Source organism: Lactobacillus huangpiensis (assembly GCF_019972815.1).
Lineage (GTDB): Bacteria > Bacillota > Bacilli > Lactobacillales > Lactobacillaceae > Lactobacillus > Lactobacillus huangpiensis.
On sequence record NZ_BPPA01000005.1, the window covers coordinates 1 to 57671 of the forward strand.

Genomic DNA, 57671 nt, shown 5'->3' on the forward strand with positions numbered 1-57671 from the left:
AAAACAGCTTTTTTATTTTCCCAGATTCAGTCCCTTTTGTCAAGCACTTTTTTCTGGGATCTTTTTGCCGTCTTCCCTGACAGCGTTTATTATCTTACTAAAACAGCTCGTTTTTGTCAACTGCTTTTGCTCGATTTATGTTGAACTTGTTATTTGTCGTAACTCGCTCAGACACATGTAATACCTTACTCTTTTTGTATTCATTCGTCAAATTAATCATTTTGTTCGTTATTTAAGTAAAATTGATTTCAAATTAGTTTTCACTAATACCTGTCAGACCAGTTTTTTTACTTTTTAGACTAGACCAATTAACCAATTATTCGTAATTTAGTCATTTTAGACACTTTTATTAACAAAAATTTGGGCAAAAAAATTTCGCAAGTTTATTCAACCTGCGAAATCATAACGAAGTACTACTTATTAAATCAAAGTTTCTTCCTTAGTAATCTTTGTCATTCCATTCATATAAGGAACCAAAACTTCTGGTACGGTAACTGTTCCATCTTCATTTTGATAGTTTTCTAAAATTGCGGCCACAGTTCTACCAACAGCTAATCCGGAGCCGTTAAGAGTATGTGCCAAATGCAGTTTGCCATCATCATCACGGTAGCGAATTTGCGCACGACGAGCTTGAAAGTCAGTACAGTTAGAGCAACTTGATATTTCACGGTATTTGTCTTGAGCTGGCATCCAAACTTCCAAGTCATATGTTTTGGCACTGGTAAAACTGGCATCCCCAGTAGACAAAGCTACAACGTGGTATGGTAAATCAAGTTTTTGCAACAAGTGCTCAGCATTATGAGTTAGTTTCTCTAATTCATCCCAAGAATCTTCCTGCTTGCAAATTTTAACCATTTCAACTTTTCTAAATTCATGCATTCTAATCAGCCCGCGAGTATCACGTCCAGCTGAACCAGCTTCACTTCTAAATGCTGGAGACAATGCAGTTACATTGATTGGCAGCTTCTCACCATGAATAATTTCGTCACGGAAATAGTTAACAAGCGGAACTTCAGCAGTTGGAATCAAAGTTAAATCACGTGGCTTGTCAGGGTTGTCGTTATCAACAATGGTGTACACATCTTCACGGAATTTAGGAAATTGTCCAGTGCCCTGCATTGATTCATCGTTAACCAAATATGGCGGAATTATTTCGGTATAGCCTTCTTTAGTGTTTTCATCTAAGAAGAAGTTAAAAACAGCCCGCTCAAGTAAAGCACCAGCACCTTTATAATAGACAAAACGAGCACCAGAAACTTTAGCTCCTCTGTCCCAATCCAAAATATCAAGATCAGTACCAATATCCCAATGTGCCTTAGGCTTAAAGGCTAACTTAGTCGGTTCATGCCACTTGCGAACTTCTTCATTATAACTTTCATCAGGTCCAATTGGATCAGAATCGTCCGGGAAATTAGGCAGTCTTAACAAGATGTAATCTTGCTTTTCAGTCAATTCAGCAACTTTATCATCAAGTTCCTTAATTTCCTGTCCTACTTCACGCATTTTTTTAACTGCAGCAGAAGCATCTTCTTTGTTTCTTTTAATTTCCGCAATTTTCTTTGAAACTGTATTGCGTTCAGCTTTTAATTGTTCACTGCGGTTCAATTCTTCACGCCGATCGGCATCAATTTTAACCAGTTCATCAAGCTCTTCCGGCTTAACGCCACGTCTGCCAAGCTTATCCTTGGCCCAGTCAAGATTCTCGCGAATCACCTTTATATCCAGCATCTTTTTACCTCCACAAAAAAAGCCAACTCATCCCACAAGATTGGGACGAATTGGCTCATACATGGCTTCGCGGTACCACCCAGTTTCAGCTAAATATTTAGCTGCACTTCATTAAATCGGCGATAACGATGCCGCGTGCCGTGTAATTATTAATTACCCACATTAATGGAATCTGGAAACGACATCTATTCGCTTGCACCAAGATGCGAACTCTCTGAATCAGTCTGAGGATTCCGTGTTTGGATATTATTTTAAGCTATTATGCTTTTTTTAGCAAACAATATTTAATGTTTTTATAATTATTTTTAAAAAATATTTTCTCAAATTTAAATCACTTTTCTCTTTTAAGCCAGTCTGCCTTTTTCAGCAAAAAATAATCTTCCTGATATCGAAATAGTGTACTTACCATACTCATATCAACTGAATAAATATATTTAAAGCCAAGTCGAGTAAGTAAACTTTGTGAGCGAAAATTATTTTTAAAAGTTCCAGCCCAAATTTCAGATTGATTGAGCTTTTTAAACGCATAATTTAAAAGTAAATTTAAGGCTTCAGTCATATAACCTTGACCAGAAAATTTTTTATCAAGTAAAAAACCAATTTCCTTGGTATGTAATAATTCTTCTTCGCTTGTCCCTCTATTATATAGTTCAGCTAAGCCAATTAATTGCTGGGTATTTCTAAGACAAATTGCATAACTATACTTTCTTGCGGCATACTTTCCTGCAGCAACCTCAGCTTCCGCCAGATTGTGATAATGTTCAAAACCAGCTAAACGTCGATAATATTGATCTTGTCCCCATTTCAGCAAAGTAGGTGCATCTGATAGTTTAAAAGGACGCAAATAAATTCGGCTGTCCATTAATGACCAGTCAATCTAAGCAGCCAGTCCATGCCAAATTCCAGCGCAAAACTGTATGCTGCAATAGTCCAGGGTTTGCCCAATATGATAATCCAAAAATAGGTCCAAAATTTCATATCAGTTAAACCTGCCAAAAGACATAAAACATCATCTGGTGCCATTGGAGCCACAATGCAGATTGCAAAAAACCAGTTGAATTTCCGCTGGTTTTTAGTCCACTTCATATATTTATCAAGAGTTTTTTCAGAGACAATATGAAGAATAAAAGGTCTGCCGTAAAAACGTGCTAAAAAGAAGTCAATAATTGATCCAATACAAATTCCCACGTAGTTGTAAATAAAACCAGCTACAGGTCCAAAGAAAATAACTCCACCCAAAAGTGAAACGCCACCAGGAATAATAGGAATAACAACCTGAATTATCTGAATCAAAACAAAAATAATCGGTCCGATTATTTTCTTGTCAGCCAAATATGCTTTCATTTTGGCTTGACTGGTAAATATTCCCAATCTATACCAATATATACATAACAAAATGATAATAATCCCGCTGACAACGGTCAAGATATTAATCAGTCTTCGACTAGCTTTAGCAGACAGATGCATAGCTTACCTCCAATGTTAAGCCTAATTTTACCAAAAAATAAGCATAGTGATTACTTTTTAAGTCATTAAATAATAATAATTAAAATTTTTTAATTATTTTTTCTTAAAGTAAAAACAAATTGGGTTTTTAGCAAAAACCGACCTTTAATTACATTATAATAGATATTAAAAATACAATTTTTGGGAGGAAAATCGGATGGCAGAAATTATCAATGATGTCACTTATGATGAACAAAGAAAACTTAAGGCAGATATTTATAAGCCGGACAAAGTCGGTTTTGGTGACAAAATATTGCTGTTTTGGCATGGTGGTGGCTGGTTTCGGGGAGATAAAAACAGTATTAAAGACTTATGTCAAAAAATTTCTGATAAAGGTTTTACTGTTTTTGCACCTAACTATTCTCTTGCTCCACAGCATACTTTTCCAGCCGCACACCAAGACAGTATTAACTTTGTTAAATGGCTAATGCAAAGCGATTATGTAATTAATAAAAAAGTTGACATTACTCAAATTGGTGCCAGCAGTGGTGGCACCATGGCACTAAATATTGCAGGCAAGTATGGTTTCCCAACAGTGACATGGTCTGCTCCTGTCAGTTATTCTGCTTGGATGAAAGACCACCAGAACGTCACGCCTGCAGTTGATGGTCATAAAGAACTAGGCTTGAGCAACCAACATGATATTAACAACGCTTTTTATAAATATTTTACTTTAGCATATGCAGGCTCTGAAGATGAAATGGCGTTAAAAAGGATTGACGCAGATTCATATGATTACAGCAATCTACAACAATTATTAATGATCAATTCTGCAGACGAGTTGGCACCTATTAGATATTTACTTAATTTTATTGACTTTTTGGCTCAAAATAATCACGCTATAGACCTTAAACTAATAGCGGGTAATCGGCATGCAATGACTTATGCTGCTCAGTATTTAGAGGAATCATTAACTTATCTTTTAAATGCAATAAAATAAATCTTTATTTTTACTTACTAATTATTAGTAAAATATTCTATATGTGCTATAATGATTAATGAAAACGTTTTATATTGATTTTGAGAAAAATCTATCCTGATTAAAATTTAAGGAGATAATATTATGGCTAAATATCAATCTATTAATCCATATACTAATGAAACTTTTGCCAGCTATGACAATCCTACAGCTGAACAAATTGAAGACGCTTTAAACTTGACCGATGCACTTTACAACAAGTGGCGTAATGAAGGCCCTGAAACCCGAACAGCAACATTACACAAAGTAGCAGACGGTTTACGCAAGCATAAAAAAGAAATGGCAGAAATCATGACTCGTGAGATGGGCAAAATGATTGGAGAATCTGAAGGTGAAGTTGATCTTTGTGTATCTATTTGCGATTACTTTGCCGACAAAGGTCCTGAATTGTTAAAACCAGAACCAATTGATTCCAAATTAGGCGATGCATATTACCTAAAGCAGGCAACTGGCGTGATCATGGCCTGTGAGCCATGGAATTTCCCTCTTTATCAAGTAATCAGGGTATTTGCTCCAAACTTTATTGTTGGTAATCCTATTATTTTGAAGCATGCCCACAATGTTCCAGGCTCTGCAGCTTTGATTGCTAAAATTATTAAACAGGCAGGTGCTCCTGAGGGAAGTTTGATTAATATGTATCCAAGCTACGACCAACTTGATCAAATGATTGCTGATCCTAGAATTCAGGGCGTAGCGTTGACTGGTTCGGAACGGGGTGGTTCTTCAGTTGCTGAAAATGCTGGTAAAAATCTGAAGAAATCTACTATGGAGCTTGGAGGTAATGATGCCTTCATTATCCTTGATGACGCTGATCCTGAAGTTTTAAAGCAGGCGCTTAGTTCAGCCAGAACTTATAACGACGGACAGGTATGTACTTCTTCCAAACGCATTATTGTTGTTAAGTCTCGCTACGAAGAAACATTGCATGAATTAAAAGAGGTCTTTTCTAGTTTGAAGCCTGGAGATCCACTTGACCCAAGTACTACCTTGCCGCCAATGAATTCGCAGAACGCAAAGGAAAAACTAACTAAACAATTAGATAGTGCCCTTGCGGGAGGAGCAAAAATTTTCTACCAATATCCTGAAATTGATTCAGATGGTGCATTCTTCCGTCCAACTATTCTAACCAATGTTGATCGTGATAATCCGGCATTTGACCAGGAGTTCTTTGGTCCGGTTGCTACTGTTTACGAAGTCGAAGATGAAGACGCCGCTATTGCTTTAGCAAACGATTCTAGTTATGGTTTGGGCTCTTCTGTTATCAGTTCCAACATTAAGCGTGCTCAAAATGTAGCTGCACAAATTGAAACTGGTATGAGCGTAATCAACGGCACATGGATTAGTTCCGGTGAATTACCATTTGGTGGTGTTAAGAAGTCTGGCTATGGTCGTGAACTTAGTGATTTAGGTTTGATGGCATTCGTAAACCAGCACTTAGTAATATCAATGCCAACCAAATAACTCATCACTAAGACATAAATTAAAAAGCTGATAAACTGCGTTACTATATAAGAACGTTGATTTATCAGCTTTTTATTATTGCTTTTGACGGTGACGAAATAAATTATACCCTGTCAGTCCAGTCGTCATCACGCTAGCTAAAATTAAGAAATAAGTTGAAGCGCCAATTGAAACTGCGTATAAAAGCAGTTGACTGGTAATGCTGTGTAAAATACCATGATTAGACAGTGTACTATTAGACATTCTATAAATGATGTAAATTAGAAAAATAGTTTCAATCAAAGAAAGTAAAAATGCGATCAACCTGCTCTTTTTAGAATCTTTCAACGTGTGATAAATGATAAATAGCGGAATCAAAACAATTATTAACCATATTACACAAAGTAAGACACCTGAAAACAGTGTGGCATTTGAAGAAAAAAGTCTGCCAGCAAGTCCAAAGACAACCCTGGTAATTGACATTTTTTGACCGTAAGTCATGTCTAAAACAGATGCACCAGATCCAGTAAATAAAACTATCAGGTTTATTACTGCCACCAAAACAATTAGAAGCTGCACATACGTAAAGTGCTTCTTTACCTGAACATTTTCTTTATATTTCATACCCTTCTGAGCTAATCTGCTTTTCGATTTAACTTTTTCTTTCGATTCAGCCACATCATTGAACATGTTGGAACCCAATTGATTGATTTTTTGTGTTAAGCGCTCATCCACGGTATAACGATCAATTTTTTCTTGACGACTGCAAACAATGTAAAGCCAGACAAGCAATGCAAAAAAGCAAATCCAACCAAAGCTGCGGGAGAAACTCATGAGAATTAGTAAAGCAATTCCCAATAGAAAAACAATCATGCTGTTAACATGAATCCATTGCAACATTCGCTCGATAACCGAATTTTGCTTTTTCGGATAAAATTCTTGCCGGTATACCTTGCGACTGGCTATTTTTTTACCGGCTTCTTCATCTTCATAGTTTGCCTTCTGATGTTGGTCAGTGAAAAAAGTCTCACGGTATTTTTGTAAATCAAAATGGCAGTTAGGACAGGTAACATCCGCATCATTAATGGGACGGCCACAGTTTGGACAAGTAGTCATAAGAAACTTCCTTTAATCAATAATTATTAATAGCTTAATCATAAAACAAAAATAGCGATAAGGAAAACTCTTTATCACTATTTTAATACAGCTTTTTATTGTAAATTTTGAATTTGTTCCTTAACCCGTTTTATTTCAGAAATTGAAGTCTGGGAGTCAAGCATTAATTGATCAAGCTTGAATTTGAGCAATTCTAATTCATTATCATTGCTTTTTCTAGACCTTTTCCTTTGGGATGCGGAAGTTATTAAGCATCTGTCCTTAATTTGCCATTTTACAGCTTCAAGTTGCTTGATAAATGCCTGATCGTGCGAGACGAGAATCATGGCAAAGGGATAAGCAGTGACAAATTCGGCTAAGGCATTAACCGATGGAATATCTAAAAAGTTAGTCGGTTCATCCAGCAGCAATAAATTATATTGACCTGTAAGTATCTTAGCTAAGTTGAAACACACCAGCTGCCCACCGCTAAGATCACTTATTTTATGCTGTCCGTATTGACGTAAATGTAGATCACCTAAAACCTGCATAGTTGAACTATCATCAAATATACTGGTAGCAAAAAGAGAATCTAGCAGGGTTTTATCAGTTTGACTAGTAACAATATTCTGGTTAAAATAACCTATTTTCAATTTAGAATTATAAAAACCGGTTAACTGTCTATTCTTGATTTTTTTCAAAAAAACAGTCTTGCCAATCCCGTTTTGCCCAGTTAAAACTACTTTTGAGCTATAAGTAAGATTTGCTTCCTGAGTAATGCTAAACAGCTTTTGACCATATGCATTAACTGGCTGTTTCTCCAGCCGTAATGCCTTGCTTTTAGGTGAAATTGATAAATCAGTTATTGCATTGTTGCCATTTTTTAAGGTAATCGCATAATGATAATGCATTTGCGGCTTCTTTATTTCTGCTTTTTCCTTATTGATGCGGTTGGCGAGATTCTTACCCGCTCTTATAACATTATTTACAGTTTTTTGTTTTCCCATTGACTTTGACCGCCAATCAGATGAGGAAAGTCCCTTTTTGTTGTGAGAGAAAGTTCTGGCCTTATTAAAATGCAGATTATAACTTCTCTTTAACTGCTCAAGGTGCTTTTTATTTTGCTCATAAGTCGTTTCTGCCCGTTTTCGCTGACCTTCGCTAAAGCTGCGAAACTCTTCATAAGTCCCTGAAAAATTGTGTACTTCTTTATTTTGAATATACCAGATTGAATCACAAACTTTGTTCAAAAAATTCTGGTCATGACTGATAATTAAACAGGCAATTTTGCTTTTACTTATTAACTTTATTAACCATTGTTGCTGCGTAATATCCAAATTAGAAGTGGGTTCGTCCAAAAGCAGCAAACCGTTAGGCATATTTTTTAATTGGTTGACGGCCTTATTGAGAGCCAATTTTTCCCTTTGTCCACCGCTCTTATCCCCAGCATCAAGCAATTGTGAAACATAAGCAAAATTACAATTGCTGGAAACCCTACCTTTAAAAGTAAATGAATCTGTTAATTTTTCTTGAGCAAGTATTCGCATTAAAGTTGTTTTACCGGCACCATTGTTGCCAATTAAACCAATTTTTTGCCCAGAATTGATGCTCAAATTTGAGACAGTCAGCAGTTTAGAAGCTGCCACGCCAATTTGTAAATAATCTATTTTAATTAATTCCACTTATAAAACCTCAACGTGCACACATAATACACTAAATAGACTGCAGTTCATTGAATTGCAAAAATTACTCTATCTGCTAAAGTGATTCGCTCTACGTTAGGTTCAAAATTAAAAAAGTGATTAATTATTTAAAACTTTAACGAGAGCTTACTGATTATTTACTTGTCTTGACATTCCAGTATTCCTTACTTTCTGCTTAAAATTTAATTAAAAATATTATACTATAATAAATCAACTTTTGTAAACCTGTCAGAAAACATATTTCACTAACAGAAAAAGCTGAAACTCTCTGAATGAGAATTTCAACCTTTTAATTAAGTTCAATTAATTTTTAGCACGCTTATTCTTATGCCAATGAACACCTTCATAGGTCAACTTGACAGCAGCAGACAAAGTGATCGGCATAATAAAGACCAAGATTATCAGTCCGATAATCACTGCCAAGGCCACTTCAATCAGAGTTGGAATCCCTGAAGGGATTAGCGCAGCAAAAGTACCACCTAAAATGATAGCAGCTGAAACTACAACTGTGCCGATAATGCCACAGGCCTTGAGCATTCTTTGACTTGGCTTACCGTCTTCAAGTTCACGATAGCGAGTCATTAAGAAAATACTGTAGTCAACGCCCAGGGCAATTAACATGATGAAGCCAAAGAACGGTGTGTTCCAGGTCAGCATGGATTTGCCTAATGCAGCTTTAACTACCCATTCCGTAATTGATAATGAACAGAAGTAGGCAATCAAAAGAGTACCCAAGATATAAACTGGTTGCAAAAGTGAACGAGTTACAAAAATGAGGGCAATTCCAATACCAATCAACATTATGGCGGCAGTTCTAATAAAGTCTCTGTTGGCAATATCTTTGATGTCAGCAATGTTAGAACTCTCTCCGCCCATTGCTACTGTAGCCTTTTTGAGTCTGGTTCCTGCTAAAGACTTCTTAGCCATTAAACTCAAATCTTGCGCCTTCTTGGTTGCTTTAAGACTACTTGGATTTGACTTAAAGACAATCATAAGCATTGCTGACTTCTTATCAGGACTCAGGTAATTTTTAATTGAGGTTTGGAAAGTATCGTTTTTAATAAATTCCTTCGGGATATAGAAAGTATCTGCGGCTGAGGAACTAGCTAAACCATTAAGATAAGCTGCACCTTGACCAAGTCCGCTATTAACTTCATCTACTCCGCTGGTAATCTTGGGTGTACTTGAAGCCAATTTCCCTGCACCAGTATTTAGTTGACCAACACTGGAATTCAATTGGCCTATGCCTGAGCTTAATTGACCAGTACTGGAATTAACTTGACCAATACCTGAGCTTAATTGACCTGCACTGGAATTAAGTTGACCAATGCCGCCAGTTAGAGTAGAAGCACCGCTATTTAATTGACCAGAAGCAGTAGTCAATCTGCCGACACCAGATTGAAGCTGACCCATTTGGCCAGATACATCTGGCATTGAAGCAGAAGCTTCTGCCCATGATTTTTCTAAAGCAGCACCAGCAGCTTGCATGGCAGCCATCTTCTGTTGCTGAGTTAAACCGGGTATACTATTAATACTCTTTGATAGGTTAGCTTTATAGCTCTTTTCTAAAGCAGCCTTAGTATTTTTCTGCGCATTTGCGATACCAGCACTGCCACTTGCCAATTGAGAATTCAACTGGTTAAGGCCACTGGTCATTTGCTGGGTTCCGCTCTGCAGACGACTTGCGCCACCTTGCAGTTGACCAGTACCATTTTGCAAACGGCTGGCACCATTTTGCAGCTTACCCGTACCAGCTTGCAATTTGCTTGCGCCATCTTGGAGTTGACTAGTACCATTTTGCAACTGGCTTGTTCCATCAGCCAACTGACTTGCACCCGCAGTAACTTTTTTGCTTGCCTTACTCAATTTACCTAAACCTGCACGTGCTTGATCAACACCTTGGTTGACAGTATTTAACTGGTTATTGACGTAAAGCTGATCAATGCTTTCACCATAAGGCTGAGTTACAGAAGTGACAAAAGCTACATCTCCAGATGCCTGGAGTTGTCTGGTTAATTGATCAATTAACCGCAAATCTGCTTCATTATCAAGTTTATGGTTACTCTTAATATAAAGTGTTGAAGGTTCAGCCATCCCTTTTGAAAAGTGATCTTCGACAACTAGCATCCCTGCTTTAGCTGAAGCACTATTATCAATCTCATCAGTGTCATCATAATTCAAGTGACCAGTATACATAAGACCAAAAGGAAGCACAACCACAGCTAATACAATTAAGTAAATAATTGGGTGAGCAAGTGTCGCTTTGGAAATACCATGCCATAATTTATCTTCATGCTCACCGGTAAACTTCTTCACTGGCCAGAACATTTTTTCTCCCAAAACAGCCATGAAGAAAGGATTGAGTGTCAGCAGCACTATTAATAAAACAGCTACGCCGACTGCAACACCAACTGCTGAGCGATAAATTGAAAAGTTAGCTAAACTTAGTGCCGAAAATCCAATTAATATTGAAGAACCTGAATACAGAATGGTTTTACCAGCGACTTTTAAAGCACTATTCATCGCCTCATAGCGATTCATTCCTTTACCGAGGTCTTCTTTGAACTTGTCATACAAGAGGATGTTATAGTCTGTTCCGATACCAAACAACACGATAATCATAAAGACTTGTGTAAAGTTAGAAAACGGGAAGTTCTGGTATTTAACTAAGTTAGTAACAATCGCAAACGATGTAATAAAGGAAACCCCAACAGTCAGCAATGAAATCAGGGGCACAATTGGTGACCTGAAGACAATCACTAACACGATGAAAATAAAGATGACGGTAATTACTTCTGTTTTCTTAATTCCCTCTTGAATAGCATTTGAGAAGGCATTTTGTAAAACATCAGCACCAGTAACGTAAGTTCTGATGCCGGCAGTTTTGACTGCTTTATTCAACTCAGACTCAACATCATTAACCGGTCCGTGCTTTTTAGCCACATTCAACTGCATTATCCAGGTTGTATTATCCTTTGACTGCAGCTTTTTCTTAGTAGCAATATTATCATCTGGGCCTAAAATCATTTTAATGCCGTATTGATCCTGATCATTTTTCAATCTGTCAATAGTTTCATTAATGGCATTCTTATCATCGGAAGTCAGTTTGCCTTTTTGCTTATTAAAGACCACTGCAATCTGATAGGTATTTTTTTGTTTAGGGCCCCAATCATTTTGGATTGATTTTGCAACTTCACTTTGAACGTCAGACGGTAAGGAAATATTTGAGTGCTCACGGGTTAACCCTGTAACGTCCGGCAAAGCCACAACAGAAATGATTAAAATTAAAATCCATGCAATTAACGAGAAAATATGATTTTTTACTAGTTTATGCACTCTGATTTTCCTTTCTATTTTTTTGCAATAATTTCTTAGGCTGAACCAATTGAATAATTAATTCATGATAACCTTGGTCAGCCTCTTCACTAGTTTCTTCTTTAAAAGAATCAGATACATCTAAAAAAACGTATCCTAGTACTGCCCCAATTAAGGAATGGAGCGAAACCGTGCTGTCACTTTTCAAATTTAGTTTATCAGCCAAAGCTATTATCTTTAAAATTTCCTGAGTAATAGCATCGTCTTTTTGGTATTCGTTCAGATGGTAGAGAATACTAATTAATGCAGGATCGTCCAAAATAAAGTTACGGACAATATCCGCAAATTTAAGTAAAGCCTCTTCACCCGAAATTCCGATCAAATTATCAACTAATTTTTTACCTAAAATTTTAATTCTGCTTGCACCGACAAGCGACAACAATTGCTTTCGACCTGAAACATAATGGTAAAGTGACTGTGAACGAACGCCTAACTCTTTGGCTAGGTTCGGCAGAGTGGTCGCGGAAAGTCCCTTTCGTCCAATCAGCTCCGTCGCCTTCGCAATCACCTTATCCAAATCAAGGTTTCTTTTTCTAACCAATTTCACCCCTCCTTCTGACAGCATACTGAATAATATAGCACTACAACATGAAGAATACAATCTACATGCTGTAAATTATTTTATATTAATAAAAAAGCCCTAAAACATGGATTTTATTAGGGCAAAAAATTTAAGATTTGGTAAAGTATACGTCAAAAATGTTATTTAAAAAAGCTGTTGACTGCCTTTTCCAGTTTAACAAATTCATGGTCATTATTGCTCCAAACGCTGACGCAATAAGCATTACCATTAGACTGGACAAGTGCAACATTGGCTTTACTATCCCCAATAGCATAAATTAAACCCTTATTATTACGGATAATCTTAGGCTTAGTTTTGTTAGCATTCAGTGCTCCTAAAACTTGATTGGAATATTGTCTGCTTAAAATCTGATCATGGTATAGACTCACCATAATTTTATTCAAATCATTTGCAGTAGTATAACCTGCTGGTTTAGCTGAAAATTTTCCTTTAATGGCGGTTTCTTCAGCGCCAGTTCTTCTGATAATTGAGTTGACTTTTGCAGGCTTAACTACGCGCAACAAAGCGTTGGCCGCAGTTTTGTCACCTTGCATCATTAATTGCTTCAAATAAGTTGCATTATATGCAATTCCTTTTTGAAGGACCTTTTCACCTTTAACGTGATCTGCTTTTTTAATTTTGACAGCTTTATTTATATTTAACTTCCCTTGTTGTTCTTCATAAGTTAAAGCAACAAGCAAAAATAAGCGACTAATAGTATTTACACCATGTCTTTGGCTAGTGTTAGAAACACGGACAAATTTATTATTATTGAGATCTTGAACACAAACTTGATAGCTCTGATCCTTTCCCATCACCTGTACAATTTTTTCTGCCCATTTTTTCTCACTGCCGGAAGCAATTTTAATGTGATTTGGATACTCCATAGTCGCAACTTTTGGTTCACGGGCAGAGTTTTTTCCTTTTTTATTTTTGACAACTTGTTCCTGTCCTTGACCCACAATTTTCAGGCTGCTGTTCTCTACTTTTTTAAGATTGACAGAATAGAGCATAAAAGCAATAAGTGCTGTGATTAATGAGCCTATCAAAACTTTATTTTTCATTTATTTGCCTCAGTTTAAAAGAAGTGATGTCGTTTCATTAGCACAATCAACCATACCATCAAAAAGATCGTTATTACAGTAATAGCAATCCAGTCAGACGAGCTGTGTCCAACCGGGAGGCTGACGTTCATACCATAAAAGCCGGTTAAAATTGTGGGAATGGTTAAGACCAAAGACCAGACTGTAAGGAACTTCATCGTATCATTTAGATTATTGTTCATCATGTTATTAGAAGTTGCAGACAAAGTTTGGGTTACCTGTTGCGAAATTTTTACCATTTCTGCAGATTGATTTGATTCAATTAAAACATCATCTAATCGTTCACGTCCAGACTTGGTGAAGTTCAACTGAGACATTTTTAAACTGTGCAGCATCATTAGGTTAGTCTGAATTGAGCTAGACAAATACACCAGACTTTTCTCAATATTGGACAGCTCTACCAAGTCCTTGTTATTAATGTCACCAGAAAGTTTTTGATCTAAACTATTGCGTTCCGCATCAAGCTGAGTAACAGCTCGCTGGAAATACTGCGATGAATATAGTAAAAACTTCATTAAAAGTTCAGTAACATCTTGTGCCATTGATAGCTCTCTTCTCGTAGCAGCATCATTAAACTCATCAAACACATAGCTGGTCGATTGAGTATGAAAGGTAAAGATGTTTTGCCCAGATATTAAAAAAGTTACTGGATGGGCTGTAAAATGCTTGATGGTTTTAGTTGGCCAAATAGGTACATCATAAACCAGCAAATTGATATGCGTATGCGTATCATAATCATAGTGGGGTCGTTCATGTCGGTCTGAAATATAGGTAATCATGTCAGGAGTAAAATGAAAATCTATTTGCAGCTTATTACTGTCTTCTTCACTCAAATTGCTGATATCATACCATTTATAATTAGTTTCTACTGGAAACTTTTGTTCTTTGATCACGTTTTCACCCCTGGCCACTGTATTTAGCTGGCGTAGCTACCAGCTTTTATATGCCAATATTATCTTACCATTGAAGAGAAAAACGACAAATAAAAAAACAGGTCAAGACCTGTTTTTTAATTTTTATCACATTTCTATTGTTTCCAAGCGGCATCAAATTTATTTTTACCTGTTGTAATGGCTTTTTCAACATTACGGTTCTTTTGTGCGGCAGATAAGATTGACTGCATAATTGGGGTTAATTGACTAAATGTAGCACTAGAGTCCTTAATTACAGGAACACTGTATAGCGAGTTGGCATTAAGAATGTCTTCCAATTTGGCCGGCAGTTTAAAGTCTTTATTCGACTTATATTCATCAGACTTTGTGGCACTGTCACTAACTGGAATATAGCCGGTTTCTTTAGCCCACTTAATTTGACTATCTTTAGAAGAAAGATATTTCATAAATTTGAAAGCAGCAGCTTTCTGCATCGCGCTGGCGTGGCTGAACATATAAATGTCGGTACCTTGTGACATTGTATATTTGCTTGGCCGAGCTGCAACTTCATAATTGAAGCCTTTCTTAGCTGCCTGTTTGATCCATGTTTCAGTTGATGAAGATGTAACAAACATTGCCAATTTTTTGTTAGTAAATGGAATGTACAAGTATTTATCAGAACCTGGCATTCTAAAGTAGCCTGCTTTTTCCCCGTCGATAAAGTAATTGAGCAACTTTTTGGATTTAGCACCAGTAAAGTCAATTTTACTGGAGAAATTTTCACCTTGGTTCTTCATACCCAAAACGTAGTAGTTGTCAAGATCATCAAAGCCTGCACCAACTACTTGATGGTTGCTCTTTTGGTAAATAGTCTGTGCAGCCTTCTTAACCTCAGCCATTGTTGCAGGAACTTTGGTAATGCCATACTCCTTAAACATCTTTGGGTTATAAATTAAAACTTCAATTGACTTGTTAAAAGGAATACCATACTGGGTGCCCTTAATTTGCGCACCATTTAGCATGTCTTCCTTAATACCAGATGCTGAGGTACTGCCCCAGCCTACATTTTTATCATTAATGTATGGTTTAAGGTCAACCAACATCTTATTCTTAGCGGCACTTTCAAGCCAACCTGGATAAGCCTGAGTGATTGTTGGTAAATTTTTAGGTGATTGCAGAGTCGAAGTGATTTTTGACTGCAAGTTATCGTAATCACCTTGTTGTTCAAGCTTGATTTTTATTTTAGGATTTTTATTTTCAAAGTCCTGAGCTAAACTTTTCAGTGTTTTTTCCTGAGAGCCCTGCATCCCATGCCAAAAAACAACTGTAGTTTTTTGAGTTACCTTTGGTATTTTAGAACTTGAGGATGATGAACTGTTGCTTTTTGAACAAGCTGCAGTTCCAATTAATGCCAAGCCGGCTGCCGCAACAGCTGCCAGCTTTTTACCGAAATTCATGATATCTTTTTTCCTCCAAAATTTTTTAAGTGCTCAATAGTGATAGTTTGAGCATTAATACTCATTTATTGTATAGCAAATAATGCAAGATTACAATAAATTTAGACACAAAAATTCGGCTTTATTTGTATATTTTACTTTATTTGTAATTATAGTTAGCTATATTCCGAACATTTTTTCGATGACCTTTATTTTGTTCCATTTTGGGCATAAAAAAGAACTTGCCTATTATGGCAAGCTCTTTAATAAAAATTGCTATTTAGTTTTTATTGCTTCCAAGCAGCATCAAATTTTGTTTTGCCCGATTTAATAGCGTCATCAACATTTTGCTTCTTTTGAGCAGCAGCTAAAATATTTTGCATAACTGGATTCAAATTACCGTATGCAGCTCCAGCATTTTTGATAATTGGCACACTGTATAAGTTTGCCATTGCATCTTCAAGTTTAGCTGGCAATTTAAGCTTTTTAGTATCCTTGTATTCAGCTGAATCAGCAGCACTCTGGTTAACAGGAATGTAACCAGTAGCATTTGCCCATTCAAGTTGACTTGCTTTTGAGGTCAAGAACTTAATGTAAGTAAATGCTGCAGACTTTTGGTCAGCTGAAGCATGCTTGAACATGTAAATATCAGTACCTTGTGACATAGTGTATTTACCTGGACGAGGTGCAACATCGTAAGTGAACTTGTTGCCTACACCTTGTTTAACAAAGCCTTCACCAGCAGAAGTACCAATGTACATTGCTACCTTTTGGTTAGCAAATGGTCCAGACAGATAGTGTTCTGAACCAGCTACTCTGAAGTAGCCATCTTTGATTCCATCTGCATAAAAATTAATAACCTTCTTTGAAGTATCGCCGGCAAAGTCAATTTTACTTGAGAAGTCAACGCCTTCGTTCTTCATGCCTAAAGTGTAGTAGTTTGATAATGAGTCAAAACCGGCTCCAACAACTTTATGATTACTCTTTTTATAAATAATTTGTGAATCTTTCTTCAGTTCATCCATTGTTGCAGGAGCTTTTTTAATACCGTATTTCTTTAACAAGTCTGCGTTATAAGTCAAAACTTCAATTGATTTGTTAAAAGGAATACCGTATTGTTTGCCATTAATCTTAGCGCCATCAAGAAGTTCAGACTTGATGTCAGAAGCTTTACTGCTTCCCCAGCCAACTTCTTTATTGTTAATGTATGGCTTTAAATCAACCAGCATGTTTTTGCTAGCAGCATTAAAGAGCCAGTCAGGATATGCCTGAGTAATGGTTGGCAAGTTATTAGGCGATTGCAAAGTTGAATTAATTTTGGCTTGTAAGTCATTATAAGCACCTTGATTCTCCAACTTGACCTTGATTTTAGGATTTTTGCTTTCAAATTCCTGTGTCAATTTTTTCAAAGTCGATTGTTGCACACCTGTCATACCATGCCAAAAAACAATATTGGTTGTCTTTTTGACTTTGGCAATTTTTTCTGAACTTGAAGATGAGGAAGAATTAGAATTGCTTCCGCCATTTGAACAAGCTGCAGTACCAACAAGAGTTAAACCAACAGCAAACGCAGCGGCTAACTTTTTACTAAACTTCATTTGGTTAAACCTCCCAAATATAAAAACTAAACAACATTTTTTTGATTAATCAAAACGCAATTGTTTGGTTACGTTTTGGTAAAATCCTGTTACCATAAGGGTTTTCCACCAGCTCCGGATGCAATGTGTGCACAGGAATAAGTGTTGGTGGTTGAACCCAAGCAATAATTTGTTTTAGTTCTTGCTCGTCAGCGTGACCAGAACAACGCAACGTCTGAACTTCAATATTTTGCTCAGCGAGATTTTGCAAAAAAGGCTTGTATGCTGGGTCAAAATCTCCTAATGGCTCTGCATTAGAGTGAATATACAAACCACCTTTTTGCAAGTGGTCGAAATCAGCAACTGCTTGCCAGAGGAATTCGTGATCATCATTTAGCAGATCATCGTAATGAACAGCTAGTTCCGGTTTCAGATCAACGAATTTCTGCTCCCCTGGCAAGTAATAATAAGGAAAATCTTGATTTAAACTTTCCTTGAGCAAATGAGCTCTTGCGGCATGCAAAACAACTTTACGCGGTGAATCAGAAATAATGCGCAATAGCCGCTCAACGTTGGTAGGATAAGTATTAAAAGTAATTTGCCGCTTAGGGTTGTCATTTTGCAATTGTACAAATTTGGCAGTCAGTTCATCCTCATTTTTAGGACCAGTAAATTCTTCGCTATTTTCTTCATGCTTTTCTTCTGGCCAAGAAAACCCGGTTGCTTCAGTAATTAAAACATCACAGTCTTTAGCTGCTGCCAAAAATTTTTTAACCCAGTCAGGATGATAACCATGAAGACGAATGTCGCCAGTATAGGCAATTGCCAAGTCTGGTGTTCTCACTATCAGACCAGTTGCACCATAAGCATCGTGGTCACTTGGCCACACCGTCATCGTTATATCGCCGATTTCTATTGGCTTTTGATACTCGGCTGCAAAAATTGGGCGTGTATAATTCGCCTCATGTCCGGCAGCAGGCAGTAAAAAGTCTCCTTTTTCATTTAAAGCAGGCAACATCTTAGCTGTTATTGACCCTGCATACAAAGGTATTTCTGGAGCCAAGAAATTCATGGCCTTGCTGTGATCAAGGTGCAGGTGGGACATATAAGCTGCCGCATATTCCCAACGTCCATGATCAATTGCTTTACCAGTTAGTTGGGGATCATAAAAGTTCGGTACATCACCAATCAGCTCATTTTGCACTAAAGTCTGATAATTTTCGTCAGGCAAATTGAGCTCAGGTCGGTAGACTTCACCCAAATCAAACAAAATGTGCGATTTGTGATATGCCACCTCCATCATTGGGCCGCCAATAGTATTTAAACCATTGTAAAACGTAATGGTGGTTCTATCCTTTAAGATCATTACGAACCACCCCCTTAATAATCTGTTTTCTAAAGATTAGGTACAAGACTAAAATTGGTAAAACAGTCAGGGTAGCAGCAGCCAGTTGCAATTGCGTTTCACTACCGGCATCGGATGCAAAGGCAGATAAACCATTATTTAGCAAACGCATGGTATCTTCATTTGTAACCAGTAACGGCCAGAGAAATGAATTCCAGCCAGAGATGAAGCTTAAAAGACCAACTGTAAACAAGCCGCCTTTTGACATCGGTACTAAAATTTTCCAAATGTAATCCCAATCACTGGCGCCATCAATCATAGCTGCTTTATAAATCGTATCTGAGATTGAACCAAAATAGCTCTGCAAGTAATACATGTAGAAAATCGAAGTTAGGAATGGCAAGACCAGTCCTACATAGGTATTAAGCAAACCCATATGTGCAATCGTATTGTAATTAGTAAAAATAATTGCTTCACCAGGTACCATCAATAGTGACAAAAGCACCATTTGGATTAGACCCTTGCCCTTAAAGCGCAGGTTAACCATGGCAAAAGCGCCAAGCAATGAATTAAACAAACTGACAAGCGTGGTGATACTGGCTGTTAAAACCGTATTGAAGAAGTAGCGACCAAAAGGTGCACGGGCAAATACTTTTGCGTAGTTAGACCACTCAAAATGATGCGGGATTAATGTTGGCGGAATAGAAGTTGTTTCCTGAAAACTCATCAAACCACCTAAAATCATATAAATGAATGGAAAAACAGTAATGATGGCAAAGATAAATAAAATAATGTAACTGAATAAAACTCCTAGCCGAATTCGTTTCATTTAATTCTCTCCTATCTTCTTCATCATTTTCCGTTGCAAGAACGTCGCAAACAGAATTATCAGGAACAAAATTACCGTTGCCGCCATCGCAACTCCCGGAGTGCCGACAATTTGGAACTTATTGTAAATATAGAACACGGCAGTTGTTCCCGAATTACCCACTCCGGCTTGCCCGTTAAAGAGTGCGTAAACAGAAGTATAGATTTTAAAGGCTCCAATCACATTCATTGTTAGCAGAAAAGCAATAGTAGGAACCAGCTCCGGCATAGTAATGCGCCAAAACTTATCGCGCCCGCTAGCACCGTACATGTCAGCAATTGTATAAAAATTCGGGTCAATATTACGCAGTGCTCCCATTAATATGACAATGTTAAAAGCCAGTGACGACCAAATACCAAAGATAATAATGGTAGTTAAAGACATTGCTGGATCATCAATCCAGTCAGGAGCAGGCAGATGCAAACATCTAAGCAAAAAGTTCAACATCCCGTAATCACCATTAAAGATGTAACGGAAAACAATCCCTATGGCAATTGTTGAAGTAACATATGGCATAAAAAACGTTGTTTCAAAGAATGACTTATGCTTCACCTTGTCAAAAATTATCCACGCCAGCATAATTGAAATTATTAAGCCGATAGGTACTGAAATAATTGCATATAGCACCGTATTCTTGATAGCCAGCCAAAATTCCGGGTCGTTGAAAATATACTGATAATTACTAAAACCATTCCAGTGTAAATCAATTAATGAACCACTTTGAAAGCTCATACCAAAAGCACGTAAAATGGGATAAATACTAAACAAAGTGACAAAGATAATAGTTGGTGCTAAAAAAAGCCAAGCCTTCTTTTGATTTGTCTTCATTAGTAAACTCGCTCTCCTTCAGGTGTAAAAAGAAATACCCGATTTAATCGCATTTTAAGTTTAACTTGATCGCCTCTCTTAATTGGAGTTTCAAGGTTAATTAGTGAACGAACCTGTTCATTATCAAATGTAAATTTCAGTATACGTTCACGTCCAATTAATTCAATATCATCCACCGTGGTCTCGAAAAGACCCTCAGGATCTGGAATAATATTCTCAGGTCGAACAGACAAGATATACTCACCATCTGGCAATTCCCGTTTAAAACGAGACTGTTCCAGATCAGCAAGATCTATCGTAAATTGGCTTGACTTTAATTCATTTGCAGTTTTAGTTATTTTAAAATTATCAATTACTGGATTGCCGACAAAATTGGCTACAAAATAATTATTAGGCTCCAAATAAAAGTTTTGGCCTAAATCGTCTTGTTGTATAACACCATCATTAAAGAGGATGATTTTATCACCAATAGACAATGCTTCTTCTTGGTCATGAGTGACAAAAAGCGTGGTAATGCCAACAGATTTGACTAATGAACGAATTTCTTCACGAATCTTTAAACGCAGTCTGGCATCCAAATTGCTCAAAGGTTCATCCATGAGCAGAATTTGAGGTTCTTGTACCAAAGCACGAGCAATTGCCACTCTTTGTTGCTGACCACCGGATAAATTGCCAGGCTTTTGATCAGCCAACTCGGTAATCTGCGTTAATTCCATGTACTTAGTAGCAATCTTTTTGGCTTCTTCTTTAGGTTTTTTATTAGCCCCTACAATAAGTGGAAACATTACGTTTTGCAAAACAGTCATATGAGGATACAATGCATAGTTTTGAAAAACGTAGCCAATATGGCGATCTTTAGGTGCAACCTTTACCACCGACTTGCCATTAAATAAGATGTCTCCTTCTGTGGGATTAAGCAGACCAGCCAGTATATTTAAAATAGTTGTTTTTCCACAACCGGATGGCCCTAATAAACACACCAAATCTCCTTTTTTAACGGAAAAGCTGACGTTTTTTATAGCTTCATGACCATTGTCATAAACTTTTTGCAGGTTTTTCACTTCAACAAATTTATTGTTATCCATTAAATCGCACCACTATAATCTTTATTTTTCATTTTTACTCTCTTAATTTTATGATAAAAAAAGTCAGAACACAACCTAATTTGCTTAATTAAAATTCGTAATTATCTTATCATAATCAAGCTTTTAAGTTAATTATTCGTATTTGTTGTTTAAATTGTTAATTATTATCCGGAAATTGCTTTTATTGTTCTCTTTTTAAAGTTTTGCCTTAAGAAAAAAGCGACAGTAAATGTTACTACCACTCTTTTTAATCTCTGTATATATTAACTATTATTTTATCCGAACATTTGGTTATTCTTTAAAGCTGATTTTGCCAGCAACTACTGGTTAGTAATTATCTTTCACAAAAATCTCATGATTTACTTTGGCTCGTCCATTGTTATAGTTAAAAGAGTAACCAGGCTGAACGTTAAACAGATAAACATTAAAATCAAGTTCTCCGTCAGTTGAGACTGCCTGCAAGTTAATACCACGTGCCATTAATTCGTCTCCTCGAAAAATCGGCGTAGCTTGATAAATCACTTTTTTATTTTGCCTTAAAGCAACACGAATACGGCTTTCAAACATTGTTTGAATTCTTTGATTGGAAAAAGCAGACTGTGTGAACAAATTTTTAGGGTTATTTTGATCACCTGAATGATTGCGGGGATTGAAGTTGCCTTCAAAGTCAATACCGGCAGAAACTGAATACGCAATGAGGTGTCCACGATTATAAATTTGTGTGCCGTTGCGCCGGTTATAATGCCAACCAGTTGGTTCAACGAATTGGCGAACCCTCAAACTATCGTTAGCAACATTGCGCTTTTGTAAAAAGGCTGTATTCGAATGAGATGTACGATTTAAACTATCCAAATCAGAATAAATAACCCGATTAACGCGCCAGGCATTTTTGATTAACGTGGAATGATCATTATTAACAGTAATATAAGAAGAACTTCCACTTTTAAAGTTTAAATTAGCCAGTTTTTGGTAGTCTTCATGCGACAAGCCACCGTATACTTTAGCAGCAGGCTTGGCCTTATCAATTTGATTGCGTTTCTGGCGGTCACTGCGCGTGATCCTGTTCATTGTCTGGTGTCCACTTGGGTCTGAGCCACCCTTAGTAGAAACAAACCACAACAAGAACAAGATAATAATGACTATTGCCCAAAAATCTCCGTTAGTTGTTTTAGTTTTTCGTCTGCTCCTCCTGCGTGCCATTCACATTGCTCCTTTTTAATAATAATTAAGTATAGCTAATCGAACTGTTGTTTGCAACAGGAACAATAAAAAAGCAAGGTCAATGATCCCTTGCCTCTAATTTTAACTTCTGGCCCATTCATCCAGCATATTCAAAAAATAGCTTTCAGACAAGCGCTTAATCTTGCTGCCTGCATGATTAAATTCTTTTGCCTTCAATGCTTCTGGATTATTTTTACTGAAAAAGCCGTCATCACTCATAATTAAATAATCTGTATCAGCTTTGACACCAGTTTGGGCTATGCCATTCATATTATTAACCATTTGAGCAGCTTCAGTGCCGTTTATTTCTACCTCAGGAGCAAAAGCAATCTTTTTATTATTAACCGGATTACGAAATCCTAATTCCCAGACTTCCAGTTCTTCCTCCAGCAAATCAATGTTTTTCAGTTTGCCTTGTGCTTTTTGCAATAGTTCTGGCGTAAAATGCTGGCGAAAATCATCATAAACTTTTTTAGTATCAAGGGAATCTTCCAGACCATGATGCTGTTCTACTTGTGCAATACCTGCGCGCTGAATGCAGTCAAGCAAGCGATTGTGCTGCTGCGGATAATATACTCGAGCTAAACGCAACACATCGACATAATCGTTACTAAGCTCCGGCAAATGAAATTTTCGTGCTAAATCATACAAAAAATTGAGATCGAAATTGACGTTATAGCCAATGATAATATCGTCACCAATAAACTTGCGAAAAGCCGTCATTGCCTCTTTTACCGGCTTTCCTTCTTTAAGAAGCAGTTCTTCAGTAATACCATTTAACTTAGTGATAAAACTCGGCACATGATTTGACCGTGGATAAACAACCAGTTGACTAAACTCATCTACCACTTTGTTAGCACGCACTTTAACTGCACCAAGTTCAGTTACATGATCACGATATGGGTTTAAGCCCGTAGTTTCAATATCGAGCATAGTGTAGTCGGAAATGAAGTCAGGCCATTCCTGACCCTTGCCGCGGATCTTATCTTGAACCCCAGAAACATGCAGTACGCCATTTTTTACGTAAATACTCATTGAAATCAGCTACTCCATCACCAAATTATTGATTAAACTTGCTGCATCCGCGTTTGTACCAGCGCTGCGTTCTTGAATTTCCGGTAATAAATTTTCCTGCTTGAAGTCAGCAGCCACATAGGACCATTGCGGAAATTCTGCTACCAAATGTTCAATTGGTTCCCGTAATTGCGGGCTCGTTTCGTCAACTCCTAATTCCAAAAAAACAGTGTTTTTATCTTCATTACCGGTTAAAAACCAGCGGAAACGAGTGTTAGCTTCAGTATCTGGATAAAAATGCTCATTAAGTGGCATATGTATTTCCAGTGGCTGACCACATACATCACATTTTGGTACCAATTCTTCTATGTTGGTATCGGGCTTTTTCCCAGCAATCTTTTGAACGACAGACTGACAATTCTTAAGTCCATGATTGATGCCGCTGGAACACTGCGCTTTAGTCCAGTCGCCAAACACATTAAAAATGCGGTTTTCATTAAAGCCGGCAGTTTCAAAAAAGTGACCAAATGCAGAGGTAGCAATAAAATACTGCTTGTCATCAATTAATTGCTTCAGTTTTTGCAATGTTTTACTAGGATGATAATCAAGTGAATACCTTTGAATAAGGTTTGACCATAACTGCCATTTCTCAGCCCATGAAAGCTTGTGCTCATCAAGAGCATATCCTACTGAATGAACATCATATTTTTGAACAATAGTGGGAAAATCACGTTCAAAATCTTCCTGACCCAAAAGGTCAAGTCCTTCAGTTTTAGCTAAGCCATTACCGGCAACCACTATTACAGTATCAGCATTTTGCACTAACTGTCGTGCCTTATTCAAATTTTCCATTTAATTACCTTTTCTATTTTTGATTATAACCAGTAAATGAAACTTGGCCATCTTCAAATTCTCCTAAGAAAATATCACCAGTATCATCATAGCCAGCTTGTTTGACCTGCTCTTTTAGCCAGTCTTCATCCTTATTAATAGATTCAAGCACATCTTGGTTGATTTGACCATCATTAATTAACGGAAAACGTACATTCTTCTCATCTTTTTTAATTACCGTTAATTGACCGTTCTTTTCAAAAATACAGTTTTTCACTTTATCAACAGAATAAATTCCTTGACTGCGCAATTTAAACATTAATTCATTAGCTGAAAGTCCAGCAGATAAACAATTTCGAGGCAAAACTTGACCATTTTTAATTATTTGAATTGGTTTGCCATCAATTAGGCTGCGAATAAAGTTGCTGTGCTCTCTGGCAAATTTTAGGATAAAGACCACTAAAGTCCAGACAATCAAAACCAGCAAAAACTGTAATACGGAAATATTGGCATTATAAATAACGCCTCCTATAATACCACCCAAAACATAGTTTTGCAGTTGATCCAGAGCCGTTGTGGGAGCAATATTGCTCTTGCCAAACACATTTATTTGAAAAATTAAAGTTAACACACCTAATACGAATTTAATAAAAAGCTGCGTATAATTCATTATTATTTTCCTCCTAATTCTTTACGTCGACCGTGTGGTTAATCACGTGGGCCTGCTTTAAAGAATATGAATTGTTATCGTCATTTAGTTCCAGTTGATAGTCAATGTCTTTGGAATCAACTCTGACAATTAGACCGTTTTGCAAAGTTGTAGAACTAACCATGACGTCCGAAACCGGAACCTTATGATCTTTAGCAACTGATTTAATAAAAGGCGCAATCTGCTCGGATTGGGATTTTACCACATTGGTTTGCACGTATTTTTCGTATTGTGTTCCCATAAATAAAAGCAAAAACAAAAGTGCAATAATGCCCAGGTCTCGGTAGCGCGTATCGAATCTATGCCTGAGATAAAGAACTGTAAAAGCAATCATCGTTAAAGCCGCAACCGCAATCAGTACATAGAGAATGGTTTTACTTGTATTTTGATTTTGCTCAATATATTTAAGTGTGTAAAAAGTCATGACATAATTACCTCTATAAAAAACAATTTATTCTATTTTACTGTAGTCAATACTTTTTAAGAAATTTCATATTAACTACCTTAATTATTACCAAATATAGCTAAAACATTTAATTCCTCCCAGAAGCTTACTTCAACTGTGTTTATAAGCTCATCTATTATCAGTATAACAAAAAAGTAGTTAGAAGCTGTCTAACTACTGCTTATTAATATTCAATTTATTTCTAGTTTTGAGAAGCACCCGTTGCTGCATCAGACTCAGTTTCTGCTTCAGCCTCTTCTTTTGCCGCTTCAGCTTTAGTTGACGCACCTGTCTTAGCATCAGGATCTGAATTGCGTCTATATGTCGCACCGGTTGTCACATCCGGATCAACGACCAACTTTTGTCCTGTAGTTTCACAGAAATATTTTACTAATGGATAAAGATCTTGTACCCATTCATAAATACCGGCATAATTGCCCTCATCATCTTCAACGCGTTTATAATAATGCAAAACCAGTTCCTTAAGATTTCCAGTAGGTACTGGCATATATACAGTATCATGCCCACTCTCTTTAGTGCGCAGTGCATGAACAACTTTTTTAGCTTCCGGAATTACTTCACGCACATCCGGATGAACTTCGCCCATTGTGTTCCCTACTTGCGCAGGAACTCTTTTGGCCTTCATCTTCACATTAGGATCAACCGGACGATTGTACCATAAGAACTGGTTATTATCATCCACAAAGGTTAGTTCTCCAATCGTGTTGCGTAGCATCCAGTTTATTTGGTTAACTGTTAACAGCCCACTATCAAGCTTAACATAATCATCTCCTGTAGCGGCGTGAGTTTTTTCTGCTGCTTTGTCAAGCCAATCTGGGTCTTTCTTATCAAGCCCTTCTACTGTATAGCGACTTTTGCCTTTTGCATCAAAATCTTCTTTTAAATACTCGCTAGCATCCATGTCTTTTAACCATTTGGGTTCAGCCATTTTCGTTCTCCTTAATCTTCATCTAACATACTAAACTAATTGTAACATGTAATCGCTTAATTTTAGGCATTACCTTAAATTACTTTTCATTTTTGGGATTTGTTTTTCTTTCTATTATAATGAGCTAAAATAGAGACTAGTTGATAACGATTAAAGGAGAGAAATATGAAAACAGGTACCAAAATTATTACGCTGGATAATGGCTATCATTTATGGACAAACACTCAGGGTCAAGGCAAAATTCATTTACTGGCTCTACATGGAGGCCCCGGAGGAAACCATGAATATTGGGAAGATACTGCCGATCAATTAAAAAAGCAGGGCTTGGATGTGCAAGTAACGATGTATGATCAGCTTGGTTCCCTTTATTCCGATCAACCCGATTATTCTGATCCGGAAATTGCTAAAAAGTATCTAACATATGAATACTTCCTGGATGAAGTTGACGAGGTACGTGAAAAACTGGGTTTAGACAATTTTTATTTGATTGGTCAAAGCTGGGGCGGACTTCTGGTACAAGAATATGCCGTTAAATATGGTCAGCACCTGAAAGGAGCAATTATTTCCTCAATGGTGGACGATATTGATGATTATGTTAAAGCCGTGAACCGACGTCGCCAAGAAGTTTTGCCCCAAACTGAAATTGACTTCATGCATGAATGCGAAAACAATAACGATTATGGCAATGACCGCTATCAAGAAGATGTCAACATTCTCAACATTAACTTTGTTGACCGCAAACAGCCGTCTAAGTTATATCATTTAAAGGATATTGGTGGTTCTGCTGTATACGAAGCCTTTCAGGGTGACAATGAATTTGTGATTACTGGCAAACTAAAAGACTGGCACTTTAGAGACCAACTTAAAAATATTAAAGTACCAACTTTGTTAACCTTTGGTGAAAATGAAACAATGCCAATCGCTACGGCTAAAATTATGCAAAAAGAAATTCCGAATTCCCGCTTAGTTACAACTCCTGATGGTGGCCATCATCATATGGTTGATAACCCTGATGTTTATTACAAGCACTTAGCAGACTTTATCTGTCAAGTTGAAGCAGGGACTTTTAAAGGAGAATAACAAGTCCGAATATTTTTATGTAAGTAAAAGTACCCGAAAAACAAGCACGCAGCTGCTTGTTTTTTTGTTCACTTAAAAAAAGCTTTCTTACTAATTACTTTTTGCAAATATAATTATTTTTTACTATATTTTAATCATGTATAAAATAACAGTTTACAATGATATGCCTTTTTTAAAAAATAATAATAAAATATTTTTCTTCACTCATGAATTTACAACAATAAAAAAACTATATTAAAAATAATCCAGTATACTTTTCACTTATTTAAATTTTAAGTTTTCCGTGATTAAAGCAATGTCTATAAGGGTATATATTTTTTATTAAAGTTTAAACTTATAAATTTTAAAAGAATATATTTTTAGTCTAGACCAATTTATGTTATTATAAAGTTAACATATATTTAGAATACGGAATAAATAACTTGGAGAAAATAAAATGAACTTATTAATAGTCATCATTTTAATTTTAGGTGGCTGTTCGTACATTTTTGATTTAATTTGGACTCTTTATCTGACATTTAGCAATAATGTAAAGCAAGATAATTACGGCGAGCGCTGTCGAGATTTCGATACTATGTTCTTGTTAATCCCAGCAATGAATGAATTTCAATCCTTACGAAAAAACATTCCTTATTTAATGGAATTACAAAAACAATGTGAGAGTTTTATCAAACTCAAGCTGGTCTTTATTGATGATGATTCTAGTGATGGTACCACTACTTTATTACAAAAATATGCTTATCATCCTAATGTCATAGTTGTACACCGCGTAAAACCTAATGCTCAACAAGGTAAGGGGCCAGCATTACAGGATACAGCCAAACGCATTGCCAAAATGAATTTTCCTGAAGAAAAAACTATTATTGGCGTCATAGATGCTGATAGCCACTTAGATGCAAATTACTTAAGGCAAGTCGTATATGCTTTTAATCATTCTAATTGTGATTTGCTTCAAACAAGAGTAAATATTTATAATCTGGAGCATAATATCGCAGCAATGCAAAATTTTGAATTCACTATTTATAATTCTCTTCTACAAATGGCAAGAACTGATTGGGGTTCATCTTTAGCTTCCGGCAATGGTCAATTCATGACCTTAAAAATGACCAATAACGTTGGCTGGTCATCATCATTATTGGAAGATTGCGAATTCTCCTTAAAAGGCTTATTAAAGGGTTACCGTGGTACATTCTTAAATACCGTTAGCATTGGACAAGAGGGAGTTACAAAATATAAAAAGCTGATCAAGCAACGTACTCGCTGGTGCCAAGGCGGTTTTCAATGTTTAGGCAAATATAGCAAAAAGATTGTTAAATCTAAATCTATTCCTTCAATGGTTAAAACTTTTGTACTGCTCTTTCTGCTTATTCCAGTATTTTCAATGGTCACAACCCCAGCATCCGCAATTTCATTTATAGTTTTACTGCTTTATATGAAAACGAATGCCTGGATTAGCATTTCAATTATTGCAATTTTGCTAATAATAGAATATTTGACAAATACATTGTTAATTCTAAAGCAATGGCGTGAAGCTAAGTTTGATGAACCGCTAAAATTTTCATATTTGCTAAAAATATTGTTTTTGATTGATTTTTACAGATGGTCGTTAGCCATAGTTCCATATAAAGCTTTGGCACGAATTTTAGTTGGCAATCAGTCCTGGTCAAAAACTTCTCATACTTAACAAGGCAGAAAAAGGAATTAACTTCTATTTTTAAATATTTACATTCAAAAAGACTAATAAATTTGTGTATTGATAACCCAATCTATTAGTCTTTTTCTTTCTGCAAATTTTATATAATTAGACACAGTTAATTGTCTTACTGTTCTCTATTTTCAATGACTCTTCTAAATTGCAGCCAGCTCTCACTAAAATTTGAAGTCAGCGAACCAGCTATCTTGTCGGGTGGGCAATCAGGATGCTTTTCAAGTAAATCCGTCATCCTTTCTTTTAATGCGGGAACTTTTTTCCAGTCACTGCTTTTAGCTGACCATGCTATATGTTCAAACGGGCTCATATGCTTTTCAGCAAGCAATCTTTTACCCAAATTTGAGCCATTTCTATTTTTCATTTTAGAGCGATCATGATACGAAATTCTGGCACATTCTGAAGCCGATTGCAGAAGCACTGGCTCAAGCCTTTCCCATGATAACAGATCATTTTCTTCAACCTCGATAAAGGGAACATGAAATATTCTCTTTTTCAATGTTCCATACTTGGGACTTGCTTTAAGAACAGCTTTAATCAAAATTGCAATAGTTTCCATTTCCGGCTGGACGCCAGCAGCAATTCGCAAATCCAGAAAATTTTGCCAATAAGTTGACGTTACCAGAGTTTCATGCCACATCCATGGTTCAATCAATCTGTTGCAGTCTTGTTTATGAGCATCATTCCATGAAGCTGGAACTGCATCATTTTTATATGCTTCATCATACTTGTCAGCAAATTTTTCCCAGTCACTAGCTTCAGCATCGTAAGGGACTTCTTCTTCATTCATTAGCTGTCGAAACATACCCAGAACTGCTTCATCTCGGGAGTGCAACCAATTTGCAGTAGATCTTTTTGCCCTTTCTGAATCAGCAAATGGCCCTGTCATGCCCTTGTGATTAATAGTCCAAAGTGGAATCACAGGTTGCTCCATTACTGGCTTGACGGTAGTCTTTATGCTTCTGGCTCTTGAAGAGGCACTGTTTCTGCTGAAAACCCGGTGAGTATTCCACTCGGGAAGAATAAATCTGGGAAACCTGACAATCATAGTTGTGACTCTGTCTGGTGTAATTAAGTTTTCATTCTCAGTAAACTCTCTGTTGATTGAATCTTTTACAATTACAGCAGAATAGCCTCTAAGAACTGGATCCTTATACCTTGCGCAAATGGTCTTGGCACTATTTTGGGACCAGGGCATTTGCTCTTCTTCCACAATCACTGAAGACCAATCTGGTTTAGCTTCACGACTATTATTATGCAGTGTAGTCATTTATATATCTCCTCATTAATTTATTAAGTCACAGACTATAATCATTATTAATCTATCTGTTACTTTAAACAAATTACCTGCATATATAAACAAAAAAAGAATTTATAGTTTCCCAACCTGCCTATAAATTCTTGCTTTTTACTATTTTTGCCCAAATTTTTGATGCTAAGACTCGTTATCATGCTTTATTTCAGATGACAGTAAAAAAATACTAATTGCTGTAACTAGCAAAAGTTCAATGGCTGAAACTCCAATGCCTGATCTTGAGCCTATTTTTTTAGCAACAAGACCGCCTAAAAGATAGCCCAAAGAGTTTACTCCAATTAGCACTGTTTTATAGATACTCGTAACCCGCCCAAGATATTTTTGTTCAACTTGCTGTTGCCTATTCGTGATGATACTAATATTAATAATTGATTCAATTATAGAAACAAATGCAATGGCCAGAACCATTATTGGTACATTTTGGTACAGCGCAAAAAGGGCACGAAAAAGAGCACCTGCAAAAATCAGCAATACAAACAATAGATTAAACTTAATGTGCCTATTCAACCAATTGACCACAAAAGTACCAATTAAGGCACTGACAGCTGCAATCGCTGAAATTATTCCAATATTTTGAGAGGAAAGTTTTAATTGCGTACGTAATATTATGAGGCTGTCATTATCAAAATTAGCTGACACAATATTAACTAGTGCAGCTAATATTAACGGATACAAAACAGAACGAAGATTAAGTGTATATTGCAGACCCTCCTTTATATCTGTTTTTACCGTTTTAAGTGCAGATTTGAGAGCTGTATAGCCGGTAAAAGCAGTAGATTTAGTTTTCAGGCTGATCTTTTTTTCCAGTAAAAGGCTAATTAGGTAGAAAACTGCACAAATAACAATTAAAAGACTATGCGAAATATATTGATATAATATTCCACCTACAATAGGCAATGCAAAATTAGCTGCATATTGTATGCCATAAACCAGACTGTTTAATTCTGAAAAATCCTTCTTTTCTACTAAAAAAGAAACAAAAGTAATTTCTGACACGGTATTAATTGTGTTTGTCACGCTGACGACAAGTGATACCGCATAAATAATTAAAATCATGCAATTCACTGTTAACTGGAATGCAAATGATGCGGAAAGAATCAAGTAGCTGATTAATCTAATCAAATCACTAAAAATGAGAATCTTTTTAACATCTAATTTATCCGTTAGAGCTCCTGCCGGAAGACCTAAAACCAAAATAGGCAATGTTTCAATAATAGAAATTATTGATAAGTGAATACCATTTTTAGTGATATCAAGTACCATCAACGGCAACGCAAATGACATTAAAGAGCTACCCAAGTTATCTGTGATCACTGACAAAAGGTATAGTTTGTTGTTGTTACTTTTTAGTATGTTTTTCATGTGAACAAATAGTAGCCTTTCTTTAATTAGTGTCAATTTCTTAAAATATTAAAGTATAATTTATATTTATTAAAATTAAATCTACATCAATTTTAAAAGCTTCAAAATCTTTGACTGGTGTATGCTATTAAAAATTACCACGATACTTAACAATGTGGTATATTATCAAAAATATTTTCTCCAGCAATCTTAAGCGCCATTTTCTACGCTTGAGCCGCCTTCTGGTAGTCCTAAAACCACGCCGATCTGCAGCAGTATGCCCTTCATCAAATAAATGTGAGCCAATTGCTGTTTTTCCTCTTAGTTTTAATAAGTTATTTTTTTATCAGTTACGGCCCAGCCGCAAGAGTTGGTCCCGATATCAAGACCTAAAATATAATCTTCATTAATCTTGCTCATGATTTTTCCCCTTCTAAGTATTCATTACTATAAGAATACCCCTTATAACAATAGAATTCACTATCTTTTTCATATAATAAAAAAATGATGATCTTTGTGACCACCATTTTTACTAAATAACTAAATAAACTAGAACTATTTGTTTGCTTTTTCTTTAATTGTTTCTGCAGATGCCTGTAATTTCTTTTCTTCTTCATCTGTCAGTGTCAATTCAACGGTTTGAACAATACCATCGCGACCAACAATTGCCGGGTAAGATAAGTAGGTACCATATTTTTCCTGGTAATTTGAAACTGGCATTTCAGTGTGAGCATCGCTTTGAATGGTTTCTACCAAACGAGTTACAGCAGCTGAAATACCGTAGTTGGTATATTGTTTGCCTTTATAAACTGTTTGACCACCAAATTTAATTTCATCGTTTAAGTCTTCAAGCTTAAGATGTTTTGCTTCAGCTACTTCAGTAATTGGTTTTTCCAAAACTTTAACAGTTGACCAAGCAGTAAATTGTGAATTACCGTGCTCACCCAAGTTAAAACCTTCAACTGAACGAGGATCTACATTCATCCGTTCACCAACAGCACGCTTCATACGAGCCGTATCTAATAGAGTACCGGTACCAATGACATGTTTGCGCGGTAAACCAGTTAGTTCCTGGTACATATTAGTAATTGCGTCAACTGGATTGGTAATGGCAACCAAAATACCATTGAAGCCACTCTTCTTGATTGACTCCGCAATGTCTCCAATTCGCTCACGGTTATAATTCAATTCTGCAAAACGCTCACCGCCTGCTTCCAACTCAATATTTCCAAAAGCACTAATGACAATGTCTGCATCCTTGAGGGCGGAATAATCATTGATCGTAATAGTAGTGTGATGCTTCAAATTTGCCATCGCGTCTTGAAAATCAAGCTGATCTGCTCTAACCTTTGCTTCATTAACATCAATCATAACGAGGTCATCTACTAAACCCGTTAATATTAACTGCTGCGCTACCGTACTGCCAACGTGACCGTCACCGATAACTCCTATTTTATTACTCATAATTTTCCCTCCTACTTGTTTTTTCAAAATTATGTAATATCTATTATATACAAAATAATGATAAAAATAAAATTATTTTTAAAAAAATATTAGGTTTTTTGCAATTATTGCTAAATATAAATTAAAACTCCCTGTTTTTAAATTTTTGCCTCTAAGAAAGCGTATACTAAAGAAAGGAGGTACATTATGAGAAAAATTAAAATTGGCAACACCAACTTTTCTGGTTCAGCCATTGCACTCGGAATTATGCGCATGAATAAACTGACTGTTGATGAAGCTGTCAAGGCATTAGAAACTGCCCATGAAACTGGTATTAACTATATTGATTCAGCTGATGTTTATGGTCATGGTAAATCTGAAGAAATTTTCGGAGAAGCATTACAAAAATCAACCTTAAAACGCGACGATTTTTACATTCAATCAAAGACTGGAATTTATGAAAATCCTGAGTTAGATTATAAAACTACCAGGTATGATTTTTCTAAGAAATATCTGATTAATGCTGTGGATGGCATTCTTTCTCGCATGAGAATTGATTACTTAGACAGTTTGCTGTTGCACAGACCGGATGCTCTGATGGATCCTGCAGAAATCGCTGCTGCCTTTGATGAATTACAAAGAGACGGCAAAGTGCGTCACTTTGGCGTTTCCAACTTCAACCCGATGCAAGTCGATTTACTGCAGAGTGGAGTTAGTCAAAAACTGTTAATTAATCAACTGCAATTAAGTGTCATGCATACTGGTCCAATTGACTTCAATATTCACACTAATATGACGGATGAGCGGAGTATTGATCATGACCGTGGCGTTTTAGATTACTCACGCTTGCACAATATGACCGTTCAGGCATGGTCACCTTTCCAATACGGTCAAATTGAAGGCAATTTCATTGGAAATCCTAAGTTTCCGGAGGTTAATGATGCCTTGCAAAAAGTAGCTGAGCAAAAAGGTGTTTCTAAAAATGCTGTTGCTGCTGCATGGATTTTAAGGCATCCGGCAAATACACAAGTTATTATCGGTACGATGACACCAGCTCATATCATCGACAGTGCCAAGGGAGCAGATATTTCACTTACTGCTCAGGAATGGTATGATATTTATCTTGCTGCAGGTAATGATTTGCCTTAAGAATTAGCTGATAACACAAAAATCCTAGCGCAATTTTACGTTAGGATTTTTTTTGCCAATATTAATCAATTGACTTGGATTTTCTGCTGTAACTATTAGGTATATTGAGCTTTTTACGGTATTTAGCAATTACTCGTCGACTTAAAGTCACATCATGCGCTGCAAAAATTTCTACTAATTGCTGATCACTTAAGGGAGCACGGACATCTTCTTTCATGGCATTTATTAAATCATGAGTACTATAAGAAAGACTGGTTAAATTCTGCTTTAATTTTAGTGACAAAAAAAGCTGTGTCACTAACTGCTCTTTTGGCTTTAATACCATTTTTTGCAATCGTGTCATCGGCTTTTCCTCCTCTTACTTAAGAATGACTGTCAATTTAATTATACTACACCTATCAGTCCTAAAAAGATTGACAATTGAGTTAAATTATTTGACGTTAAATATCATTAATTTCATTTGCTAACTTGGGACTGATAGCAAAACTAGTTTCAGAAATTAGCGGAATATCTTTCATCAACAATAAAATTAAATTAAGCCTTGACTTTAATTTCTTATTTTTTTATAATTCGGTTATTGAAGTTGGAGGTAAGGGTAATGATTCAATTTAGTCAAAAAGAAAATCAACTAAATAATCGTTATTATCTTAGCTACTATAGATAAGAGTTTGGGTTCATCTAGGTGGATTCAAACTAAACACAAGTTTGAATTTATCTATGATGGCTAAGACTCTTTTAGTTTGGTTAGCCACATAGCTTTCTAAGTGGCTGACCACATTCAATCGTTTTTGGCAATAAAAATTTTTGTGTACCCGCTTAGAAATAAGTGGGTATTTTTTATGGAGGCAGAAAATGCATTTCAAGAAATTGATCACAGGAATTAGTATTGTCGGATTAATGGCACTGGGAGGGTGCAGCAGCAAAAAAGCCAGCAAGGCGCCTGAGGTTAAACATGTTGGTGTTTTACAAGTAGTGCAGCACCCTTCTTTAGATAAGGCATACAAAGGTTTTAAAAAGGGACTAAAAGAAAGTGGTTTTGTTGAAGGTAAAAATCTTAAAATTGACTACCAGAATGCGCAAAACAATCAAGACAATCTGAAAAGTATGAGTGAAAAACTGGTTAATGAAAAATCAGATTTGATTTTGGGTATTGCCACTCCGGCTGCACAGAGCGTTGCTAATGCGACCCAAAAAATACCAACTGTTGTTACTGCTGTAACTGACTTGAAAGCAGCCAAGTTAGTTGATTCAGATGCTAAACCTGGCAGAAACATTACGGGAACAACAGACATGGTTTCAATTAAAAGACAAATTAAATTATTGCTATCAATCGTACCCAAGGCAAAAACTGTAGGCATTATGTACAATGCCGGTGAATCAAACTCTAAAATACAAGCCGATTTAGCTACGGCTGCACTGAAAAAAGCAGGAGTGAAAGTTTTGATTAAAACTGCAAATACAACTAATGATGTCCAGCAAGTAACTGAAACGCTTGCGTCTAAAGTTGACGGTATTTTCGTTCCTACCGATAATACTTTCGATTCAGCTGCTTCTGTAGTTGGAAAAGTAGTTAAAGAAAAGAAAGTTCCCCTGGTAGCAAGTTCCGTCGATCAAGTTAGAACAGGTGGTTTGGCCTCAATCGGAATTGATTACGAATTATTAGGAGAACAAACTGGCAAAATGGCTGCTAAAATCTTATCTGGAAAAGCAAAGCCAGCTAACATGCCGGTTGAAAGAGCACATGATATGAAATTAGTTGTTAACAAGAGTATGGCTAAAGCACTGGGAATTGATCCTAAATCAATTAAAGCACCCAAATAATTTTAAGTTGATATAAAAAGGCCACTGAACAGTGAAATAAAAAGCAAAAGTGAAAAGCTTTGTTGCTTATTTCAAATGGGTGACCTTTTTACTTAGCCTTTGCTTTAAGTGATCATAATTATTATTATTTTTACAAGCTAAATTTATTATTTCTTGACTTTTTCTTCTTTATTTTTTATAATCTTCTCATTAAGGTTGGAGGTAAAGTTTTATGAAATATAATTTAATACGAGTCTCACAACTGAATAACCGTTATTACTTTAGCTATTTTAGATAAGGTTTGGGTTCATCTAGATGAATTCAAACCAGACTCAAGTTTTGAATTTATCTATGATGGCTAAAGTCCTTTAATTGCGGTTAGCCACATAACTTTCTAAGTGGCTAATCACAAATGATTATTACTAATAATTCTTGTATATCCACTTAGAAATAAGTGGATATTTTTTTACAGTCAGCAGTATTACGGAGGAACGAAAATGCGAATCAAGAAAATTATTATGGGAATGGCTTTAACTAGTCTGTTGCTGCTTAGTGGCTGCAGCAACAAGAAATCAGGAAGTACAGCAACTGTTAAGCATGTGGGTATATTGCAAGTAGTACAGCATCCCTCGTTAGATGAGGCTAACAAAGGTTTCAAAGAGGGCTTGAAAGAGAATGGCTACGTTGAAGGCAAGAATCTAAAAATTGATTATCAAAATGCCCAAAATAGCCAAGACAATCTGAAAAGTATGAGTGAAAAACTAGTCAATGAAAAATCAGATTTAATTTTGGGAATTGCTACGCCGGCAGCGCAAAGCGTAGCAAATGCTACTGAAGATATTCCTATTGTAGTAACTGCAGTGACTGATCTAAAAGCTGCTAAATTAGTAAATTCAGATGCAAAACCTGGCAGAAATGTTACTGGAACTACTGACATGGTTTCAATTGATAAACAAATAAAATTGTTATTATCAATAGTGCCTAAAGCTAAAGCAATTGGCATCATGTACAATGCCGGTGAGGCCAATTCTAAAATTCAAGCGGATCTAGCTGTCAAAGCACTTAAAAAAGCCGGCGTTAAAGTTTTAATTAAGACAGCTAACACTACTAATGATGTCCAGCAAGTCACTGAAACTTTAGCTGGAAAAGTACAAGGAATTTACGTACCAACAGACAACACATTTGCTTCTGCTTCCTCAATTATTGGTAAAGTTGTTAAGGAAAAGAAAATCCCACTGGTAGCCGGTTCAACTGACCAGGTTAAAACTGGTGGCTTGGCTTCTATTGGAATAGATTACGAGGCGCTTGGTAAACAAACCGGTAAAATGGCTGCTAAAATTTTAGACGGTAAAGCTAAACCTAAAGATATGCCTGTTGAAAGGGCAACTGATTTGAAATTGGTGGTTAACAAGAAAATGGCAAAGGCACTTGGAATTGATCCTGCTTCAATTAAAGCACCTAAGTAAATTAAAGAAAGGCAGCGTGAATCAATAGTTATGTTGAATACATTTTGGGAGTTATTACTTTCATCTACTTCTCAAGGATTACTTTGGTCATTAATGGCAATCGGTGTTTACTTAACTTTTCGGATATTAGATCTAGCCGACATGACAGCTGAAGGCAGCTTTCCATTAGGGGGAGCCGTTGCAACGATGTGCATTATTAAGGGAATTAATCCTATTTTGGCAACTGTTGCCGCATTTGTTGGCGGTTTGATTGCTGGCTTAGTTACTGGTATTTTGAACACTAAATTGCGTATTCCTTCCTTACTAGCAGGAATTATTACAATGACTGGCTTGTACTCCATTACTTCCAGAGTAATGCAAAACGCTGCTAATGTTTCATTGCTGGGCAAAGATACAGTTTTTACAATTGCGCAAAATTGGGGATTAAGTCGTAACAATGCAGTAATTGCGATGGGATTGATAATTGCACTTTTGGTTATACTATTATTAGTTGTTTTTTTCAAAACTGAAATTGGCCTGGCTATGAGAGCTACAGGCGACAATCCTCAAATGAGTGCCGCAAATGGTATCAAAACTCAAGGAATGAAAATTTTAGGCTATATGATTTCTAACGGGTGCATTGCCCTGTCAGGTGGACTTTTAGCACAAAATAACGGCTTTGCCGATCTTAACTCTGGTGTTGGTACTCTGGTTATTGGATTAGCTTCAATTATTATTGCAGAAGTACTTATCAGGAATCTGCCAATTGGCGGTCGTTTACTTACTTTAGTTGTAGGTGCCATCATTTATAGGCTGATTTTAGCCCTAGTGTTCCAGATGAATGTAGAACCATCTGATGCAAAATTAGCTTCAGCTTTAGTTTTAGTTGTGTGCTTAACTTTGCCGAATTTCCACTTGCCACGCAATCTTAAAGGAGGAAAGCAAAATGCCAGAAGTACTAAAAATTAAAAATTTGCATCAAACTTTTGAGCAAGGAACTGTCAATGAAAACCGTGTTTTACGTGGTATTGACCTTAATTTAGAAGCCGGGGATTTTGTGACTATCATTGGTAGTAACGGAGCCGGTAAGTCTACCCTGCTCAATAGTATTGCTGGAACGCTGCCTATTCAAGAGGGTCAGATTATTTTAAAAGGTACCGATATTACAAAAATGCCTGTTACTAAGCGAGCAAAAAATATTAGTCGTGTATTTCAAGATCCTAAAATGGGAACAGCGGTCAGATTAACAGTTGAAGAAAATTTGGCTTTAGCCATGAAACGAGGCCAACGACGCGGTTTTCGCCCTGGAGTTAAAAAACAAGATAGAAAATTTTTCAAAAAACAGTTGGCACAACTTAACTTAAATCTGGAAAATCGTCTGGAAACTGAAATTGGACTTCTTTCCGGTGGTCAAAGACAAGCCATTACTCTTTTAATGGCGACTTTGCAGAGACCAGACTTGATTTTACTGGATGAACATACTGCGGCTCTTGATCCGCAAACCTCGATTACAGTCATGCAATTAACTGAAAAGTTAATATCCGAACAGCATTTAACAGCTTTTATGGTTACTCACAACATGGAAGATGCTATACGATACGGTAATCGATTGATTATGTTGCATCAAGGTCGTGTGGCAATTGATTTGGCCGGTGAAGATAAACAAAACTTGACGGTGCCTAAACTGATGGAACTATTCCAAAAGCATGTTGGTTTGGGGCTTGAAGATGATGCTATTTTACTGGCATAGCATCTAATTTAAAAAACATTAAATGAGTCCCGAAGGTGATCTAACCTTTCGAGACTCATTTCTTATATTATTTCGAATTTTTTAGTTACACTTGAACCTTCAAAGTGACACTGCCATGATCATTTTTCTTTGCCATCAAATTCTTTGGAGTGCTCCAATTCATCAAACTTTTGTTCATCATCACTTTCGATTGCTGCTAATTCTTCTACCCTTCTTTCATGACGACCGCCAATATATTTGGCTTCTAACCAATTTTTGACGATCATCTTGGCTAACTCTGGACCAACTACGCGAGAGCCGAAGGCTAATACATTTGTATTGTTATGCATTCGCGAGAGTTTAGCTGAATAGCAGTCACTGCATACACAAGCTCGAATGCCTTTTACCTTGTTTGCTGCTAAGGAAATGCCTACACCAGTGCCACAAATTACGATTCCCAGATCATAGTCTCCGCTAGCCACGGCTTTACCAACCTTTTGCCCGTAAATAGGATAATCAGTTTTCTCATTACTCTTAGTCCCAAAATCATAAACTTCATAGCCCAAACTTTTAACATATTCCATAATTGTTGGCTTCAATTCCAAGCCGACATGATCTGATCCAAAAGCTATTTTTATTTTCTTTGCAACCATTTTTACTGATTTTCCTTTCTGATTTGAGCAATTGTTTCCTGATAAGAAACTGGCTTGTTAAATAGTGCCGAAGTTCCGAGAATAAAATTATCAACACCTTTTCTATGCAGTTGATTAATTCTTTCTCGTGTAACTGCTCCGTCAATTCCTAAGACAAACTCATACTTTTCTTTTGCTGTGATAAACTGATCCAGCTTTGGCATTACAAAATCTTGAAATGGCTGTCCAGCAAATCCTGGATGAACAGTCATTACTAAAACATAGTCTGCGTTAGGTAAAAGTTCTTGAACTGTAGTGAAAGACGTTCCCGTATCTACTGCAATTCCAGCTTTTTTACCCAAAGCGTGAATATCATCAATCGTCCTTGCAGGTTGCTTTTCAGCATCTGGGCAAAAATAAATAATGTCTGCTCCCAAATCACTAAAGAATTTAATGTAAGAACGAGGATTTTCAATCATCAAATGAGCATCCATAGGCTTCTTCGTCAAGGAACGGATTGTTTGATAATCTTCTGGTCCTAATGCAAAATTCGGAACATATCTACCATCCATTACATCCATGTGATACATATCGACTCCAGCGTTATTCAGCTTTTCAACTTCTTGTTTTAAATTACTAAAATCTGCGCACATCATTGACGGGCTTAGTATTAAAGACATTTTCTCCTCCTTTTTGAGTAATCGTTTACTCAAATTAACATACTGCTATTATTGCACTTAATTTTTTATTTGTAAACGTTTTTCTAAATAATAAGTTATAAAATAGAGCAATCGTTTAACCACAAAAAGAACTTAAATTTTTATTTTAATGATATAATTAGGCAATAAATGAAGGAGTAGGTAATGAAGCAATATTCAATTAAAGACATTGCAAAATTATGTAATGTTTCAACTGCAACAGTTTCACGGGTAATTAATAATAATGGCAGGTTCTCTGAAAAAACCAGACAAAAGGTTTTAGATGTTATTGAACAAACTGGCTATAAAATCGATAACAATGCCCGTAGTTTGCGTACGAATATTACATTCACTATCGGAATCCTTGTTCCAGACATTAAAAATCCCTTTTTTGCCGATTTGGTTCAAAAAATTGAAGAGTTGCTTTTTACCAAAAATTATTCCACCATTATTTGTAATACTGATAAAAATGAGCAAAAAGAAAAAGCATACTTACGTATGCTTGAAAACAAAAAGGTTGATGGCATTATTGTAATTTCCGGATCTTATCAACATGGTTTTAAATTTCAAAGTTCTCTAAAAGAAATTCCCTACATTTGTATTGATCGTGAACCAGAAAATTTTCATAATACAGTTTTTATTTCTTCTAATCACTATCAAGGTGCCCTAGATGCAACTAATTACTTATTTCAAAAAGGAGCAAAATCTCCAGTTGTCGTGGTCAAAAAGGTTGGCACCTCAATTATATCTAGAATTGACGGTTTTAAAGAAAGTTTGAAAAATCATTCTCTTAAATTCCTCAAGTCGCGCCATGAACTTAAATTGCAAAGTCAATCTTCATTCGCCAAATTTTTGCAAAAAAATCCCAATACTGATAGTTTATTTGCCGTCGATGACGGAATTGCAATGGAATTACTCAAATATCTTAAAAATCTTGGTTACCAAGTTCCACAACAAATTCAAGTTATAGGTTTCGACGATGTACCTGCAGCTAACATAGTTACACCAAAGTTAACAACCATCCAGCAAAATACCAGAAAAATTGCACAAACAGCTGTTACCAGCATGATGCATGCCATCAATAAACAAAATGAAAAAGGAAGTCAATTTCTAATTCCAACTAAATTAATAATCAGAGAAACCACAAAATAGCCAAGTAAAAACTTAGCTATTTTGTTTAAAGATGCTGTTTCATTTCATTGTTATAACGACCATTTGCGGCTAAAATATTTTCACTAACTATTTACAAGTTAACTACGCTATTTACTTCTCCTCCGGAAATAATTGTTTTGGCATCGTTCAAAGCAATTTCAATACTGTTTTTAACAGCTAGTTTCGTGAAGAAAGCAATATGCGGGGTGATTAATACCTGTGGCATTGCTTTTAGTTCTTTATAATCTTCCGGAAGGGAATTCAGCATATTCTTTTTATCATAAAAATCTGTTTCATCGGCTAAAGTATCCAAGGCTGCAGCAGAAATTTGTCCATTTTTAAGAGCCGCAATTAAAGCTTGTGTGTCAACCAAGCCTCCACGAGCTACGTTAATCAAAATAGGCTTTTTCTTCATTTTATCAAAAGCAGTTTTGTCAATCATGTTTTTAGTACTTGCTAATAACGGCGTATGCAAAGAAATAATATCGGATTCAGCAAGAATCGTATCAAAGTCGGTATAAGTGAGGTAAGGTTCCAGAGATGCGTCATAAACCGGATCACAAGCCAAAACTTTAGCGCCCAATGCGCTGTATAGGTGTGCACTGGCTCCACCAATATGACCAGCGCCAACTATACCGACAGTGCAATTAAAAATTTCAGTACTAATTGTACTTTTATCATAAGTAAAATCACCATGATCCATTCTGTCTTGATATATCCCAATTTTGCGCAGTAAGTACATTGCATCGGTTACACCGAGTTCGGCAATGGCTCTTGGTGAATAAGCTGCAACGTTTGTAATTTTAATACCATTCTTTTTTGCGGCTGCTACATCTTGATTATCAACTCCAACCTGCCGCACGGATAATTGCTTAATACCATATTGCTTAAATTTTTCGTAGACACTGGCACCGACTGGAAGATTTCCTTCAGAACTCACTCCGTCAAAACCTTGTGCTAAATCAGCATTATCTGCAGACAAGTCATCGTGGACGATCTTTATTTCAACTTGGTTTTTTTGAGCCCAGTTTTCAATAATGCTTTCTTCCATCTTAATTACACCATAACAAATAATTTTCACTTTTTATCTCTCCTATTCTTGCTTATAAAAATTGATAATCTTTGTTTTTAAGTTTGACATATCCTATTAAGCCTAATTTACGGTATCTCTAATGCCAGAAGACGTATCTTTATCATATTCAAGACCGCAAATGCAGGCTAGAGGCATATTGACACCCCGTTGTCCCATTACTAATCCCGTAGCTGCTACTAGCAAGTCACAAACTTTAGAAATTACGGGTACGCCACGCAAGCTACTAATTGTAGTCATAGGTTCTCCCCACTTATTAAATTAATTAAAAAACATAGTATCTTAATTATAAAGGTTTAGTTATACAGTGAGAAAGTAAATTTTTAAAATTGCCAACAAAAAAATGTACTGTTATCCAAAATAACAATACATTTTTATATTACTGATTAATTATTCAACTTTTACAATTTCATTTACAAATTCATCATACGTTTTACTGGCAGTTAACTTAGAAACTTTATTATCATTAATGATAACCTCAGATAGTTCATCAAAAACTTTACGGAATTTCTTCTCATCCTTCTTGCTCGAAGCCAACGTAATAATTAAATAAACTAACTGATTTCCCCATTTTATTCCCTTAGGGTTAATATAAATAAACCACTGGCTCTTCTCGGCATCATAATCAATAGGGTGCGGAATTGCAACTGATCCAAAAGCTGTACTAGAAAGCTTTTCTCTTTCTAAAATCTTTTTTTCAAAATCCTGACCAACAATTTTTTCTTTAATAAATTGCGTAGAAATGCAGTGAATAATTTCTGAAGCACTCCGACTGCCACTTTCTCTGACAAAATTATTTTTAGATGTAAATTTTGCCAGACCACGTTTTAATTCTTGAGATAAATTTGCATCCTTAATCTGCTTAATTGCTTTTTGAATTTTATTAATGTCATTAGGTAACAGAAAACTAGAGATTTGCACAAAATTATGATTTTTTATAATTTGTTTTGAGTCTGCCACAATTACCAGTTGCGTTTCATCTAAAATATCAGATTCATCGGTAATAGTATTAAGTAAAGCCATATCATTATTAAATTTTTGATCAATAATGTCTACAGTGTCTTTAGCATTACCATGATATTCCGGCATAAACAACTGACCGATAACTTTATTTTCATTCCTAATTTGCTCGGTAACGATATTACCTACATGCAAAGCAATAAAAGCAATTTCTTCTTCACTAACTGAAATACCTAACACATTATTTATTTCATATGCTATTAAAGTAGCACATTCATATATTGTAGGTGAAGAGTTTTTTATATTTTTTGCCAAGGGATTATGAATTGTATCATTATTTTTAAAACGATCTATTAAACGTAATAAATGTGGCAAAAATCTTTTCTTAAATAATTCTTCGTCGAGATCTAAGTCATAGGTTTTTCTCACAAACAACACGATTCTCTTAAATAACTTATTAATTTGTGACTTTTTGGGTACTTCAATCTTATGATTACCTATTAATAATTCCGACATATTTACCAGTTGCTTAACATCATATGCGGATAAGCAATAGTCAGTTTTATTATTAATCTCTTCAACAAGTCGATGTACTAAAACATTATCAATTTTATTAACATCCGGCTTTTCTATTGTTTCATCAGAACGATCAATCATAATCACCAGGTGTAATAAGAAATTGCTAAAATTAAAAGAATCTAATTTTGTCTTAGTTTCAGAAATACTTTGACTTAAAATTTTGCTGATTAAATGAACTTTAACATCAGGAAAATATTCTTGAATTGCTTTTTCATTTAACAGAGTCCCGTTCAATTCATGATATATGATTGATGACAATATTTTCCTTTTATTTTCTTCTTTTCCTTCAACATGATAAAAATCACCAGAACGAACTAATTTCAGATCAAAATTGGAAAACTCATTGCTTAAATTTTTTATTTCTTTTCTCAGCTCCACATCATTAATGTAAAGTTGACCAGACAAATCATAAATATTGATTGGTTCTTCCGCCATAATCAATTTTCGTATCAGCCAAGAGCTTCTTTGATTGACGGTTATAGGTAAGCTGCTATTTTTTACCTGGGTTTCATTACTACCTTTAAATTTATAACCTTTTGGTCCACTTTCAATTTCAATATTGTTTTGACGTAGCTGAGCTATTCTATTTTTCACCGTTCTTTCCGAAATTGCCAGTTTCATTGCAAGAGTTTTCGCAGTGATCCAAGATTCATTATTTTGTCGTAAAAAATCTAATAAATCTCTGTTGCCACCCATCATTTATCTCCTCACCTATTCAAGATTAGAGTGTACTGAACGTAATTGACTTGCTGTAACCAAATTAGTATGAAGAGCTCTTAATACCAAACTGTCAAACAATAGTAAAGAAGATTGTTCATACAAACTTCCCATAGGCTGAATTGAAGAGCCAGCTGTATCCTTGTCTTGGGCCTCAATTAATACAGTCACATCACTTTTTTGATTAAGCGGTGCCTTTTTATTAGCTGTAAAAACTATAATTTTTGCTTTTGCTTTTTTAGCACTTTCTTCTTGCGAAATTAGAGTTGATGATTTACCACTAGCAGAATTAAAAATTAATAAATCATCTTTGCCAATCGCCGGTGCTGTTATCTCAGTGACTAGATGTACTCTAAGGCCAAACTGCGTTAACCGATTTGCAAGAGCATTTATCATTAAGCCACTTCTGCCTTCACCCGAAAGAAAAATACTTTTGGCATTCAAAAACATTCTTAAAATTTGGTCAGCTTTTTCATTTGTGAGATCACAATTTATATTGCTAAGTTCACTAATAATTTGATCAAATTCGTCAATCATTTCTGACATCCTTTGCTAGTCGCTGTCCCACTTTACCAGAAGGATGATTTAATAAAAAGGCTTTTTTGGTAAAATTTTCATCTTTCATTAGTATTGTTGCTATAACATCAAATAGAGAAATGACAGCCAAAGTACTGGTAGTAGCCAGCATATTAAACTCATCCAGTTCTTTTTCAACTTTAACTTTTACAACCAAATCTGCATTTTTTGCCAAAATCGAATCAACATTTTCAGTTACAGTGACAATTTTTGCCTGTTTTTCTTTAACATTTTGGTCAAAACTAGTTAATTCTTTAGTAGAACCACCTTTTGATATAAAGATGACAGTATCGCCTTTTTTCACTTGTCCTAAGCCGCCATGAACAGCATCTGACGGATTAAGATAAAAAGCTGAGATACCTACAACATTTAATGTGTGGGTTGCTTTGCGAGCTGCCATTGCTGAAGTACCACAACCAGTGAGAAAAACATTATTAGTATTTTTTTCTATGGTTTTTAGTAAATGAGTAAAATCTTCTTCACTAATGCTTTGGCCAAGCTTAATAATTTCTTCGCCTTCAGCTTGGAAAAGTGCGGAATAATTATTCATCTGTTTCACCTAGAATTATGATTTCAATTTTTCTTTTTCTTGCTCTAGTTTGATCAAAATCTGCAAAAAAGATCTGACCAACTGAACCTAAAAGTAGCCTATGCTGCTTAACTCCCAAGGTAACGCTTGACCCAAGGAAATCTGATCTCAAATGACCATCTGTATTTAACATCGTCCATTTAACCGCCGGATAATTAGGATCAGTCTTTTTCATTCCATAAGCAATATGCTCTGGACCAGGACTAAGATAGGGATAATTTTCTGACTGCTGACGAGGAACTATCTTGTCTAATACATTAGTTAGATCAACTTGCAGGAAATCATCATCATAGTAATTTTTGTCATGCATATACTCGTCAAAATAGACAGAACATGTTGTATGCGTAGTTTGCACTAAACAAATGCCATTAGCAATATTACTTTTGTTAACAGCGTCCTTTACTTGCTCCGTAATCATATGATAAGAAGGTCTGCCTTGAACTGTTTCTAGCTCTAATTCATCAAAATAGAAACTCATGATTCAATAGCTGCCTTTACTTTGTCCCATACTTGATCTGTACCAATACCTGTCAAAAGAGCTACACCATTAATTACCTTGTCTTTAATTTCATCAGGAACTATCGTAGTTGAAATAACAATATCATAATTGCCATTTTGAATGTTCTCAACTTCTTGACTAACAGCAGATTGCTTAATTTCAACGTCATTTTCAAAGCCATTCTCTTTTAGCCAGTCATTAACTTTTGCGTGGACAATGGTTGAAGTAGCATGTCCAGCACCACACATAATTAACATTTTTTTCATGATTATTCACCTTCCTCTGCACTTGGACCAGCATTAAATTTCTTAATTACATTTAAGTAGTATAGAAGGCCAAGTAAAACAACTATCAAAACACCCAAACCAATAACACCGAAGTTTTGCGTCATCCAAACGAAAATTGAATTTGTCCATAATCCAGACAGTTCGAACGAAAACGCACCTTTCGTATTAATACTGTAATTGGCCAACTTGAAACTCTTCATTACTAATGGTGAAAGCCAAGTAGACAAATACAGCATTGGTACCGAATAGATGACTGCTCCTATTAAACTTCTGATAATATTGCCTTTAAAAGCACCAACTAATAGAGTAAATACATAAACATAAAGTGTTAAATCTCCTAGAGGCAAAACTTTATTACCAGGTAAAATTGTGGCTAAGAACAGTGAGATTGGAATCATTAAAACACTAGTAGCGATCACAGCTGGATGACCAACAGTTAAAGCAGCATCCATACCAATGTTTACTTTTTTGCCGTGTAAATGCTTCTTAGTAAACTCTTGGGTTGCTGAAGAAATTGGAGTTAAACTTTCCATGAACATTGAAATCATTTTTGGCATGATTTTCAAAGTTGCACCCATTTCAACTCCAAGTTGCAAAATACCAGAAACATCAAAGCCAGCTAGTAGTCCGATACCAACTCCTACAATAAAGCCAATAACTAATGGATCACCTAAAACGCCAAACCGTTTTTGAATTTTTTCTGGACTTGCGTCTAATTTGTTAAATCCTGGAATTTTATCAAATAACCAGTTTAACGGTACAGCTAAAATTGTGGCTGAAAGAGCCATTGTATGAGTTACAGCAATACCAGGCAAGTTGAAAAACTTTTCCGTAATTGGCTGCATCAAGTCTGCTAAAAACAATTCCAGTAGAAAGCCACCAGCTAAAGCAATTATGCCGTATACATAATTACCTGAAACTGCCCATACCAGCAAACCAATAAATGTTGGTTGCCATAAATTCCAAATATCAACATTCAGTGTTCTCGTTAAACCAATCCACACTAAAACCAGATTTATTAAAATAGTTAGTGGAATTGCCAAAACACCTAAAGAACTTGAAAAGGCAAGTGGACCTCCGACTCCACAACCAACATCCATAATACTTAACGACAAATGATATCTTGCAACCATCAATTTAATTGCAGGTTGCAAGTTAGTAGCCATCATGTTAACTACCATGTTCATTCCAATAAAACCAGCACTTAAGGTCAAGCCAGAAATCAGTGCTTTAGATGGTTTTAAACCGACAATTAGACCCAAAATAATGATAATAATTGGTATACCAACTGTTGAGCCTAAGTTTAAGAACCAATGTATGGCCTGTACAAACATTTTTTACCACTCCTTTAATTCAATCCGTATTTCTTCAATATTTGATCTGCTTGATCAATTTCAGATGCTGACATCAACTCTTTAATAGCCGTTTTATTTTGGCAGAAAGTCATTAAATTGCTTAATAACTGCGCCTGTTCATGCGGCTTGCTCATTGCAATCATAAAGACAATGTTAACTTTGACATTGACAGATTTATTTACCATGCTTTTAAAATGAACGGGGTTTTTTAAAGTTGCTAGAGCTATCTGTGAAGTATTGACATATGCCGAATCTGTGTGAGGGATTGCCACTCCAAATCCCTCTTCAAGTTCTAACCCAGTTGGAAAGTCGGTTTCCCGTTTTAAAACATGTTCCAAATAACTATCTTTAATTACATCCCTTTCTTTCAGTGCTTTAGCCATTTTGGTAATTATTTCTGTGCTATTTCTTGCATCAACATCTAGCTTGATTATTCTTTTATCGAAGAACATTCCTTCATCCGCCTTTCTTTATGTCACAATATTAAGCGCTTTATTTATTAAAGGAAAAAGCAATTTTGCACCGCAAGGTGAAAATAAAAGGAGCATAACTTTCACTCTTACTGGGCAAAAATTATTTTGCAATAAAAGAGCGTGTTGGCTATAAGTTATATTAAGGAGGAGATAAAATGGTCGAAGTAGCCGTATCTTTACATAGTGGTCCTAAAATCAATCTAGCAAAAACACTAACTTTATTAGAAAAAGGAGGAGCTGATTATTTTCATATTGACGTAATGGATGGTACTTTTGTTTCTGAAATTGATTTCGGCGAAAATCTGGTTAAGGAAATTAGTGATTACTCTTCAGTCCCACTTGATATTCATATGATGGTAAATAATCCAGAGAAATTAATTAACCACTACTGTTGCAAAACTACGAAAGTAATTGGCATACATGTAGAATCAACACAGCATATTCATCGTGCTCTATCATTAATTAAACATGCAGGCAAAAAAAGCGAAGTTATTATTAATCCTGGTACCCCTGTCAATGCCATAACTCCTGTTCTCGATTTCGTTGATCAAGTTATGGTCATGTCAGTTGATCCTGGAACAAGTGGTGCCAAATTTATCCCTAATACTATTAACAAAGTTAAAGAACTGGATGATCTGAGACAAATTAATCATTATCATTATCAAATTGAAGCCGATGGCAGCATTAGCAACCAAAATATTAGTGAACTAAAAAAAGCAGGACTTGATATTGCAGTTTCAGGTTCTTACATCTTTAAAGGCGATTTTAAAAAACAAATTCAAACATTAAAAAATATATAAAAAAGCTATTTCCTTAATGGAAATGGTCTTTTTATCCCTTTTGAAAGCCAATTTTAAATACAATTTAATTTTGCATATCGAAAAAGGTCGTTTCAAGTAAAAGAAATGACCTTTTGTGTTACTTTTGGTGCCAGCAAAATTTCTACATGTTACGCTTCTCATTATACAAAACGAAAGCGTGGCAAAATTGGACAATAATAACTTTCTCAGCCGTAATCAAATATTATTACCTTTAATCAATTTTTTGACGAATTTTAGCAGCATCTTGGTTGGAATTGGCGGTTCACTAATTATCCGTGAATATTCAGATAATATCGTTATTAACGGCTTGATCTCAAGTATCAGTTCATTAGCACTTATTGTGAGTGTTTTATTTATCGGTTCCAAGCTTGATAACACTGACAAGAGGCGCATGCTTATCTGGATGTATATTTTACTGAGTTTATTTTTATTACTACCTTTTACTTTTCCACAAAAATACTTTGTACCTTTATACATTATGGTTGACCTTTGTATAACAATGTTTAGCTTAGTAGAAGGGTTATCTTTCACTGGGAATTTAAAGTCACTTCTTTCAGAAAATGTCCTGGAGCGAACTATTAACCTTAATTCCATTGCCGGACTTATTGGTAATATTGCCAGTGTGGCAGCGATGGCAGTTTTAATTTTTACTACTCGCAACTATTTGTCTTTTCTCTTAGTAGCAAGCGGCGGCTTTTTTATAAACATCTTTCTCTCTATTGCTTTACACCAAAGGCACTTTACTAAAAACCAAAATAGTTTTAAAACCTTACCTCATCTTGTGACAGTTTGGCACAACATAACTGCTAGCAAAGGCTTACGCGCCTCAATTATCGTTGCCATTTTTACCAGTGCTCTCCAATCAGTATTTAACGGGTTGATGATCTATTTCTGGAAAGCGATTGATCCTAACTATAGTCACGTTTACTGGCTACTAGTTGCCGTAGTCAGTGGTCTTTTCTTAGGTGCTGTTCTTATACGCTTTGATAATACATTTTGGCTACTTAGTGCTTTAGTATTTATTACCACCCTGGCTTTAGGAATTTTCTTTTTAAACCAAACAATCGTTACTATGAGCGTTATTACTGTACTGATATATGGCGAAACTTTACCAATCGCTAATTGGTGCAATAAAACCAGAATTAAAAGAACCGGTAAAGAGGTGCAGTCTTCGCAATCAAGTTTCTTGCAGCTGGGGAGTTCTCTATTGAATATCTTTTTTACTGTCGGAGTATCTGCAATTGCCAATGCTTGCCACCAACCAGCTCTTACTTTACTTGCTGCTGGAATTGCCCTTTTACTTGTTTTTATACTTCTAGGCAATAATGTGCAGCGGTACCGCTTAGAAGAGATTAATTAAAAGCATTGAAGTGAAGGTATAAAAAACCACCTCTATTTCTAGAGATGGCTTTTTTCGTTATTAGTGGCGCCCAATAGCGATGATGCACTTAATTAAATTATAATTGCTTTATTTGCTCTTCTATATTTAAAACTTCTAAGACATCTGTAGCACATTCTGCACCTTTGTTGCCAGATTTGCCGCCGGCACGATCAGTTGCTTGTGCCACTGTATCAGTCATTAACACGCCAAACATCACTGGCACTTTGCCATTTGCTGATGCAGCCGCTAATTGTGAAGTAGTGCCTTCACAAACATAGGTAAAGTGAGCAGTTTCGCCCCGAATTACTGCGCCTAGAGCAATAATGCCATCGACTTTGCCACTCTTTGCCAAGCAGTTGACTGTGCGGGCAATTTCAAAGGCACCGGGTACTCTAACAATCACAATATTTTCATCTTTCACGCCCGATTTTTTTAATTGTGACACTGCTCCAGAAAGTAGTCGGTCTGTGACCACACCATTAAACTGAGCAACAACAATCCCAATCTTTTTATCTTGTCCTTGAGCAATGTTTCCGTTAATTTCTTTCATTCTAATCCACCTCATTTAAAATATGATTCATTTCATGTTTTTTAGTAGCCAAGTATTTCTTATTCTCTGCCGTCATGCCCACTTCAACTGGAATGCGTTCAGTAACTTTTATACCGTAATTTTCTAATTGCGCTACCTTATCAGGGTTATTAGTCATTAATTTAACTTCACTAACGCCCTTTTGTCTTAAGATTTCGGCTGCGACATTGTAGCGGCGAGCATCAACTGGCAAGCCTAGATGCTGGTTAGCTTCTACCGTATTCATACCCTCATCTTGCAGCTTATAAGCACGCAATTTATTCTCAAGGCCAATTCCCCGACCTTCTTGACGTAAGTATAAAACCGCTCCTGAACCATTTTGCTCAATTTTAGTTAGTGCTTCTGCAAGTTGAGCGCCACAATCACAACGCTTAGAACCAAACACATCCCCTGTCAAACATTCACTGTGAAGCCGCAACAAAAGTGGTTCACCTTTTTTAATTTCGCCTTTGCTAATTAACAAAGTCGGTTGCTTTGCGGGATGCTTTGTATCTCTAAAACCTTCAAGTTGGAAGTGACCGTATTTTGTGGGAAAATCAACCTTAGTAAAAGATTCAATCCCCAAATCTTTGTTTTCCTGATTTTTACGGTATTCAATTAACTCTTCAATAGTCAAATAAGGAATGCCTAGTCCTTCCGCTAAAGCTTTCAAGTCTTTGCGTCTGGCCATTGTTCCGTCTTTTTTAATGCATTCGCAGATAAAGCCAACTGGAGCAACTCCGGCCAATCTGGCTAAGTCTAAGGCTGCTTCGGTGTGACCAGTACGTTCCAGTACGCCACCTTCTTTAGCTACTAACGGAAAAACATGACCAGGATGGTAAAAATCAGCCCATTGGCTATTAGGATCTGCCAATTTTTTAATAGTCTTTGCCCGGTCAAAAGCTGAAATTCCCGTCGTAGTTTCAGTGGAATCAACACTAAGAGTGAAAGCCGTGCCAAAAGTATCGTTCGAACCCGTTTCAATTGGCTTCAACTGCAAACGGTCGGCATAGGCTTTGCTCATTGGTACGCACAATAATCCACGAGCCTTAGTGATCATCATATTAACAGCTTGTGGCGTGACTTTTTCTGCTAAACCAATCATATCCCCTTCAGACTCACGTTGTGGTGAATCAGCCACAATTACCAATCCACCATTTAGCATGTGCTGTAATACTTTTTGTATTTTTTCATTCAATTGTTCTGTCATTTTTTTCTCCATCAAAATTCTTTTTTCCAAGCCTGAATCTGCTTAACTGCGTAGCGACCAATCATATCCACTTCAATATTTGCTCTATCGCCTATCTGGTAGTGAGCAAGCGTAGTATTTTGGATGGTATAAGGTATTAAGCTTACTCCAAAATGATCATTCTCTGCCATCGTGACTGTTAGACTAATACCATCAATAGCAATTGATCCTTTTTCAACAATAAAGGGATCATACTTATGTGGTACTTGAAATTCCAATTCAATAGAATTTTCGTTTTCAACTCGTTTTACCAGCTCGGCTGTTGTATCAATGTGTCCTGCAACAATATGTCCATCAAGTTTGCCGTTTAGCGCCAGTGAAGGTTCCAAATTTACCAGGCTACCTTTTTGCAACTTGCCTAGATTAGTTCTTTTCATTGTTTCTGGCATTACATCAACTGCAAAGTCTTCTTCGCTCCAGTCAGTAATGGTTAAACAAATGCCGTTCACGGCAATACTTGCTCCCAAAGGCAAATCTTTTTGTATCAGTTCAGGTGCACAAATACCTAGTCTTGCATGTTGCGCACTAATTTCCAAGCGGGTAATCGTACCCGTTGTTTGAATTATTCCTGTAAACATTCTTTTCTCCTCACGCGAATTCTTACGTCTTGACTTAAACTTTTAACATCCAATAGTTGGTAGTGACTTATTTCTGTTAAAGCCTGTCCGTACACAGCAGGCAGTGCTGTGCCACCCAACACCAGAGGGGCAATATATGTTACTATTTCATCCACCAAATCAGTTGCTATAAACTGGGCCTGTACATTGCTTCCACCTTCAACTAACAACGATTGAATTTCATGTTCAGCCAAAAGCTGGATTACCTTTTGGGGTGTCCATTTGCTAGCAGTATAACAGCACACATTTTCTCCAACATTTTGAGTTAAGTTTGTTTCACTCAGTAACCAAATTTGACCGCGAGTCTTAAATATTCGACTGGTAAAGTCTAACCGATTGGCATCCTTAGTTAAAACAATCCTAATAGGTGGATGTGGTAAGTTTTTTATTCTGACAGTTAAAAGCGGATTGTCGATGCGTAATGTGTTTGCACCAATTAAAATGGCTTGATTTTGCAACCGCAATTTTTGTACATCAAGTTGAGCCGCGTCCCCAGTCAAAAGTGTTCTTCTTTTGCCCGCGGCATTAATTTTGCCATCAATAGACATTGCATATTTAAGTGTCACAAATGGTCTTTCTTGCTGATAAAAAAAGTTATACGCAACATTTAAATTCTCAGTGCCACCAATGACTTCAGTTTGAACCCCATGACTTTTAAGATATTTAATGCCTTTACCTGCCACAATTTGATGAGGATCGACCTGACCGATAACAACTTTTTTTATTCCGGCCTCGGCTACTTTTTTGCAACAAGGTGGCTGTTTACCATAATGACTGCAAGGCTCCAATGTTACATACAAAGTTGCTCCCCGAGCTTGTTTGGGATCTGCTAAGTGCGACAGTGTATTTACTTCCGCATGTTCTTTGCCAAATTGATGGTGGTAGCCAGTTGCTAAAACCTGATCATCTTTAACCAAAACTGCACCAACTAATGGGTTTGTCCAAGTCATTCCCTGGGCTTTTAAAGCTTCTTGGACTGCCATTTGCATATAATCTCTATCCTGCACTATTTCACTTCCTAAGCATTAAAAAAACCTCGTTGATAAAATCAACGAGGCTTATTTTTTATTCATCAAATAAGATTTCAGCGAAGTTTAATAACGACGCGAGTTTTCTGTCTAATCTTGTTTGTTCTTCTCCCATCCAGACTTTAACTGTCGGTACTAGACTTACACTAGTTCCACCGCAAAACGCGGGTCACGGACTTCAATCATTAATTGTCACCGTCGGTAAGGAATTACACCCTGCCCCGAAGAAACCGTATTCAACTGTTTTTAGTATAATATAGTTATGCTCTATCGGCAATAGTAAATTTATTGTTTTATATAAAATATATATATATAATAAGATCAAACTTGAATAAAATTATTTCTTAAAGCTTCCAATCAGACAAATGGAGGGGAATATTATTGTTTTTACCAAAATATTTTTTAAAGGCAATGAAAAATGACAAATGATCTTTAAGATGATTGCGATAAGCGTCTCTGATACTCAAAATTGCTGTCACTGCCAAATTAGTAGTCACAATTATCAGTATGCCAATAAATATATATAAAAGATATAACATTTAGCCCTCCTATTTTCTGTATTACTTTTCTAATACACTACTATCTAATGGTAACATTGTCAATACTTTTTGGAAAAAATAAATAGACTAACAATCAAATTGATTACTAGTCTATTTTAATTTAATATGTAAAACTTACGTTTTATTAATACATATATTTCTTTATAGCTGCTTTTGGATCCATTCCCGCACGTATTTTCAGTTCCAGTTCAATTGCTACGTCAGCCAAGATCACCTGTGGATCGATAACATTATAAGGATGATCTGGAGCTTTTTCCTGAGCCAGCGACAATTCAGTACAGCCAAGTAAAATCACATTGCACCCATATTGATCATGCATTGTTTGCAATATGTGGTGGTAAAGTTCGCCATTAACCACACCTTTTTCCTTGATATTTGAATAAATCAGTTCAGTAACCATTGGCTGAATCTCAGATCCTCCAAGTTCAACCTCGCGCCCTACTTCTTTAATCTCATCTTCATACAAATGATCGTAAATTGATCCTTCGGTGGCAATTAAACCAATTTTTTTCTCTTGTGGATAATCGGTTATAAACTTGTGAACAGCAATACGCATCATATGCAAAAAAGGTATGTCTGTCAGTTTTGCCAAGTCATCATAACAATAATGAGCCGTATTACATGGCATTACAAAAAAATCAGGCTTTAGTTGTGCTTGCTGGAGCACATCCTCACGCAAAGCAGTGAAGAAATTAGGCTTGCTGGGATCTTTGATATATGCTGTACGATCAGGAACTTGTGCATCATTAACTAAAATATAATTTAAATAATCCTGATCTTTAGTAATTTTGATACGATGATTAATCATCCGGACATAACTTTCAGTCGCAATAGTGCCCATACCGCCAATAATACTAAAAAAATGTTTCATTATACCTGCTTTTCTAACTTCTAAAGTGTTCTTTTTTGCCTTCAAGCTCATCAATTACCTGTTGAGCAACCATAATATCAGATGGATATGGTGTATCTACACCACGAATTTTTTGAAAACCGTCTGCACCTTTACCGCAAATCAGGACAATATCACCTTTTTTCGATAAATTAATGGCATCATATATGGCCTTCTTACGATCTAGTTCTATTGTTACATCAACTTTAGAATGATCAATTCCTGCATCAATTTCCTGTGCAATTTCTTTTGGATCTTCAAATCCTGGGTCATCAGTAGTTAAAAAAGCCTTATCCGCATATGCATTTAAACTGTGACTAAAACCGGGACGGCGAGAGACACCCTTATCACCTGGAGCACCTACAACAACAATGATTTTTGGATTATTAAATTCACGTTGCATAAAGCCCATAAGTGCCATCATGGAAGCTTCGTTATGTGCATAATCTACAACCACTACACCATGGTCTTTGGTCACTTCTGTCTGCATCCGTCCAGGAACTGTTACTTGACTAATTCCTTTAGCAGCATCGTCATGGTTCATTCCGGCCAGTCCGGCTCCAATTACTGCAGCCGTACCGTTTGATTCATTAAAGTCACCCAGCATCTTTAACTGGTAATCACCAGCTATTTTAAGCTGCTTTGCTTTGTCACTGACACATAATACCTGGAATTTAGTCTGAGCCATATCAAGTTTTTCGGTTGCAAAGCGAAAATCAATTGTCTGTTTTAGGTTCGGATTGGTAAATTTTTCGTCAGCAAACAAGTAGATACTGTCTGGATCAGTAGTAGTCGTGGCAGCAGCATAAACTTCGTCAAAATGGTCAGTCTGAGCGTTAATAATACACTTGCGCGCATTAACCAATAATTGCAGTTTACAGTGCAGATAATCAGCAAAGTTAGGATGCTCATTAGGTCCAATATGATCGGGTGAAATGTTTAAGAAAAAGCCTAAATCATAAGTTAGTCCAAACACCCTGTTTTTCTTATAAGCCTGACTGGAAACTTCCATAACCATGTGCGTCATACCATTGTCCACAGCCGTTCGCATATCACGAAACAAATCAAGTGATTCAGGAGTGGTTAAGCTGGATTTAAAAGTATCATCTTTTCCCTGACCCACAACTGTGTTGACAGAAGAAATCAGTGCTGTTTTGCCACCATTGACTTGATCCAGCATTCCTTTTAGAAAATAAGCAGTAGTGGTTTTACCTTTAGTACCAGTAATAGCAATTAAATATAAATCATCTTGAGGAAAGCGGAAAAAGGC

At 36.1% G+C, this 57671-nt stretch carries 55 protein-coding genes, 1 pseudogene and 1 riboswitch (1 of these 57 running past the window's edge); of the genes and pseudogenes, 12 read left to right on the forward strand and 44 right to left on the reverse strand.

Translation table 11 applies throughout. From position 1 onward, the window contains the following. Positions 1-420 precede the first annotated feature (420 nt). The 3 genes from serS to LDM90_RS04420 form a co-directional block, all read right to left on the reverse strand. Complete coding sequence (serS, locus tag LDM90_RS04410; RefSeq protein ID WP_198213972.1) at positions 421-1728, reverse strand: serine--tRNA ligase; 1308 nt, start codon at positions 1726-1728, stop codon at positions 421-423. 331 nt (positions 1729-2059) lie between these two features. Then, complete coding sequence (locus tag LDM90_RS04415) at positions 2060-2590, reverse strand: GNAT family N-acetyltransferase (protein WP_198213974.1); 531 nt, start codon at positions 2588-2590, stop codon at positions 2060-2062. Further along, positions 2590-3195, reverse strand: a complete 606-nt coding sequence (locus LDM90_RS04420; protein WP_034978773.1) for a TVP38/TMEM64 family protein — start codon at positions 3193-3195, stop codon at positions 2590-2592. The genes LDM90_RS04415 and LDM90_RS04420 overlap by 1 nt, the downstream gene beginning before the upstream one ends. Before the next feature lie 196 nt (positions 3196-3391). On the opposite strand from LDM90_RS04420, the gene LDM90_RS04425 reads away from it, so the two are divergent. Continuing rightward, positions 3392-4174, forward strand: a complete 783-nt coding sequence (locus LDM90_RS04425; RefSeq protein WP_223896644.1) for an alpha/beta hydrolase — start codon at positions 3392-3394, stop codon at positions 4172-4174. A 123-nt stretch (positions 4175-4297) separates the two neighbouring features. Then, entirely contained in the window at positions 4298-5674 is a 1377-nt protein-coding gene (locus tag LDM90_RS04430; protein WP_223896645.1) for an NAD-dependent succinate-semialdehyde dehydrogenase, read from the forward strand. A gap of 75 nt (positions 5675-5749) precedes the next feature. Here LDM90_RS04430 and LDM90_RS04435 read toward each other — a convergent pair whose 3' ends face one another. From LDM90_RS04435 to LDM90_RS04520, 18 genes are all read right to left on the reverse strand, one after another. After that, complete coding sequence (locus LDM90_RS04435) at positions 5750-6769, reverse strand: zinc ribbon domain-containing protein (protein WP_198213980.1); 1020 nt, start codon at positions 6767-6769, stop codon at positions 5750-5752. A 95-nt stretch (positions 6770-6864) separates the two neighbouring features. After that, complete coding sequence (locus LDM90_RS04440) at positions 6865-8430, reverse strand: ATP-binding cassette domain-containing protein (RefSeq protein WP_223896646.1); 1566 nt, start codon at positions 8428-8430, stop codon at positions 6865-6867. A 324-nt stretch (positions 8431-8754) separates the two neighbouring features. Further along, complete coding sequence (locus tag LDM90_RS04445; protein ID WP_223898705.1) at positions 8755-11787, reverse strand: MMPL family transporter; 3033 nt, start codon at positions 11785-11787, stop codon at positions 8755-8757. Continuing rightward, positions 11780-12367 carry a TetR/AcrR family transcriptional regulator gene (locus LDM90_RS04450; protein WP_034978786.1) on the reverse strand — a complete coding sequence of 196 codons (588 nt, stop codon included), beginning with the start codon at positions 12365-12367 and terminating at the stop codon, positions 11780-11782. The genes LDM90_RS04445 and LDM90_RS04450 overlap by 8 nt, the downstream gene beginning before the upstream one ends. A 161-nt stretch (positions 12368-12528) precedes the next feature. Beyond that, positions 12529-13452 (reverse strand): serine hydrolase, encoded by a 924-nt coding sequence (locus tag LDM90_RS04455; RefSeq protein ID WP_223896648.1) that lies wholly within the window; start codon positions 13450-13452, stop codon positions 12529-12531. A 14-nt stretch (positions 13453-13466) separates the two neighbouring features. Beyond that, positions 13467-14384, reverse strand: coding sequence for a magnesium transporter CorA family protein (locus tag LDM90_RS04460; RefSeq protein ID WP_223896649.1), 918 nt, complete (start codon positions 14382-14384; stop codon positions 13467-13469). 134 nt (positions 14385-14518) lie between these two features. Beyond that, positions 14519-15820: an extracellular solute-binding protein gene (locus LDM90_RS04465; protein ID WP_223896650.1), complete on the reverse strand. Its 1302-nt coding sequence runs from the start codon at positions 15818-15820 to the stop codon at positions 14519-14521. A 266-nt stretch (positions 15821-16086) separates the two neighbouring features. Next, a complete protein-coding gene (locus tag LDM90_RS04470) occupies positions 16087-17397 on the reverse strand; it encodes an extracellular solute-binding protein (RefSeq protein WP_223896651.1) in 1311 nt (436 codons plus the stop codon). Positions 17398-17446: 49 nt separating this feature from the next. Continuing rightward, positions 17447-18742, reverse strand: a complete 1296-nt coding sequence (locus tag LDM90_RS04475; RefSeq protein ID WP_223896652.1) for an MBL fold metallo-hydrolase — start codon at positions 18740-18742, stop codon at positions 17447-17449. Further along, complete coding sequence (locus tag LDM90_RS04480) at positions 18726-19550, reverse strand: carbohydrate ABC transporter permease (RefSeq protein ID WP_198213995.1); 825 nt, start codon at positions 19548-19550, stop codon at positions 18726-18728. Before LDM90_RS04480 ends, LDM90_RS04475 begins: the two co-directional genes overlap by 17 nt. After that, a complete protein-coding gene (locus LDM90_RS04485; RefSeq protein WP_198213996.1) occupies positions 19551-20417 on the reverse strand; it encodes a carbohydrate ABC transporter permease in 867 nt (288 codons plus the stop codon). Next, positions 20417-21502, reverse strand: a complete 1086-nt coding sequence (locus LDM90_RS04490; protein ID WP_223896653.1) for an ABC transporter ATP-binding protein — start codon at positions 21500-21502, stop codon at positions 20417-20419. Before LDM90_RS04490 ends, LDM90_RS04485 begins: the two co-directional genes overlap by 1 nt. Before the next feature lie 327 nt (positions 21503-21829). Continuing rightward, on the reverse strand, positions 21830-22702 hold the full coding sequence (locus LDM90_RS04495) for a DNA/RNA non-specific endonuclease (protein ID WP_223896654.1): 873 nt from the start codon (positions 22700-22702) through the stop codon (positions 21830-21832). 102 nt (positions 22703-22804) lie between these two features. After that, positions 22805-23758, reverse strand: coding sequence for an exonuclease domain-containing protein (locus LDM90_RS04500; RefSeq protein ID WP_223896655.1), 954 nt, complete (start codon positions 23756-23758; stop codon positions 22805-22807). 9 nt (positions 23759-23767) lie between these two features. Beyond that, on the reverse strand, positions 23768-24589 hold the full coding sequence (locus LDM90_RS04505; RefSeq protein WP_198214000.1) for an SIR2 family NAD-dependent protein deacylase: 822 nt from the start codon (positions 24587-24589) through the stop codon (positions 23768-23770). A gap of 13 nt (positions 24590-24602) precedes the next feature. Then, complete coding sequence (locus LDM90_RS04510) at positions 24603-25238, reverse strand: DUF421 domain-containing protein (protein WP_198214002.1); 636 nt, start codon at positions 25236-25238, stop codon at positions 24603-24605. 13 nt (positions 25239-25251) lie between these two features. After that, a complete protein-coding gene (locus tag LDM90_RS04515; protein WP_045927550.1) occupies positions 25252-25701 on the reverse strand; it encodes a DUF3290 domain-containing protein in 450 nt (149 codons plus the stop codon). Positions 25702-25924: 223 nt separating this feature from the next. After that, entirely contained in the window at positions 25925-26671 is a 747-nt protein-coding gene (locus tag LDM90_RS04520; protein ID WP_223896656.1) for a PAS domain-containing protein, read from the reverse strand. A gap of 165 nt (positions 26672-26836) precedes the next feature. Between LDM90_RS04520 and LDM90_RS04525 the strand changes: the two genes are divergently transcribed. Continuing rightward, positions 26837-27751: a proline-specific peptidase family protein gene (locus LDM90_RS04525; RefSeq protein ID WP_223896657.1), complete on the forward strand. Its 915-nt coding sequence runs from the start codon at positions 26837-26839 to the stop codon at positions 27749-27751. Between the two features lie 436 nt (positions 27752-28187). Further along, on the forward strand, positions 28188-29435 hold the full coding sequence (locus LDM90_RS04530) for a glycosyltransferase family 2 protein (protein ID WP_223896658.1): 1248 nt from the start codon (positions 28188-28190) through the stop codon (positions 29433-29435). A 136-nt stretch (positions 29436-29571) separates the two neighbouring features. Here the strand turns inward: LDM90_RS04530 and LDM90_RS04535 are convergent, their stop codons facing one another. From LDM90_RS04535 to LDM90_RS04550, 4 genes and pseudogenes are all read right to left on the reverse strand, one after another. Beyond that, on the reverse strand, positions 29572-30729 hold the full coding sequence (locus LDM90_RS04535; RefSeq protein WP_223896659.1) for a hypothetical protein: 1158 nt from the start codon (positions 30727-30729) through the stop codon (positions 29572-29574). A 165-nt stretch (positions 30730-30894) separates the two neighbouring features. Then, positions 30895-32136, reverse strand: a complete 1242-nt coding sequence (locus LDM90_RS04540; RefSeq protein WP_223896660.1) for an MFS transporter — start codon at positions 32134-32136, stop codon at positions 30895-30897. A gap of 169 nt (positions 32137-32305) precedes the next feature. After that, positions 32306-32535: pseudogene (gene cas9, locus LDM90_RS04545) on the reverse strand (type II CRISPR RNA-guided endonuclease Cas9); the annotation flags it as partial. A 135-nt stretch (positions 32536-32670) separates the two neighbouring features. Next, complete coding sequence (locus LDM90_RS04550; RefSeq protein ID WP_045927542.1) at positions 32671-33579, reverse strand: L-lactate dehydrogenase; 909 nt, start codon at positions 33577-33579, stop codon at positions 32671-32673. Between the two features lie 186 nt (positions 33580-33765). Between LDM90_RS04550 and LDM90_RS04555 the strand changes: the two genes are divergently transcribed. Beyond that, positions 33766-34707: an aldo/keto reductase gene (locus LDM90_RS04555; RefSeq protein WP_223896661.1), complete on the forward strand. Its 942-nt coding sequence runs from the start codon at positions 33766-33768 to the stop codon at positions 34705-34707. A 61-nt stretch (positions 34708-34768) separates the two neighbouring features. Here the strand turns inward: LDM90_RS04555 and LDM90_RS04560 are convergent, their stop codons facing one another. Continuing rightward, complete coding sequence (locus tag LDM90_RS04560; RefSeq protein ID WP_223896662.1) at positions 34769-35050, reverse strand: RNA polymerase factor sigma-54; 282 nt, start codon at positions 35048-35050, stop codon at positions 34769-34771. A 554-nt stretch (positions 35051-35604) separates the two neighbouring features. Between LDM90_RS04560 and LDM90_RS04565 the strand changes: the two genes are divergently transcribed. The 4 genes from LDM90_RS04565 (at position 35605) to LDM90_RS04580 (ending at position 39702) form a co-directional block, all read left to right on the forward strand. Continuing rightward, positions 35605-36528, forward strand: a complete 924-nt coding sequence (locus tag LDM90_RS04565; protein ID WP_373307169.1) for an ABC transporter substrate binding protein — start codon at positions 35605-35607, stop codon at positions 36526-36528. Between the two features lie 476 nt (positions 36529-37004). After that, entirely contained in the window at positions 37005-37973 is a 969-nt protein-coding gene (locus LDM90_RS04570; protein ID WP_198214010.1) for an ABC transporter substrate-binding protein, read from the forward strand. Between the two features lie 33 nt (positions 37974-38006). After that, positions 38007-38921, forward strand: coding sequence for an ABC transporter permease (locus tag LDM90_RS04575; protein ID WP_373307170.1), 915 nt, complete (start codon positions 38007-38009; stop codon positions 38919-38921). Then, positions 38899-39702: an ABC transporter ATP-binding protein gene (locus LDM90_RS04580; protein WP_223896665.1), complete on the forward strand. Its 804-nt coding sequence runs from the start codon at positions 38899-38901 to the stop codon at positions 39700-39702. Before LDM90_RS04575 ends, LDM90_RS04580 begins: the two co-directional genes overlap by 23 nt. A gap of 119 nt (positions 39703-39821) precedes the next feature. Here the strand turns inward: LDM90_RS04580 and rpiB are convergent, their stop codons facing one another. Together rpiB and LDM90_RS04590 are read right to left on the reverse strand one after the other, a co-directional pair. Continuing rightward, on the reverse strand, positions 39822-40319 hold the full coding sequence (rpiB, locus tag LDM90_RS04585; protein WP_274381263.1) for a ribose 5-phosphate isomerase B: 498 nt from the start codon (positions 40317-40319) through the stop codon (positions 39822-39824). A 17-nt stretch (positions 40320-40336) separates the two neighbouring features. Next, on the reverse strand, positions 40337-40993 hold the full coding sequence (locus LDM90_RS04590; RefSeq protein ID WP_223896667.1) for a ribulose-phosphate 3-epimerase: 657 nt from the start codon (positions 40991-40993) through the stop codon (positions 40337-40339). A 183-nt stretch (positions 40994-41176) separates the two neighbouring features. Here LDM90_RS04590 and LDM90_RS04595 point away from each other — a divergent pair, with 183 nt between their 5' ends. After that, complete coding sequence (locus LDM90_RS04595) at positions 41177-42163, forward strand: LacI family DNA-binding transcriptional regulator (protein ID WP_223896668.1); 987 nt, start codon at positions 41177-41179, stop codon at positions 42161-42163. Between the two features lie 91 nt (positions 42164-42254). Here the strand turns inward: LDM90_RS04595 and LDM90_RS04600 are convergent, their stop codons facing one another. From LDM90_RS04600 to LDM90_RS04640, 9 genes are all read right to left on the reverse strand, one after another. Then, entirely contained in the window at positions 42255-43244 is a 990-nt protein-coding gene (locus LDM90_RS04600) for a D-2-hydroxyacid dehydrogenase (RefSeq protein WP_223896669.1), read from the reverse strand. Between the two features lie 72 nt (positions 43245-43316). Continuing rightward, entirely contained in the window at positions 43317-43493 is a 177-nt protein-coding gene (locus tag LDM90_RS04605; RefSeq protein ID WP_223896670.1) for a hypothetical protein, read from the reverse strand. Positions 43494-43643: 150 nt separating this feature from the next. After that, positions 43644-45491 carry a BglG family transcription antiterminator gene (locus tag LDM90_RS04610; RefSeq protein ID WP_223898712.1) on the reverse strand — a complete coding sequence of 616 codons (1848 nt, stop codon included), beginning with the start codon at positions 45489-45491 and terminating at the stop codon, positions 43644-43646. A gap of 12 nt (positions 45492-45503) precedes the next feature. Further along, a complete protein-coding gene (gene hxlB, locus LDM90_RS04615; protein ID WP_223896672.1) occupies positions 45504-46046 on the reverse strand; it encodes a 6-phospho-3-hexuloisomerase in 543 nt (180 codons plus the stop codon). Beyond that, positions 46039-46635 (reverse strand): KpsF/GutQ family sugar-phosphate isomerase, encoded by a 597-nt coding sequence (locus LDM90_RS04620; RefSeq protein ID WP_034978870.1) that lies wholly within the window; start codon positions 46633-46635, stop codon positions 46039-46041. The genes hxlB and LDM90_RS04620 overlap by 8 nt, the downstream gene beginning before the upstream one ends. Continuing rightward, on the reverse strand, positions 46628-47152 hold the full coding sequence (locus tag LDM90_RS04625; RefSeq protein ID WP_223896673.1) for a YjbQ family protein: 525 nt from the start codon (positions 47150-47152) through the stop codon (positions 46628-46630). The genes LDM90_RS04620 and LDM90_RS04625 overlap by 8 nt, the downstream gene beginning before the upstream one ends. Then, the gene (locus LDM90_RS04630; RefSeq protein WP_034978874.1) at positions 47149-47439 is read right to left on the reverse strand and encodes a PTS sugar transporter subunit IIB; all 291 of its coding nucleotides are present in this window, start codon (positions 47437-47439) and stop codon (positions 47149-47151) included. Before LDM90_RS04630 ends, LDM90_RS04625 begins: the two co-directional genes overlap by 4 nt. Positions 47440-47441: 2 nt before the next feature. Beyond that, positions 47442-48794 carry a PTS galactitol transporter subunit IIC gene (locus LDM90_RS04635; RefSeq protein WP_223896674.1) on the reverse strand — a complete coding sequence of 451 codons (1353 nt, stop codon included), beginning with the start codon at positions 48792-48794 and terminating at the stop codon, positions 47442-47444. 14 nt (positions 48795-48808) lie between these two features. Next, positions 48809-49267 (reverse strand): PTS sugar transporter subunit IIA, encoded by a 459-nt coding sequence (locus LDM90_RS04640; protein ID WP_223896675.1) that lies wholly within the window; start codon positions 49265-49267, stop codon positions 48809-48811. A 176-nt stretch (positions 49268-49443) separates the two neighbouring features. On the opposite strand from LDM90_RS04640, the gene rpe reads away from it, so the two are divergent. After that, complete coding sequence (gene rpe, locus LDM90_RS04645; protein WP_223896676.1) at positions 49444-50088, forward strand: ribulose-phosphate 3-epimerase; 645 nt, start codon at positions 49444-49446, stop codon at positions 50086-50088. 187 nt (positions 50089-50275) lie between these two features. Further along, positions 50276-51469, forward strand: a complete 1194-nt coding sequence (locus LDM90_RS04650) for an MFS transporter (RefSeq protein WP_223896677.1) — start codon at positions 50276-50278, stop codon at positions 51467-51469. 97 nt (positions 51470-51566) lie between these two features. Here the strand turns inward: LDM90_RS04650 and ribH are convergent, their stop codons facing one another. The 7 genes from ribH to LDM90_RS04685 all read right to left on the reverse strand — a co-directional run. Continuing rightward, entirely contained in the window at positions 51567-52040 is a 474-nt protein-coding gene (ribH, locus tag LDM90_RS04655; RefSeq protein ID WP_038521200.1) for a 6,7-dimethyl-8-ribityllumazine synthase, read from the reverse strand. A 1-nt stretch (position 52041) separates the two neighbouring features. Continuing rightward, a complete protein-coding gene (ribA, locus tag LDM90_RS04660; protein ID WP_274381256.1) occupies positions 52042-53268 on the reverse strand; it encodes a GTP cyclohydrolase II in 1227 nt (408 codons plus the stop codon). Positions 53269-53279: 11 nt separating this feature from the next. After that, a complete protein-coding gene (gene ribE, locus LDM90_RS04665; RefSeq protein WP_223896678.1) occupies positions 53280-53885 on the reverse strand; it encodes a riboflavin synthase in 606 nt (201 codons plus the stop codon). Then, positions 53870-54931 (reverse strand): bifunctional diaminohydroxyphosphoribosylaminopyrimidine deaminase/5-amino-6-(5-phosphoribosylamino)uracil reductase RibD, encoded by a 1062-nt coding sequence (gene ribD / locus LDM90_RS04670; RefSeq protein ID WP_223896679.1) that lies wholly within the window; start codon positions 54929-54931, stop codon positions 53870-53872. The genes ribE and ribD overlap by 16 nt, the downstream gene beginning before the upstream one ends. Before the next feature lie 120 nt (positions 54932-55051). Beyond that, positions 55052-55185, reverse strand: a riboswitch (FMN riboswitch). A 111-nt stretch (positions 55186-55296) separates the two neighbouring features. Then, the gene (locus LDM90_RS04675; protein WP_223896680.1) at positions 55297-55491 is read right to left on the reverse strand and encodes a hypothetical protein; all 195 of its coding nucleotides are present in this window, start codon (positions 55489-55491) and stop codon (positions 55297-55299) included. Positions 55492-55636: 145 nt separating this feature from the next. After that, complete coding sequence (locus LDM90_RS04680; RefSeq protein WP_223896681.1) at positions 55637-56383, reverse strand: aspartate/glutamate racemase family protein; 747 nt, start codon at positions 56381-56383, stop codon at positions 55637-55639. Between the two features lie 13 nt (positions 56384-56396). Beyond that, positions 56397-57671: the 3' portion of a UDP-N-acetylmuramoyl-L-alanyl-D-glutamate--2,6-diaminopimelate ligase gene (locus LDM90_RS04685; protein ID WP_223896682.1), read on the reverse strand. Its footprint extends 297 nt past the window's final position; 1275 of the gene's 1572 nt are visible here — the last part of the coding sequence; the start codon falls outside the window, past its right edge; it ends in the stop codon at positions 56397-56399.

Coding starts and splice junctions, on each gene's coding strand:
- serS (WP_198213972.1), bottom strand. CDS start 1,728: ATGCTGGATATAAAGGTGATTCGCGAGAATCTTGACTGGGCCAAGGAT.
- LDM90_RS04415 (WP_198213974.1), bottom strand. CDS start 2,590: ATGGACAGCCGAATTTATTTGCGTCCTTTTAAACTATCAGATGCACCT.
- LDM90_RS04420 (WP_034978773.1), bottom strand. CDS start 3,195: ATGCATCTGTCTGCTAAAGCTAGTCGAAGACTGATTAATATCTTGACC.
- LDM90_RS04425 (WP_223896644.1), top strand. CDS start 3,392: ATGGCAGAAATTATCAATGATGTCACTTATGATGAACAAAGAAAACTT.
- LDM90_RS04430 (WP_223896645.1), top strand. CDS start 4,298: ATGGCTAAATATCAATCTATTAATCCATATACTAATGAAACTTTTGCC.
- LDM90_RS04435 (WP_198213980.1), bottom strand. CDS start 6,769: ATGACTACTTGTCCAAACTGTGGCCGTCCCATTAATGATGCGGATGTT.
- LDM90_RS04455 (WP_223896648.1), bottom strand. CDS start 13,452: ATGAAAAATAAAGTTTTGATAGGCTCATTAATCACAGCACTTATTGCT.
- LDM90_RS04465 (WP_223896650.1), bottom strand. CDS start 15,820: ATGAATTTCGGTAAAAAGCTGGCAGCTGTTGCGGCAGCCGGCTTGGCA.
- LDM90_RS04470 (WP_223896651.1), bottom strand. CDS start 17,397: ATGAAGTTTAGTAAAAAGTTAGCCGCTGCGTTTGCTGTTGGTTTAACT.
- LDM90_RS04475 (WP_223896652.1), bottom strand. CDS start 18,742: ATGATCTTAAAGGATAGAACCACCATTACGTTTTACAATGGTTTAAAT.
- LDM90_RS04480 (WP_198213995.1), bottom strand. CDS start 19,550: ATGAAACGAATTCGGCTAGGAGTTTTATTCAGTTACATTATTTTATTT.
- LDM90_RS04485 (WP_198213996.1), bottom strand. CDS start 20,417: ATGAAGACAAATCAAAAGAAGGCTTGGCTTTTTTTAGCACCAACTATT.
- LDM90_RS04490 (WP_223896653.1), bottom strand. CDS start 21,502: ATGGATAACAATAAATTTGTTGAAGTGAAAAACCTGCAAAAAGTTTAT.
- LDM90_RS04495 (WP_223896654.1), bottom strand. CDS start 22,702: ATGGCACGCAGGAGGAGCAGACGAAAAACTAAAACAACTAACGGAGAT.
- LDM90_RS04500 (WP_223896655.1), bottom strand. CDS start 23,758: ATGAGTATTTACGTAAAAAATGGCGTACTGCATGTTTCTGGGGTTCAA.
- LDM90_RS04505 (WP_198214000.1), bottom strand. CDS start 24,589: ATGGAAAATTTGAATAAGGCACGACAGTTAGTGCAAAATGCTGATACT.
- LDM90_RS04510 (WP_198214002.1), bottom strand. CDS start 25,238: ATGAATTATACGCAGCTTTTTATTAAATTCGTATTAGGTGTGTTAACT.
- LDM90_RS04515 (WP_045927550.1), bottom strand. CDS start 25,701: ATGACTTTTTACACACTTAAATATATTGAGCAAAATCAAAATACAAGT.
- LDM90_RS04520 (WP_223896656.1), bottom strand. CDS start 26,671: ATGGCTGAACCCAAATGGTTAAAAGACATGGATGCTAGCGAGTATTTA.
- LDM90_RS04525 (WP_223896657.1), top strand. CDS start 26,837: ATGAAAACAGGTACCAAAATTATTACGCTGGATAATGGCTATCATTTA.
- LDM90_RS04530 (WP_223896658.1), top strand. CDS start 28,188: ATGAACTTATTAATAGTCATCATTTTAATTTTAGGTGGCTGTTCGTAC.
- LDM90_RS04535 (WP_223896659.1), bottom strand. CDS start 30,729: ATGACTACACTGCATAATAATAGTCGTGAAGCTAAACCAGATTGGTCT.
- LDM90_RS04540 (WP_223896660.1), bottom strand. CDS start 32,136: ATGAAAAACATACTAAAAAGTAACAACAACAAACTATACCTTTTGTCA.
- LDM90_RS04550 (WP_045927542.1), bottom strand. CDS start 33,579: ATGAGTAATAAAATAGGAGTTATCGGTGACGGTCACGTTGGCAGTACG.
- LDM90_RS04555 (WP_223896661.1), top strand. CDS start 33,766: ATGAGAAAAATTAAAATTGGCAACACCAACTTTTCTGGTTCAGCCATT.
- LDM90_RS04560 (WP_223896662.1), bottom strand. CDS start 35,050: ATGACACGATTGCAAAAAATGGTATTAAAGCCAAAAGAGCAGTTAGTG.
- LDM90_RS04565 (WP_373307169.1), top strand. CDS start 35,605: ATGGCACTGGGAGGGTGCAGCAGCAAAAAAGCCAGCAAGGCGCCTGAG.
- LDM90_RS04570 (WP_198214010.1), top strand. CDS start 37,005: ATGCGAATCAAGAAAATTATTATGGGAATGGCTTTAACTAGTCTGTTG.
- LDM90_RS04580 (WP_223896665.1), top strand. CDS start 38,899: ATGCCAGAAGTACTAAAAATTAAAAATTTGCATCAAACTTTTGAGCAA.
- LDM90_RS04590 (WP_223896667.1), bottom strand. CDS start 40,993: ATGTCTTTAATACTAAGCCCGTCAATGATGTGCGCAGATTTTAGTAAT.
- LDM90_RS04595 (WP_223896668.1), top strand. CDS start 41,177: ATGAAGCAATATTCAATTAAAGACATTGCAAAATTATGTAATGTTTCA.
- LDM90_RS04605 (WP_223896670.1), bottom strand. CDS start 43,493: ATGACTACAATTAGTAGCTTGCGTGGCGTACCCGTAATTTCTAAAGTT.
- LDM90_RS04610 (WP_223898712.1), bottom strand. CDS start 45,491: ATGATGGGTGGCAACAGAGATTTATTAGATTTTTTACGACAAAATAAT.
- hxlB (WP_223896672.1), bottom strand. CDS start 46,046: ATGATTGACGAATTTGATCAAATTATTAGTGAACTTAGCAATATAAAT.
- LDM90_RS04620 (WP_034978870.1), bottom strand. CDS start 46,635: ATGAATAATTATTCCGCACTTTTCCAAGCTGAAGGCGAAGAAATTATT.
- LDM90_RS04625 (WP_223896673.1), bottom strand. CDS start 47,152: ATGAGTTTCTATTTTGATGAATTAGAGCTAGAAACAGTTCAAGGCAGA.
- LDM90_RS04630 (WP_034978874.1), bottom strand. CDS start 47,439: ATGAAAAAAATGTTAATTATGTGTGGTGCTGGACATGCTACTTCAACC.
- LDM90_RS04635 (WP_223896674.1), bottom strand. CDS start 48,794: ATGTTTGTACAGGCCATACATTGGTTCTTAAACTTAGGCTCAACAGTT.
- LDM90_RS04640 (WP_223896675.1), bottom strand. CDS start 49,267: ATGTTCTTCGATAAAAGAATAATCAAGCTAGATGTTGATGCAAGAAAT.
- rpe (WP_223896676.1), top strand. CDS start 49,444: ATGGTCGAAGTAGCCGTATCTTTACATAGTGGTCCTAAAATCAATCTA.
- ribH (WP_038521200.1), bottom strand. CDS start 52,040: ATGAAAGAAATTAACGGAAACATTGCTCAAGGACAAGATAAAAAGATT.
- ribA (WP_274381256.1), bottom strand. CDS start 53,268: ATGACAGAACAATTGAATGAAAAAATACAAAAAGTATTACAGCACATG.
- ribE (WP_223896678.1), bottom strand. CDS start 53,885: ATGTTTACAGGAATAATTCAAACAACGGGTACGATTACCCGCTTGGAA.
- LDM90_RS04675 (WP_223896680.1), bottom strand. CDS start 55,491: ATGTTATATCTTTTATATATATTTATTGGCATACTGATAATTGTGACT.
- LDM90_RS04680 (WP_223896681.1), bottom strand. CDS start 56,383: ATGAAACATTTTTTTAGTATTATTGGCGGTATGGGCACTATTGCGACT.